This window comes from Novosphingobium acidiphilum DSM 19966 (genome assembly GCF_000429005.1).
Taxonomy (GTDB): Bacteria; Pseudomonadota; Alphaproteobacteria; order Sphingomonadales; family Sphingomonadaceae; genus Novosphingobium; species Novosphingobium acidiphilum.
The window spans coordinates 1-55,814 of record NZ_AUBA01000020.1; the positions used below are offsets into that span (position 1 = coordinate 1).

Annotated in this window: 58 protein-coding genes and 1 tRNA gene (1 of these 59 running past the window's edge); 33 read left to right on the forward strand and 26 right to left on the reverse strand. The window is 64.5% G+C overall.

Annotated features, from left to right (window positions below):
- Positions 1–616: 616 nt before the first annotated feature.
- The 6 genes from G404_RS19260 to G404_RS0115010 all read left to right on the forward strand — a co-directional run bounded on the left by G404_RS19260 (position 617) and on the right by G404_RS0115010 (position 8,232).
- A complete protein-coding gene (locus G404_RS19260; protein WP_051280780.1) occupies positions 617–1,660 on the forward strand; it encodes a glycosyltransferase in 1,044 nt (347 codons plus the stop codon).
- Between the two features lie 4 nt (positions 1,661–1,664).
- Entirely contained in the window at positions 1,665–3,191 is a 1,527-nt protein-coding gene (locus G404_RS0114990) for an oligosaccharide flippase family protein (protein WP_028641808.1), read from the forward strand.
- Positions 3,188–4,351: a hypothetical protein gene (locus G404_RS0114995; protein ID WP_028641809.1), complete on the forward strand. Its 1,164-nt coding sequence runs from the start codon at positions 3,188–3,190 to the stop codon at positions 4,349–4,351. Before G404_RS0114990 ends, G404_RS0114995 begins: the two co-directional genes overlap by 4 nt.
- Before the next feature lie 61 nt (positions 4,352–4,412).
- Positions 4,413–5,444 (forward strand): aspartyl protease family protein, encoded by a 1,032-nt coding sequence (locus G404_RS0115000; protein ID WP_028641810.1) that lies wholly within the window; start codon positions 4,413–4,415, stop codon positions 5,442–5,444.
- Between the two features lie 47 nt (positions 5,445–5,491).
- Positions 5,492–7,327, forward strand: coding sequence for an ABCB family ABC transporter ATP-binding protein/permease (locus tag G404_RS0115005; RefSeq protein WP_028641811.1), 1,836 nt, complete (start codon positions 5,492–5,494; stop codon positions 7,325–7,327).
- A gap of 125 nt (positions 7,328–7,452) precedes the next feature.
- Positions 7,453–8,232, forward strand: coding sequence for a hypothetical protein (locus G404_RS0115010; protein ID WP_028641812.1), 780 nt, complete (start codon positions 7,453–7,455; stop codon positions 8,230–8,232).
- Here the strand turns inward: G404_RS0115010 and G404_RS0115015 are convergent.
- The 5 genes from G404_RS0115015 to G404_RS0115035 form a co-directional block, all read right to left on the reverse strand.
- Entirely contained in the window at positions 8,213–8,425 is a 213-nt protein-coding gene (locus G404_RS0115015; protein ID WP_028641813.1) for a DUF1737 domain-containing protein, read from the reverse strand. The genes G404_RS0115010 and G404_RS0115015 overlap by 20 nt on opposite strands.
- A gap of 12 nt (positions 8,426–8,437) precedes the next feature.
- A complete protein-coding gene (locus G404_RS0115020; RefSeq protein ID WP_156906318.1) occupies positions 8,438–9,691 on the reverse strand; it encodes an MFS transporter in 1,254 nt (417 codons plus the stop codon).
- A 111-nt stretch (positions 9,692–9,802) separates the two neighbouring features.
- Entirely contained in the window at positions 9,803–11,104 is a 1,302-nt protein-coding gene (gene hslU, locus G404_RS0115025) for an ATP-dependent protease ATPase subunit HslU (RefSeq protein ID WP_028641815.1), read from the reverse strand.
- Positions 11,105–11,110: 6 nt separating this feature from the next.
- Entirely contained in the window at positions 11,111–11,695 is a 585-nt protein-coding gene (gene hslV / locus G404_RS0115030) for an ATP-dependent protease subunit HslV (RefSeq protein ID WP_028641816.1), read from the reverse strand.
- A gap of 138 nt (positions 11,696–11,833) precedes the next feature.
- Positions 11,834–12,391: an outer membrane protein assembly factor BamE gene (locus tag G404_RS0115035; protein ID WP_051280783.1), complete on the reverse strand. Its 558-nt coding sequence runs from the start codon at positions 12,389–12,391 to the stop codon at positions 11,834–11,836.
- Between the two features lie 206 nt (positions 12,392–12,597).
- Here G404_RS0115035 and G404_RS0115040 point away from each other — a divergent pair, with 206 nt between their 5' ends.
- The 3 genes from G404_RS0115040 to G404_RS19265 are packed head-to-tail and all read left to right on the forward strand — an operon-like array spanning position 12,598 to position 15,061.
- Complete coding sequence (locus G404_RS0115040) at positions 12,598–13,113, forward strand: ubiquinol-cytochrome C chaperone family protein (RefSeq protein WP_028641818.1); 516 nt, start codon at positions 12,598–12,600, stop codon at positions 13,111–13,113.
- Positions 13,110–13,640: a YceD family protein gene (locus G404_RS0115045; RefSeq protein ID WP_028641819.1), complete on the forward strand. Its 531-nt coding sequence runs from the start codon at positions 13,110–13,112 to the stop codon at positions 13,638–13,640. Before G404_RS0115040 ends, G404_RS0115045 begins: the two co-directional genes overlap by 4 nt.
- Positions 13,637–15,061, forward strand: a complete 1,425-nt coding sequence (locus G404_RS19265) for an MATE family efflux transporter (protein ID WP_051280785.1) — start codon at positions 13,637–13,639, stop codon at positions 15,059–15,061. Before G404_RS0115045 ends, G404_RS19265 begins: the two co-directional genes overlap by 4 nt.
- Positions 15,062–15,094: 33 nt before the next feature.
- Here G404_RS19265 and G404_RS0115055 read toward each other — a convergent pair whose 3' ends face one another.
- On the reverse strand, positions 15,095–16,810 hold the full coding sequence (locus G404_RS0115055; protein WP_028641820.1) for an ATP-binding protein: 1,716 nt from the start codon (positions 16,808–16,810) through the stop codon (positions 15,095–15,097).
- A 232-nt stretch (positions 16,811–17,042) separates the two neighbouring features.
- Between G404_RS0115055 and G404_RS0115060 the strand changes: the two genes are divergently transcribed.
- Positions 17,043–17,501, forward strand: coding sequence for a Dps family protein (locus tag G404_RS0115060; RefSeq protein WP_028641821.1), 459 nt, complete (start codon positions 17,043–17,045; stop codon positions 17,499–17,501).
- 26 nt (positions 17,502–17,527) lie between these two features.
- Positions 17,528–18,001, forward strand: coding sequence for an NUDIX hydrolase (locus G404_RS19270; protein WP_245584549.1), 474 nt, complete (start codon positions 17,528–17,530; stop codon positions 17,999–18,001).
- On the opposite strand, the gene dinB is transcribed toward G404_RS19270, so the two are convergent.
- Positions 17,990–19,105, reverse strand: coding sequence for a DNA polymerase IV (gene dinB / locus G404_RS0115070; protein WP_028641822.1), 1,116 nt, complete (start codon positions 19,103–19,105; stop codon positions 17,990–17,992). The two genes, G404_RS19270 and dinB, sit on opposite strands and share 12 nt — an antisense overlap.
- An 88-nt stretch (positions 19,106–19,193) precedes the next feature.
- Between dinB and G404_RS19275 the strand changes: the two genes are divergently transcribed.
- Entirely contained in the window at positions 19,194–20,477 is a 1,284-nt protein-coding gene (locus G404_RS19275) for a multidrug effflux MFS transporter (RefSeq protein ID WP_051280787.1), read from the forward strand.
- A gap of 2 nt (positions 20,478–20,479) precedes the next feature.
- Here G404_RS19275 and G404_RS0115080 read toward each other — a convergent pair whose 3' ends face one another.
- The 3 genes from G404_RS0115080 to apaG all read right to left on the reverse strand — a co-directional run bounded on the left by G404_RS0115080 (position 20,480) and on the right by apaG (position 23,807).
- Complete coding sequence (locus G404_RS0115080; RefSeq protein WP_245584550.1) at positions 20,480–22,375, reverse strand: putative bifunctional diguanylate cyclase/phosphodiesterase; 1,896 nt, start codon at positions 22,373–22,375, stop codon at positions 20,480–20,482.
- Between the two features lie 148 nt (positions 22,376–22,523).
- Positions 22,524–23,345 (reverse strand): LysR family transcriptional regulator, encoded by an 822-nt coding sequence (locus tag G404_RS0115085; RefSeq protein ID WP_028641824.1) that lies wholly within the window; start codon positions 23,343–23,345, stop codon positions 22,524–22,526.
- 63 nt (positions 23,346–23,408) lie between these two features.
- Positions 23,409–23,807: a Co2+/Mg2+ efflux protein ApaG gene (apaG, locus tag G404_RS0115090; protein WP_028641825.1), complete on the reverse strand. Its 399-nt coding sequence runs from the start codon at positions 23,805–23,807 to the stop codon at positions 23,409–23,411.
- Positions 23,808–23,928: 121 nt separating this feature from the next.
- On the opposite strand from apaG, the gene recO reads away from it, so the two are divergent.
- The 3 genes from recO to G404_RS0115105 are packed head-to-tail and all read left to right on the forward strand — an operon-like array spanning position 23,929 to position 26,802.
- The gene (gene recO, locus G404_RS0115095; protein WP_028641826.1) at positions 23,929–24,549 is read left to right on the forward strand and encodes a DNA repair protein RecO; all 621 of its coding nucleotides are present in this window, start codon (positions 23,929–23,931) and stop codon (positions 24,547–24,549) included.
- A 56-nt stretch (positions 24,550–24,605) separates the two neighbouring features.
- On the forward strand, positions 24,606–25,661 hold the full coding sequence (gene leuB / locus G404_RS0115100) for a 3-isopropylmalate dehydrogenase (protein WP_028641827.1): 1,056 nt from the start codon (positions 24,606–24,608) through the stop codon (positions 25,659–25,661).
- Positions 25,662–25,671: 10 nt separating this feature from the next.
- On the forward strand, positions 25,672–26,802 hold the full coding sequence (locus G404_RS0115105) for a glycosyltransferase (RefSeq protein ID WP_028641828.1): 1,131 nt from the start codon (positions 25,672–25,674) through the stop codon (positions 26,800–26,802).
- A gap of 66 nt (positions 26,803–26,868) precedes the next feature.
- On the opposite strand, the gene G404_RS0115110 is transcribed toward G404_RS0115105, so the two are convergent.
- Positions 26,869–28,203 carry a phospholipid carrier-dependent glycosyltransferase gene (locus tag G404_RS0115110; RefSeq protein ID WP_245584551.1) on the reverse strand — a complete coding sequence of 445 codons (1,335 nt, stop codon included), beginning with the start codon at positions 28,201–28,203 and terminating at the stop codon, positions 26,869–26,871.
- Between the two features lie 198 nt (positions 28,204–28,401).
- Between G404_RS0115110 and G404_RS0115115 the strand changes: the two genes are divergently transcribed.
- Positions 28,402–29,610 carry a trans-sulfuration enzyme family protein gene (locus G404_RS0115115; protein WP_028641830.1) on the forward strand — a complete coding sequence of 403 codons (1,209 nt, stop codon included), beginning with the start codon at positions 28,402–28,404 and terminating at the stop codon, positions 29,608–29,610.
- A 4-nt stretch (positions 29,611–29,614) separates the two neighbouring features.
- Here the strand turns inward: G404_RS0115115 and G404_RS0115120 are convergent, their stop codons facing one another.
- From G404_RS0115120 to G404_RS0115130, 3 genes are all read right to left on the reverse strand, one after another.
- Positions 29,615–29,866 (reverse strand): accessory factor UbiK family protein, encoded by a 252-nt coding sequence (locus G404_RS0115120; protein ID WP_028641831.1) that lies wholly within the window; start codon positions 29,864–29,866, stop codon positions 29,615–29,617.
- Between the two features lie 69 nt (positions 29,867–29,935).
- Entirely contained in the window at positions 29,936–30,490 is a 555-nt protein-coding gene (locus tag G404_RS0115125) for a TspO/MBR family protein (protein ID WP_028641832.1), read from the reverse strand.
- A 123-nt stretch (positions 30,491–30,613) separates the two neighbouring features.
- Positions 30,614–31,396: a TlyA family RNA methyltransferase gene (locus G404_RS0115130; protein ID WP_028641833.1), complete on the reverse strand. Its 783-nt coding sequence runs from the start codon at positions 31,394–31,396 to the stop codon at positions 30,614–30,616.
- A 25-nt stretch (positions 31,397–31,421) separates the two neighbouring features.
- On the opposite strand from G404_RS0115130, the gene G404_RS0115135 reads away from it, so the two are divergent.
- The 3 genes from G404_RS0115135 to G404_RS0115145 all read left to right on the forward strand — a co-directional run bounded on the left by G404_RS0115135 (position 31,422) and on the right by G404_RS0115145 (position 34,595).
- A complete protein-coding gene (locus G404_RS0115135; protein WP_028641834.1) occupies positions 31,422–32,045 on the forward strand; it encodes a hypothetical protein in 624 nt (207 codons plus the stop codon).
- Positions 32,046–32,505: 460 nt separating this feature from the next.
- Entirely contained in the window at positions 32,506–33,606 is a 1,101-nt protein-coding gene (locus G404_RS0115140; RefSeq protein ID WP_028641835.1) for a branched-chain amino acid aminotransferase, read from the forward strand.
- Positions 33,607–33,686: 80 nt separating this feature from the next.
- Positions 33,687–34,595 carry an SDR family NAD(P)-dependent oxidoreductase gene (locus tag G404_RS0115145; protein WP_028641836.1) on the forward strand — a complete coding sequence of 303 codons (909 nt, stop codon included), beginning with the start codon at positions 33,687–33,689 and terminating at the stop codon, positions 34,593–34,595.
- Between the two features lie 128 nt (positions 34,596–34,723).
- On the opposite strand, the gene G404_RS20405 is transcribed toward G404_RS0115145, so the two are convergent.
- From G404_RS20405 to G404_RS0115160, 4 genes are all read right to left on the reverse strand, one after another.
- Positions 34,724–35,230 (reverse strand): hypothetical protein, encoded by a 507-nt coding sequence (locus tag G404_RS20405; RefSeq protein ID WP_156906320.1) that lies wholly within the window; start codon positions 35,228–35,230, stop codon positions 34,724–34,726.
- A gap of 73 nt (positions 35,231–35,303) precedes the next feature.
- Positions 35,304–35,633: a DUF2794 domain-containing protein gene (locus G404_RS0115150; RefSeq protein ID WP_028641837.1), complete on the reverse strand. Its 330-nt coding sequence runs from the start codon at positions 35,631–35,633 to the stop codon at positions 35,304–35,306.
- Between the two features lie 145 nt (positions 35,634–35,778).
- On the reverse strand, positions 35,779–36,402 hold the full coding sequence (locus G404_RS0115155; protein WP_028641838.1) for an HdaA/DnaA family protein: 624 nt from the start codon (positions 36,400–36,402) through the stop codon (positions 35,779–35,781).
- A gap of 11 nt (positions 36,403–36,413) precedes the next feature.
- Positions 36,414–37,673: a heavy-metal-associated domain-containing protein gene (locus tag G404_RS0115160; protein ID WP_342663724.1), complete on the reverse strand. Its 1,260-nt coding sequence runs from the start codon at positions 37,671–37,673 to the stop codon at positions 36,414–36,416.
- 111 nt (positions 37,674–37,784) lie between these two features.
- Here G404_RS0115160 and purM point away from each other — a divergent pair, with 111 nt between their 5' ends.
- The 3 genes from purM to G404_RS0115175 are packed head-to-tail and all read left to right on the forward strand — an operon-like array spanning position 37,785 to position 40,973.
- Positions 37,785–38,891 (forward strand): phosphoribosylformylglycinamidine cyclo-ligase, encoded by a 1,107-nt coding sequence (purM, locus tag G404_RS0115165; RefSeq protein WP_028641840.1) that lies wholly within the window; start codon positions 37,785–37,787, stop codon positions 38,889–38,891.
- On the forward strand, positions 38,884–39,834 hold the full coding sequence (gene purN / locus G404_RS0115170; protein ID WP_028641841.1) for a phosphoribosylglycinamide formyltransferase: 951 nt from the start codon (positions 38,884–38,886) through the stop codon (positions 39,832–39,834). The genes purM and purN overlap by 8 nt, the downstream gene beginning before the upstream one ends.
- The gene (locus tag G404_RS0115175; protein WP_028641842.1) at positions 39,831–40,973 is read left to right on the forward strand and encodes an MFS transporter; all 1,143 of its coding nucleotides are present in this window, start codon (positions 39,831–39,833) and stop codon (positions 40,971–40,973) included. The genes purN and G404_RS0115175 overlap by 4 nt, the downstream gene beginning before the upstream one ends.
- A 16-nt stretch (positions 40,974–40,989) precedes the next feature.
- Here G404_RS0115175 and G404_RS0115180 read toward each other — a convergent pair whose 3' ends face one another.
- The 5 genes from G404_RS0115180 to G404_RS0115200 all read right to left on the reverse strand — a co-directional run bounded on the left by G404_RS0115180 (position 40,990) and on the right by G404_RS0115200 (position 43,871).
- A complete protein-coding gene (locus tag G404_RS0115180; protein ID WP_028641843.1) occupies positions 40,990–41,229 on the reverse strand; it encodes a reeler domain-containing protein in 240 nt (79 codons plus the stop codon).
- An 83-nt stretch (positions 41,230–41,312) separates the two neighbouring features.
- Positions 41,313–41,735: a nucleoside-diphosphate kinase gene (gene ndk / locus G404_RS0115185; protein ID WP_028641844.1), complete on the reverse strand. Its 423-nt coding sequence runs from the start codon at positions 41,733–41,735 to the stop codon at positions 41,313–41,315.
- Positions 41,736–41,836: 101 nt separating this feature from the next.
- Positions 41,837–42,271 (reverse strand): DNA polymerase III subunit chi, encoded by a 435-nt coding sequence (locus G404_RS0115190; protein WP_028641845.1) that lies wholly within the window; start codon positions 42,269–42,271, stop codon positions 41,837–41,839.
- Positions 42,262–42,414 carry a DUF2256 domain-containing protein gene (locus tag G404_RS20140; protein WP_084601368.1) on the reverse strand — a complete coding sequence of 51 codons (153 nt, stop codon included), beginning with the start codon at positions 42,412–42,414 and terminating at the stop codon, positions 42,262–42,264. Before G404_RS20140 ends, G404_RS0115190 begins: the two co-directional genes overlap by 10 nt.
- On the reverse strand, positions 42,414–43,871 hold the full coding sequence (locus tag G404_RS0115200; RefSeq protein WP_028641846.1) for a leucyl aminopeptidase: 1,458 nt from the start codon (positions 43,869–43,871) through the stop codon (positions 42,414–42,416). Before G404_RS0115200 ends, G404_RS20140 begins: the two co-directional genes overlap by 1 nt.
- A 214-nt stretch (positions 43,872–44,085) precedes the next feature.
- On the opposite strand from G404_RS0115200, the gene G404_RS0115205 reads away from it, so the two are divergent.
- The 5 genes from G404_RS0115205 (at position 44,086) to G404_RS19280 (ending at position 50,969) form a co-directional block, all read left to right on the forward strand.
- Complete coding sequence (locus tag G404_RS0115205) at positions 44,086–46,296, forward strand: LPS-assembly protein LptD (protein WP_245584552.1); 2,211 nt, start codon at positions 44,086–44,088, stop codon at positions 46,294–46,296.
- 169 nt (positions 46,297–46,465) lie between these two features.
- Positions 46,466–47,881 carry a peptidylprolyl isomerase gene (locus G404_RS0115210; protein ID WP_028641848.1) on the forward strand — a complete coding sequence of 472 codons (1,416 nt, stop codon included), beginning with the start codon at positions 46,466–46,468 and terminating at the stop codon, positions 47,879–47,881.
- Positions 47,877–48,893, forward strand: coding sequence for a 4-hydroxythreonine-4-phosphate dehydrogenase PdxA (gene pdxA / locus G404_RS0115215; protein WP_028641849.1), 1,017 nt, complete (start codon positions 47,877–47,879; stop codon positions 48,891–48,893). The genes G404_RS0115210 and pdxA overlap by 5 nt, the downstream gene beginning before the upstream one ends.
- Positions 48,886–49,737, forward strand: a complete 852-nt coding sequence (gene rsmA / locus G404_RS0115220) for a 16S rRNA (adenine(1518)-N(6)/adenine(1519)-N(6))-dimethyltransferase RsmA (protein ID WP_028641850.1) — start codon at positions 48,886–48,888, stop codon at positions 49,735–49,737. Before pdxA ends, rsmA begins: the two co-directional genes overlap by 8 nt.
- Positions 49,734–50,969: a hypothetical protein gene (locus G404_RS19280; RefSeq protein ID WP_051280793.1), complete on the forward strand. Its 1,236-nt coding sequence runs from the start codon at positions 49,734–49,736 to the stop codon at positions 50,967–50,969. Before rsmA ends, G404_RS19280 begins: the two co-directional genes overlap by 4 nt.
- 2 nt (positions 50,970–50,971) lie before the next feature.
- Here the strand turns inward: G404_RS19280 and G404_RS0115230 are convergent, their stop codons facing one another.
- Positions 50,972–51,280: a DUF3297 family protein gene (locus tag G404_RS0115230; RefSeq protein ID WP_028641851.1), complete on the reverse strand. Its 309-nt coding sequence runs from the start codon at positions 51,278–51,280 to the stop codon at positions 50,972–50,974.
- A 90-nt stretch (positions 51,281–51,370) separates the two neighbouring features.
- Between G404_RS0115230 and G404_RS0115235 the strand changes: the two genes are divergently transcribed.
- A tRNA-Val gene (locus G404_RS0115235) sits at positions 51,371–51,445 on the forward strand.
- A gap of 125 nt (positions 51,446–51,570) precedes the next feature.
- Here the strand turns inward: G404_RS0115235 and G404_RS0115240 are convergent.
- On the reverse strand, positions 51,571–52,701 hold the full coding sequence (locus G404_RS0115240; RefSeq protein ID WP_028641852.1) for a tyrosine-type recombinase/integrase: 1,131 nt from the start codon (positions 52,699–52,701) through the stop codon (positions 51,571–51,573).
- Positions 52,702–52,917: 216 nt separating this feature from the next.
- The gene (locus G404_RS19285) at positions 52,918–53,157 is read right to left on the reverse strand and encodes a MerR family transcriptional regulator (RefSeq protein ID WP_036521649.1); all 240 of its coding nucleotides are present in this window, start codon (positions 53,155–53,157) and stop codon (positions 52,918–52,920) included.
- Positions 53,158–53,268: 111 nt separating this feature from the next.
- On the opposite strand from G404_RS19285, the gene G404_RS0115255 reads away from it, so the two are divergent.
- The 5 genes from G404_RS0115255 to G404_RS19905 form a co-directional block, all read left to right on the forward strand.
- Positions 53,269–53,661, forward strand: coding sequence for a helix-turn-helix domain-containing protein (locus G404_RS0115255; RefSeq protein ID WP_028641853.1), 393 nt, complete (start codon positions 53,269–53,271; stop codon positions 53,659–53,661).
- Between the two features lie 2 nt (positions 53,662–53,663).
- Positions 53,664–54,089, forward strand: coding sequence for a hypothetical protein (locus tag G404_RS0115260; RefSeq protein ID WP_028641854.1), 426 nt, complete (start codon positions 53,664–53,666; stop codon positions 54,087–54,089).
- Positions 54,090–54,313: 224 nt separating this feature from the next.
- Complete coding sequence (locus tag G404_RS20895; protein WP_245584553.1) at positions 54,314–54,964, forward strand: lytic transglycosylase domain-containing protein; 651 nt, start codon at positions 54,314–54,316, stop codon at positions 54,962–54,964.
- Positions 54,965–55,116: 152 nt separating this feature from the next.
- Positions 55,117–55,425, forward strand: a complete 309-nt coding sequence (locus G404_RS0115270) for a type II toxin -antitoxin system TacA 1-like antitoxin (RefSeq protein ID WP_028641855.1) — start codon at positions 55,117–55,119, stop codon at positions 55,423–55,425.
- Positions 55,415–55,814, forward strand: partial view of a GNAT family N-acetyltransferase gene (locus G404_RS19905; protein WP_028641856.1) — the 5' portion only. It continues 152 nt past the right edge of the window; only the first 400 of its 552 coding nucleotides appear in the window; it begins with the start codon at positions 55,415–55,417; its stop codon lies off the right edge, out of view. The genes G404_RS0115270 and G404_RS19905 overlap by 11 nt, the downstream gene beginning before the upstream one ends.

The following is a 55,814-nucleotide window of genomic DNA, read 5'->3' on the forward strand; positions in this document are numbered from 1 at the left end:
CAGCGTTCGTTCTGAGCCAGGATCAAACTCTCAAGTTGATGTCACAACACCATGCCAAACCCAACCCCAAAAGGCCAAATCCAACACAGCGCAGAACTTCAGGAGCCGATACCTGCATTTCAAACGTAATGGATACGAAGGACATACAGACTTCGGCTTGATTTATACTGCCATCCAGAGCCCAAAGACCCCCGGTAGCAGGCGCCGTCGCCCACATGTCCCTTCATCTAATCAACAATGTCAAAGAACCACCGACAAATGTAGGCGGCCAATCACCCTCCCTCGATACTCTCGAGGGGATGACTGTCCGTCCATTTTTGGCGACCAGGACGGTTAAGTGCCGGAAAAACAGCGACACCGTCTTGGTGGACCGGCATATATGGGGGGTGTGCCGAGTGGTCAACGAGATTCTGTATTTTTTTTGAAATGCTTTGATAAGCCATGGAACAATAACGCTTATTGCCCTCCGATGCAGCCATTGGCTGGCTGGGGCGGGGACATTTCGCAACGACTCTGTCGTGGCGGTCCTGCTTGCTATGCCCGGGTCAATCCACACGCTTTGTTTACCGCAAAAAGGTACATCGGCCCGACGCCAATCCCCCCATATGGATGAACCATGCCCCCTTCTGCACCCAGCATCAGCGTGGCCATGAGTGTCTATAATGGTGAGCGATTTCTGGCGGCAGCGATCGAAAGCGTCCTGGCGCAGAGCCTTGGCGATTTTGAATTCCTGATCCTCGACGATGGTTCGACCGACGCAAGCCGGGCGATCGCGTGCCATTACGCCGCACGCGATGCGCGGGTTCGGGTCATCGTGCGCGAAAACCGTGGTCTTGTGGCCAGCCTGAACGAATTGCTGGCGCAGGCCCGCGCACCGCTGGTGGCGCGCATGGATGCAGACGACGTTTGTATGCCGCAACGGTTCGAACGCCAGATCGCGTTTTTGACAAACCATCCCGAAGTCGGCGTCCTGGGCACCTGGACTGACGATATCGATGAATACGACGCCGCCTATCCGCTTGATGCCGCAGACCACCCGATCGATCATGAAGGCTTTGTCAGGGCGGTGCAATGCGGTGCGCCGTTGCTGTGTCATTCTGCGGTGATGTACCGCCGCGATCTGGTGCTGTCGGTTGGCGGGTATCATCCCGCGTTTCGGCATTGCGAGGATCTGGACCTGTGGCTGCGATTGGCGACGATCACCCGAATCGCCAATTTGCCCGAACGGCTGCTGCAATATCGCCATTACAGCCAGCAGGTGTCGAGCAGACACGCGACCGAACAGCAGGTCAACGCCGCCATATCAAGGCTTGCCTATGCCGCACGCAAGGCCGGTCGCCCCGATCCGACCGCCGGGCTGAACGCGTTGCCGGCGATCGACGCGCTGGACGCGGCATTCGGGTGGGCAGGCGCAACGCGCGCGGTCCGCGCCCGTGTCGCACCGGGGCTGTTGTATTCACGCGCGGGACTTGGCGACAACGGATTTGACATAGTGTGCCGCTTTATCCGCGATGGCGGGCACTGCGCCGGATTGTGGCGCACGGTCGGGCGACTGGTGCTGTTCGGTTATCCGTTGCGCGCGCTGCGGCTGGCCCTGGTGCTGGCCCTGCGATCCGGACCTGCCGCCGATGCCACGCCCGTGTGCGCCTCGGCATATTGACGCGATGACCGATACCCCATCGACAGTGGCGATCGAGCCATCGGGGCGCGAGCCCGCCGCAATGAGCGTACGCGGGGCGGCGGTATGGGCGATGGCGGGTCAATACCTGTCATTTGCCATCCAGTTCGTCGCCTCGGTAATCATATCACGGCTGTTTCTGACCCCCGGCGAAGTCGGCCTGTTTTCCATCGGGATGGCGACTGCGCTGATCGTTGCGGTGCTGCAGGATTTTGGACTGTCCCGCTATATTTCGGGCCTCGTCACGCTCGATCATCACGAAATTGCGCGCTGCGGCTCGGTCGCGGTGCTGTTTTCGGGTCTGATCGCAGTCGTCGTTGCGGCCACTGCCTGGCCCATGGCGCAAACCTATCACGAGCCGCGCCTGGTGCAGATCCTGCTGATCCTGGCTGGCAGCTATCTGTTCGTGCCGATGTCGGTGGTGCCCATGGCGCTGATGGCGCGGACCATGCAGTTTCGCGGGCTTTTTGCGGTCAATGTCGCCGCAGCACTGGCCCAGGGTGGCGTTGCGGTGGTGTTGGCAGCGGCCGGCTATTCCTCGTTTGCGCTGGCGTGGGCCACTGTCGTGGCCGCCGCGACGCGCGGGATCGTGGCACAAGCCATGCGGCCAAGCTGGCCCCGCCGGATGCGGTTCGACGGTATCGGCCAGGTCCTGGGCTTTGGCGCGCGCACCAGCGTGCTCTATCTGACCGGGGCACTTGGCACGCGCACCCCCGATCTGATTGTGGGCAAGGCGCTGGGGGTGACGGCCGTCGGGCTCTACAGCCGTGCGGTCAGCCTTTCGGACCAGTTCCGCATGCTGATTTCGGGGGCAATCGGCAGCGTGTTTTTCCCCGCCTTTGCGCGCATCCGCGATCGCGGAGAGCCGCTGGGTCCGGCGTACCTGCGGGTCTGCGCGGGCTATACCGGGGTGGTCTGGCCGGGCATGGCGGGGCTGGCCCTGGCATCTGAACCGATCATCCGGCTGCTTTTCGGCCAGGCCTGGCTGCGCACCGCACCTTTGCTGGCGATGATCGCGATGACCGAGGTGATGCTGATCGCGCTGCCGCTGGTCAGCGATCTGCCGATCCTGGCGGGCAAACTGAACCAGTTGCTGGTGCGCAATCTGATCGACACCGCGATGTCGGTGCTGCTGCTGGCGGTGGGCACGCATTGGGGTGTGCAAGGCGCGGCCGGTTCGCGGCTGGTCTATGGCGTGGTCTGGTTTGCGCTCTATTTCCGGTTCATGCGCCGTATCGTGGGCTTTGATGTCGGCGCTGTGATGCTGATCTATCTGCGCAGCGGCCTGGCCAGCATGGCGGCGCTGGCACCACTGGCGCTGACCTATCTGCTGTGGACCCCGCCGCACCTGGTTACCCTGGCCCAGCTAGGTCTGGCCACAGGTGCGGGCGTGGTGTGCTGGATGATTGCGCTGATCGCCTTGCGCCATCCGGTGCTGGATGAAATGCTGGGCATGGCAGCGGCTGTTCCACTGGTGGATCGGTACCTGCCGGCACGGTTCCGCCCGGCATGACCGCGACGCCCATGACCGACAGCCAATGGGCGTTGTCGAGTGCCATGATCGATCCGGGCGCAGGCCTGCGGCGCGAAAGTCCGCGGCCGTGCGAATTGCGCAATGCCGCTTACGCGGATCAATTCGACTGGGACACGCTGTTCTACGATTGCTATCGCGTGGGCCCGCATGTAGTTTTGCAGGGTCCGCCCTATCGCAATCTGATCGGCCCGCTGCTGGCATCGCGGCCGCTGGCGCAGGCCATGCGCCGCTGGCTGGGCCGCCCGTGCCATGTCGATCGTGACAAACGTGGCGAAGTGTGGCTGCGCAGCGACGCCAGTCACCTGATTCTGGCGGGCCCGATCGGCACCTATGACCTGCCGATCGGGCCGGACCTGTCGCACCGGTTTGCCGGACGCCGGGTCATCCACACCTTGTCAAAAGACAATGCCCCGCGCTGGATCCATGACTGGATACAGTTCTATCGTGCCGAACATGGGGCCGATGGCGTGCTGATCTACGACAACGGGTCAGCCCGCTATGGCGCCGCAGATTTGCAGGCCGATCTGCGCAGGGCATTTCCCGACATGGTGATCCATGTGGTGTCGTGGCCGTTCAGATACGGTCCGCAAGGCGGGCTGGCAGGCGCAGTCAACGGGCGCGAGGCACCGTGGGATTCGGATTATTGCCAGACGGGATCGTTGCAACATGCGCGCCTGCGCTGGTTGCGGCAGGCGCGCAGCGTGCTCAACGTCGATATCGACGAATTGGTGCTGGGCACCTGTGGCGTGCCGATCTTTGAGGCGACCGAACGCAGCGCAAGCGGCTTTATCAAGTTTGCCGGGCAATGGATCAGCGCCGCGTCGCCCGCCCCGGCGAACGCCCAAACCAGCCGCCACGCCGATTTCATCCATCGCGACCGGCGCGAAACGCGCGCCTGTCCGCCCAAATGGTGTATCGTGCCCGCACGCCACCATCCGCTGCGTACCAGCTGGTCGGTGCACAATCTGTTCGGATCGCGCCACAATCGCCGGATCGACGGCCGGTTCACCTATCGCCACATGATGGCCATTTCCGACAGCTGGAAGGAAGACCGTCAGATCGCGTGTCACTTCGATGCCGCCGATCATGTCGAAGACACCGCGTTGCGCGATGCCTTCGTCCGCGCCGGACTGGCCTGACCCACTGGGCTGTGGCGGGCACGCCGCGACAGGCGTATACCGGCGCCAGGGAGAGAACGAGATGCCGTTGTGCGCTTCGTCCGTGCGGGTGGCGCTGGCCAGCACTGCGCTGCTGATTGCCGCTGCCCCGGCGCAGGCCGCAAAGCCTGCCGAAAAGCCTGATGCAGCAAGAGTAGTGCCATCGGCGCTGCCGCCCAATGCCCCGCGCCATTTCGACGCAACCGAGGCCATCGCGCACGATCCGGCCACGCGCACAGACGGGTCCGACGACATTGTGACCCTGCGCCACGATGCGGCCGACCGCATGACCGTCATGGTCGAGATCGGCACGGTTGCCGGAACACACAGCGCGTTTGCGTTTCTGGTCGATACCGGAGCGGAACGCACCGTGGTTGCACGCAGCGTGGTCAATGCGCTGGGCCTGGTGCCCAATGGTCGCGGCCGGCTGATCGGAATGGCAGGCGCGCAGGATGTCGATCTGGTGTCGATCGAATCCATCATGCTGGGCAGGCGCAGTCTGTTCGGGCTGGCATCCCCGGTGCTTGATGCGCAAACCATCGGAGCCGACGGCATCATCGGACTGGATGGATTGCAGGGGCAGCGCATCCTGCTCGATTTCGATCACAACACGATGCTGCTGGGTACACCGGCCGCGCTGGGTGGCAATCGCGGGTATGACATTGTGGTGCGGGCGCGACGCAAGAGCGGTCAGCTGATCATGACCGATGCGCTGGTTGACGGGGTGCGCACCGACATTGTCATCGACACCGGGTCCGACACCACCATTGGCAATGCCGCGCTGGCGCGCGCGCTGGTGCGCGATCACCGCCAGGACACCGTGCAGTTGGTGTCGGTAACCGGACAAAAGGCCACCGCCGAGCTGGGCCTGGCGCGCACGCTGGCGCTGGGCGGGATGACGCTGAACAACACGCTGATCGCGTTCAGCGATGCGCCCCCGTTTGAAAAGCTGGGGCTGAGGCGCCGCCCCGCGCTGTTGCTGGGCATGGCACAGTTGCGGCTGTTTCACCGGGTGGCGATCGATTTCGCCGCACGGCGCATCCTGTTCGACCTGCCCGGTTCACCGCGCGGCTGACCATCGGGCCCACTGGCACTTCACCATAAAATCCCTATGTCAGGGCCATGCCCCCCGAAAACCCCCACACCGCTTCTGCCGATCGCAATCGCCGACACGATGGCTGGCGCACCTTGCAGCGATTTTTCCCCTACTTGTGGCCGCGCGACAATCCCGGGTTACGCTGGCGCGTGGTGCTGGCCTGCGCGTTGTTGCTGGTTTCGACCGAGATCAAACTGGTTCTGCCGTTCCTGTTCGAATGGGCGATCGATGCCATGAAGGTGTCGGGCCCGCGCCTGCTGGTCCTGCCGATGCTGACGGTCGTGGCCTATGCCGGCGGGCGCTTTGTCGGGGTCGGCTTCGACAATTTGCGCAATATCGTGTTCGAACGCGTCGGGCAGGAGGCCACGCGCAAGCTGGCCGAACATGTGTTTTCACGGCTGCACCGGCTGTCGATGCGGTTCCACCTTGCCCGGCGCACCGGCGAAGTGACCAAGGTTATCGAACGCGGGACCAAAAGCATCGACACGATGCTGTATTTCATGCTGTTCAACATCGCGCCGACACTGCTGAGCCTTGCCCAGGTGGCGGCGATTTTCTGGTTCCGGTTCGGCAAGGACCTGGTTGCGGCCACTGCCGCGGCGGTGGTTGCCTATATCTGGGCCACGCGCACGATTACCGACTGGCGCACGCATCTGCGCGAACGGATGAACCGGCTTGACGGACAGGCGCTGTCGCGCGCGGTGGATTCGCTGCTGAATTACGAAACGGTCAAATACTTCGGCGCCGAGGCGCGCGAGGAAGAACGCTATGCGCAGGCCACGCGCGCCTATGCCGATGCCGCCGTATCGAGCGAAAACAGCCTTGGCCTGCTAAACATCGCGCAGTCTTTTGTGACCAATCTGCTGATGGCCGGCGCCTTTGCCTACACCGTGGCGGGCTGGTGGCATGGCACGTATACCGCGGGCGAATTGGTGTTCGTGCAGATGTATCTGCTGCAACTGTTTCAGCCGCTCGACATGCTGGGCATGGTCTATCGCACCATCCGCCAGGGGCTGACCGACATGGCCGACATGTTCCGCCTGATCGATACGCAAGTCGAAGTGGCCGATGTGCCGGGCGCGCCCGCGCTGGTGGTCGGACGCGCCAGCGTCACGTTCGACAATGTCGTGTTCGGCTATGACCCCGATCGCACGATCCTGCACGGGTTGTCGTTCCAGGTGCCTGCGGGCAGCCGCGTGGCGATCGTAGGCCCCTCGGGCGCGGGCAAATCCACCATCGGCCGGCTGCTGTTCCGGTTCTATGATCCGCAACAGGGCCGCATTCTGATCGACGGGCAGGATATCCGGCTGGTGACGCAGGCCAGCCTGCGCGCCGCGCTGGGCATCGTGCCGCAGGATTCGGTGCTGTTCAACGACACCATCGGCTACAACATCGCCTATGGCCGCGAAGGGGCAAGCGCCGCCGAGGTCGAAGCTGCGGCGCAAGGTGCCTCGATCAGCGATCTGCTGAGCCGCCTGCCCCAGGGGTTGAACACCGAAGTGGGCGAGCGCGGGCTGAAACTGTCGGGCGGGGAAAAGCAGCGCGTGGCCATTGCGCGCACGCTGGTCAAAAATCCGCCGATCCTGCTGTTTGACGAAGCAACCAGCGCACTCGACACCCGTACCGAACAGGACATCCTGGGCACGATGCGGCTCGTTGCATCAAACCGTACGACCATTTCGATCGCGCACCGGCTGTCGACGATTGTCGATTCCGACACGATCCTGGTGCTCGACCAGGGCCGCCTTGCCGAACAGGGCAGCCATGCCGATCTGTTGCGGCACGACGGGCTTTATGCCGAAATGTGGGCGCGCCAGGCCGCGGAGAATTCCGAAGACGAACTGGCCGAGGCGGCGCAATAGCGCCCGGCCGCAAACACCTACCGGCCCGCACTACAACATTGTTTTTTTGTAATTTCCAAGGCATCGCGTGATATCGTCGAGCGGGCGATCGCTTTTGGGATGTCAATCCGATGCAACGCTGTCGCATGCGTCAGATCAGTGTGCCGGTGCTGGCGCGACTGGTGTGGTTGGCGGGGCCCCGGCAGCATGCGCAACGCCGTGCCTATGCCGCGGCGCGCTGGATTGCGCGTATCGACGCCAGGGTCCGGGGGCCGCGCCACCCCGGCAGAATCGCGATCGAGGCGATCGTGATGAATGACCTGATCTGCCAGTTCTGCATGTTCGATCACACCTTTCCGCTGACCACGCAGATCGTCGGCGGCCCGCTGCGCGATGCAGTGTGCGATCGCCCGCGCGGGGCCCTGATCGCGACAGTCCACACCAAGCTGGCACTTGCCGCCCACGGCGCTATCTGCGTCGACGGGAAACGCCCGCTGTTCGTCGGCTTTGGCGATGGCGACTTGCGCAGATGGAGCTGGGGCGCGGCGGATCTTGTCGAACGCATCGCGCCCGACGCGCCGGGCCTGTTTGGCCGGATCGGCGAAGCGCTTGCGGCCGGCCGGATCGTGATTGCCTTTGTCGATTATGCCCACAGCGGCAAAGAACGAACGGTCATTTCGCCCAACCTGTTTGCCTGGGCACAATCGCGCGGCATACCCATCCGGCCGATGCTGTCCACGCTGACCCGCAACGGGACCATCAGGATTGAACTGGGCACCGCGCTGCCCGGTGCGCAGCATGGCCCCACGCGCCACGCCGATGCATTTGTCGATTTTGTGACGCAGCGCTGGCCCCGAAGCTATACCGTGTGCCGCGCGCGAACCGCGCGGCAACCGGGCGCGATGATCAAGCCCCGGACTGTTTGATCACGTCAGCCGCGTGCCAGACAACGGCCTGCGCCACCTTGATGCAATCCATCCCGCCGTCCCAGGCCATTGTCGGCGATCCGTACAACCGCCAGCCCTGCGCCAGTGCTTCGGACACACGCTCGCAAAAGGCGCGGTCATCCTTGCCGGTCAAAAGGCGATAGATCGGGCGATCATCGGGGGTCTGGTGCATGGCGCGATCGTATCAGGCCACCGCGATCCCGCCAACCTGATCATCGCCATCATCGGCCGCGGTCAGTTTGCCGCTGCGCATCCAGCGCAGCACCGGCACCGCCAGGATGACGCAGGCAGCCATGCTGACCCCGGCATCCATGAAAAACTGCCCGGTTACATTACCCGCCAGCTGGTAACCCCAGCCATCGAGCGCCAGCATATAGGTATAAGGCAGCAGTGCCGCGGTGGTCAGCAGGCCGAATTGCGTTGCCGCAATCGGACTGCCGCGTCGGATCGATGCAAAAATAATCGCATTTTGAGCGACTTGTGCGATCGACTGGGCAATATTTTCACCGCACACCGCAATCAGATAGACCAGCCAGGTATGCGGCAGGCCGATCACCAGTGTGGTGAACACAGCGCCCGCGGTGCCCACGCCGATGTACAGCATCGGTCCGTGGACATGGCGCAGGCACCACCGCCCGAACAGCGCTGCGGCCATGCCGATCACCGTGGGGCCTATCCCGTTGGCAAAATCGACCATCTGCGCCGAAACGTGGAAATCGGGTCCCAACCCGCCAAACGCGTTGGTCAGCGTGAACGCCGCGCAGGGCATCGCCAGCAGCACCGCGATCCGCCACACCAGCGGGCGGCGGATCAGCACGCCGATGTCGCGGCCCAGATCGCCAAAGCTTTCGCGCACCGCCTTGCGCCCGTGGTCTGCCGACGGGATCAACCGCAGCACGACCAGCGGCACCAGCCCGATCACCCCCACCACGATCTGTCCGACGGGCGAAGGCAGGTGCGTGATCAACGGGTATTGGCAGAACGCCCCTATGCCGAACCCGACCCCGTTGCCGATCGTGAACCAGGCCCCGATGGCATCGTCCTGTTCCTTGGGCAGGGCCGCACCCAGCCATCCGCCAAGCGCGGTCGTCAGCATGACCAGCGCCAGCGCATCGGCCATCATCAGCGGCGCAATCAGCGGCCCGGTCGGCGCAACACCCAACATGATCGCGGTCAAAACCGCGACCAGCAGGCCAAGCGCATGCGCCCAGACCCTGCGGCTGACCAAAGTGTCAAGGATCGGTGCAACCGCAAAGGTTGCCAACGACGCCAGCCCCGACAGCGCGGTCAGGCTGGCAATCACCGGCTGGCTGACCGCGTGCGCCGCCATGACCTGCGGCATCGTCACCAGCACCCCGGCATAGCAAAAGCCATAGGCTGCATTCGACAGACCCATGGCCCAGACAAACCGGGGCCGAACCCGTGCTTCATCGATCATCGTGCGCGTGCACCCTTCGGGGCCAATCACGCCCGATGCCAAGTGTGCCGCAGGTGTCGGGATCGATCAACGGGCTTTGTGGGACGCACCCGGACAAAGGCACCGGGCGGGTTACAGGATGTATTTCGACAGGTCGGTGTTTGCCGCCAGCTTGGCCAGGCGGTCGGCAACATAGGCCTCATCGATGGTCACAGTCGTGTCGCCGCGGTCTTCGGCATCAAAGCTGATCTCTTCCAGCAGCTTTTCCATCACCGTCTGCAAACGGCGCGCGCCGATGTTTTCGATGCTGGCGTTCACCTGGGCCGAGGTGCGCGCAATCGCGCGGATCGCGCCCGGCGTGAATTCCAGTGTGACGTTTTCGGTTGCCAGCAATCCGCAATACTGTTCGACCAGATTGGCGCGTGTTTCGGACAGGATGCGTACGAAATCATCCTCGGACAGCGCCTGCAATTCCACCCGGATCGGCAGGCGCCCCTGCAATTCGGGCAGCATGTCGCTGGGCTTGGCAATGTGGAACGCGCCCGAGGCAATGAACAGCACATGGTCGGTCTTCATCGGGCCATATTTGGTGGCAACCGTCGTGCCCTCGATCAACGGCAGCAGATCGCGCTGTACGCCTTCGCGGCTGACCGATCCGCCGCGCACATCGCTGACCGCGATCTTGTCGATTTCGTCGATAAACACGATGCCACAGGTTTCGGCATTGATCAGGGCAACGCGCGCCACATCGTCCTGATCCATGCGCTTTTCAGCTTCTTCGTCGATCAGTTTTTCCCAGGCGTCGGGCACCCGCAGCTTGCGCCGCCTGGTCGCCTGGCGCCCCATCGCCTTGCCCATCATGTCCGACAAATTGATCATGCCGATCCCGCCGCCCATGCCGGGAATGTCCATCGGCATCGACGGATTGTCCTCGACCTCGATTTCCACTTCGACATCGGCCATCGCGCCTTCGACGATGCGCTGGCGAAAGCTTTCGCGCGTCGCCTCGCTGGCACCATCGCCCACCAGCGCCTTGAGCAGGCGGTCCATCGCCGCCTTGCTTGCCGCTTCGCGCACGGCATCGCGCCGGCGGGCCTTTTCCAGGCGGACCGCCTCTTCGGCCAGATCGCGCGCGATCTGTTCGACATCGCGGCCGACATAGCCGACTTCGGTAAACTTGGTCGCTTCGACTTTGACAAACGGCGCATCGGCCAGCCGTGCCAGACGGCGGCTGATCTCGGTCTTGCCGCAGCCGGTGGGCCCGATCATCAGGATGTTCTTGGGGCTGACCTCGTCGCGCAGCGCAGGATTCAGCCGCTGGCGGCGCCAGCGATTGCGCAGCGCCACCGCGACCGCGCGTTTGGCATCCTGCTGGCCGACTATGTGTTCATCAAGCGCGCGGACGATGGCTTTGGGGGTAAGGGCGTCATTCATGATCGATCAGACTTCTTCCAGCGTCACGCGGTCGTTGGTGTAGACACAGATGTCGGCCGCCACCTGCATCGCGCGGCGGGCAATCGTTTCGGCATCGCATTCATAACCGGCAATCGCGCGCGCCGCGGCCAGCGCATAATTGCCGCCCGATCCGATTGCCGCGATCACGCTGTCGCCGCCTGCGTCGTGGATCGCTTCGGGTTCGAGCACGTCGCCGTTGCCGGTCAGCACCAGCAGCGTATCGACATCGGCCACGATCATCAGTGCTTCAAGATTGCGCAGATATTTGTCGGTGCGCCAGTCCTTGGCCAGTTCGACCGCCGCGCGCAGCAATTGCCCGCGATGCGCTTCCAGCTTGCGCTCAAGCCGTTCGAACAGGGTAAAGGCATCGGCAGTGGCGCCGGCAAAACCGGCAATCACTTTGCCGCCTTCGCCCAATCGCCGCACCTTGCGTGCATTGGGCTTCATCACGGTGTTGCCCATCGACACCTGGCCGTCGCCGGCGATGACGGTGCGCCCGTTTCTGCGCACGCCGATAATGGTGGTTCCGTGCCACTGGATCAGGCCATGGCTGGCCGCATGGTCATTCATGCCAGCCGATATGGGGGGCACTCCGCGCCAATCAATAGCGCGGGTTTTTTGGGGTCCTGGGCCTGGCCGGTGCGGCCCCCCGCCCGATCACCTGCTGCATCGGGCCGGGGGCTGCGTCGTGCCGCTGCGCGGCAGGTATCAACTGCCGTTCGGGCCGGTCCCGCCGGGACGTCCGCCACCCTGGCCACCCTGGCCGGGTTGTCCGCCGGGCAGTGCGCCGACCGTGCCGATATTGCCGAACAGGTCTTCAAAAAAGCTGCGGTCGCGGCCCAGCGTCGGGGTCTTGTGCTTGTCGGGTTCGATCCGCAGCGCGTGTTCGACGCCATCGTGGGTTACGTCCGACACCGTGCCGCCGGCATCAAAGCCCACGTGCAGGATCGATCCGGCATGGATGCGCGGGCGGGTAAACGGGCGCTGTTCGGTGTCGAGCGAGATGTAATACCACGCCTGCTGGCCAAACTGGCTTTTCATCGTGGGCTGACCCAACGAGCGTTCGACCGACAGGCGGTTGTCCACACCCGGCAACACCGACTGGGTCAGCGCCGGGTCGACCAGGTAACCGCGGTGATCGCGAATCGTGCTGCATCCACTGGCGCACAGCAACAGCGCGCAGCCCAGTGACACCCTGAGGCTTGCCGCCTTCAGGCCCGCTGCCCGTGCCGGAAAACCCGACTGCTTGGTCCGCTCGATCCGCATTGCCACCTTTCACACCTGCCTGAACAGATAACTGCACTGCGGGTCGTTTGCCTTCGCGCCCGCGGTGCCTATATCACACGCCTTAGGCATCAAAGCGCATTCCCGCAATGCCGGGCAAGCGGTTTGATGCACCGGGGGCGCACCCCGGCAATCCACAATGGCCCCGCCACGGCGCGGCCCGATGACAAGGACGGAAACACCTGGTGATGTCGCGACTTGCGAAATGGCTGCGGCCAAGCCCCGACCCCCGCGAGGCGATTCGCCCGCTGTGGCACCGGGTGGTAGAAATTGCGCGCGAGAAGGAATGGTATCGCGATTGCGGTGTTGCCGACACCGTGGCGGGTCGGTTCGACGCGATCACGCTGATCCTGTCGCTGGTGCTGATCCGGATGGAGCGCGAAGACACGATGGCCGATGCCTCGGTCCGGCTGACCGAACTGTTCGTCGACGATATGGACGGGCAATTGCGGCAGGGTGGCGTGGGCGATCTGATCGTGGGCAAACACATCGGCACATTGATGAGCACGCTGGGTGGCCGGTTGGGCGCCTATCGCACCGCGCTCGACGAGGGCGAAGCCTCCACCACGGCGGCCGTGGCGCGCAATGTAACCATGCGCGAAGGCGGTGATCCGCTGCTGGTGGCACAACGTGCGCGCGCCTTTGCCGCAGGGCTTGCCGCAACGCCGGCGATGCGCCTGCTGACCGCGGAAATCGGCCGATGAGCGCGCGCATCGATCCTGAATGGGTGCGGATCATCGATGTCCGCCATCTGCCCGCGGCCATGGTGGAGGTGAGTGCCGACGAGGCTGAACGCCGCCGTCTGGCGGGCAGGTTCGGCCTGACCGCGATCGACCGGCTGGTCGCCACGGTGCGGCTGCAGGCGACCGACGCGAAGATCGTGGTGACCGGGCGCATCCGCGCCGCCGTGGTGCAGCCTTGCGCGATTTCGGGTGAAGATTTCGACGTGACGATCGATGAACCGGTCGATCTGCGGTTTGTGCCGCCGCGCGATCCCGCTGCACCCGACGAAGAGATCGAGATTACCGCGCTCGATTGCGACGAGATCGAATACGACGGGCTGAATTTCGATCTGGGCGAAGCACTGGCGCAAACGCTGGCGCTGTCGATCGATCCTTTTGCGCAAGGGCCCGATGCCGATCGCGCGCGCGCCGAACACGGGCTGGCCGGTTCGGGCGGCGGTGGCGCCTTTGACGCCCTGGCCGCCCTCAAGGGTCTTGCCCCGCAATGAGCGAACCCCGCAGCCGTGCCCCCGGCAGCCGACAAGGCGATCTGACACGCGGGCCGATCATGGGCACGCTGCTGCGCTTTTGCGCGCCCACGCTGATGGCCAATGTGCTGCAATCGCTGAACGGCACGGTCAATGCGATCTGGGTCGGGCGGATGCTGGGCGGCAGCGCACTGGCCGCGACCGCCAACGCCAATGTGGTGATGTTCCTGGTGTTCGCCGCCACGTTCGGATTCGGCATGGCCGCCACGGTCAAGATCGGTCAGGCGTTCGGCGCCGGCAATGTCGATGCAGCGCGCCGCACATTTGGCACGGCAATGGGATTTTGCGTTGGCCTGTCGCTGGTGGTGGCGGTGGCCGGGTGGATCGGCGCGCCCGCGCTGTTGCATGCGATGTCGACCCCGCCGGTGGTCTTTGCCTTTGCGCTGGCCTATTTGCGGGTGATCTTCATCGCCATGCCTGCACAGATGATCAGCGTGATCCTGTCGATGTCGATGCGCGGCGCTGGCGATGCCCGGACGCCGTTGCGCATGATGATCATTTCGGTCGTGCTTGATGTGGCGCTCAATCCGCTGCTGATCGGCGGCTGGGGACCGATCCCGGCGTTCGGCATTGCCGGATCGGCGCTGGCCACGACGATTGCTTCGACCGTGGCCATGCTGGCCTATCTGGTGGTGCTCTATGCCAACGATCTGCCTGTGCGCCTGCGCCGGAGCGAATGGCATTACCTGATCCCGCACCCGGCTGAATTGCGCTTTATCGTCACCAAGGGTCTGCCGATGGGCGCGCAGATGCTGCTGGTGTCGATGGCCGGGATCATCATGGTGGGACTGGTCAACCGCGAAGGCGCCACCGCCAGCGCGGCCTATGGCGCCAGCTTGCAGGTGTGGACGTATCTGCAGATGCCGGCACTGGCGATTTCGGCGGCGGTCAGCGCGATGGCGGCCCAGACCATCGGCGCGCGGCTGTTCGACCGGCTGGATGCGATCACCCGCGCCGGCGTCCTGCTGAATCTGGCCATGACCGGCGTGATGACAGCGCTGCTGCTGACGTTCGACCGGCCGGTGCTAGAACTGTTTCTGGGCGCAAACAGCCCGGCGGTCGGACTTGCCCGGCATATCCAGTTTCTGGCCAGTTGGAGCTATGCGCTGTTCGGGATCACCATCGTACTGTTCGGCACGATGCGCGCGGCCGGCACGGTGCTGCCGCCGCTGCTGGTGCTGGGGATCGCGATGTATCCGGGGCGATTGGGGTTCTATCACCTGGTCCACCCGGTGCTGGGGATGGATGCGATCTGGCTCAGCTTTCCGGTGGGATCGGCGATCGCGCTGGTGCTGGCCTATGCCTCGTACCGCCTGATCCCCTGGCGCAAGCGGGCAGAGGCGACGCGTGTGCCGCCGACACGCGAACCGGCGGTGGCCTGAAGCGTTCGCCGGGTGCATGCCCGCCGCCCCGCTCTAACGGCTTTGTGCGCGCCACCTTTGCGTGGTCCGATCGATCATCGTGTCTTCGCCGCCCGACTTGGCCCATTGCGCCGAGAATGACGGATCGGCCGAAGCCGGGCGCAACGCGGCATCGAGATCGTCGAACGACACGCGCATCGGGATCGACACGCCTTCGCCGCAGATCACGCATTCGCGGTTTCGCAGCGCCGGGATTGCATCCATGAACCCGCGCGCGCCTTCGGGCATGGCGGCACGCACGTGCGCCTGGTCGCGTTCGTTGTTAAGCCGCATCGCGATGATCGTGCCGCACTGCGACAGCACGCCTTCGGCAAGGTCGGAGGGGCGCTGGGTGATCAGCCCCAGGCTGACGCCGTATTTGCGGCCTTCCTTGGCGATGCGCGACAGCACGCGCGCCACCGACGATCCGTCGGAATTGCGTTCGTTGGGCACGTAGCGGTGCGCCTCTTCGCACACCAGCAGAATCGGCCGGGTTTCCTCGTCGCGCGCCCACACCGCAAAATCGAACACCAGCCGCGACAGCACGGCAACCACCGTCGAGGTGATTTCCGACGGCACGCCCGACACATCGATGATCGAGATCGGTTTGCCATTCGCGGGCAGGCGGAACACCTGGCCGATAAAATCGGTCATGCAATCGCCCACCAGCATGCCTGAAAACATGAACTGATAGCGCGGATCGGCGCGGACCTCCTCGATCTTGGTCTTGATCCGCTGATAGGGGATCGATCCCGTGCCCTTGTCCAGCTTGCCCATTTCGTTGACCAGGATGTTGAGCAGATCCGACAGCAGATAAGGGATCGGCGAATCAACCGTGATCTTGCCGATCGCGGCGGCCAGCCGGTTCTTGGCGCGGGCCTGTTGCAGGCACCGCGCCAGAATATCGGCATCGACCACCCGGTCCGACCCGCTCGAGGTCAGGAACACTTCGCAATGTTCCTCGAAATTCATCAGCCAGTACGGCATCTGCAGGTTCGACACGTCAAGCAGGTGGCCGCGCGTGCGGAACGCCGATATGTATTCGCCGTGCGGGTCGATCATCACGATGTGCCCCTCGGGCGCCAGTTCGCAGATCCGGTGCAGGATCAACGAGGCCGAGGTCGATTTGCCCGTGCCGGTGGATCCCAGCAGCGCGAAGTGCTTGCCCAGAAAGCTGTCGATATACAGCCCCGCGCGAATGTCGCGGGTGGGATGCACGGTGCCGATGCTGATATTGGCACGTCCGTCGCTGGCATAGATCTGGCGCAGATCGGCGCTGGTGGCCACATGCGCCAGTGCGCCGGGCATCGGATAGCGGGTAACGCCGCGGCGAAAGCCATAGATATTGCCGGTCAGACGTTCGGTATCGCCTTCGCCCATGAAATCGACTTCGACCACGATGCCGCCGTGATCTTCATCCTGCGTGGCCTGGCGCATCGTGCGCACCACCCCCAGCAACCACGACGACCCGACACGGATCTTGATCTGGCTGGCAACCTGCCCCGACATCGCGATCGCGGGGTCCGCATCACCCAGGCATTCCTGCAGACGTTGGGGATCAAGCACGATATGGGTGGTGCCACCTGCCACATCACGCACCACGCCGATCGGGCGACGCACGTTGTCCGAACCCGGGGCCGCGCCGCCGGACCCCGCCGCCGGGCCATCCACGCATCCGGCCGCAGGCGACTGTGCAGAATCAAACTCGGCATGCCTGCTCATTTCCGACATTGGAACCTTTCCCCGCCGATGGCGGCACCGGACACCCGCCGTGGTAGGCCCAAAGCGGTTAATTCCGGGCTAATGCGGCGCCTGTCCGGTGCAAGGTCGCCGGCCTGGCGGGGCTGCACACCCGGCCGAAAGATGCATTTTTTCAATCATGGTGACCCAATGAATTTGCTAAGCCCCGGCGTGACAGCAGTGCTACACGGTGCCCCACATCCTGTTTGAAAGGGACCACGTCATGTCCGGCGACAATGCCAAGAAAGCCCTGATCGACAGTCTGAACGGACTGCTTGCCGATCTGTTCGCGCTGTATCTGAAAACCAAGAATTTCCATTGGCACGTTGCCGGTCCGCAATTCCACGATCTGCATCTGCTGTTCGACACCCATGCCACCGAACTGTTTGCGCTGACCGACGTGATCGCCGAACGCGTGCGCAAGAACGGCGGGGCCACGCTGACCTCGATCGGCGCGATCGGGGCCAAGACCACGATCGCCGACGATGACCGCGCCGGGCTGGATGCCATGACCATGGTGCGCGTGCTGCGCGATGACAACGCCATGCTGATCGCCCGGATCCGCGCGGCCAAGGCCGCAGCGGGCCAGGCCGGCGACAATGCCACCGACGGCGCCGCCGATGACTGGACCGACCAGGCCGAACAGCGCGTGTGGTTCCTGACCCAGATCCTGGGTGGCTGAACCCACGCGCCGGCACTGACCGCAGCGTGCTGCGCATCCCTGCGCCTATCCATCGCTTTGTGCTGCGCATGGTGCAGCCGGTCCGGCTGCGCCTGTGGGGCCTGCTGGCCCGCCAAGTCGAAGGGATCATGGTGCTGGGTTTTGCCGACGATGGACGGCTGGTGCTGGTGCGCCATTCGTACCATCTGCCCGACCAGTGGCTGGTGCCCGGTGGAGGCCGCCATCCGCATGAAGACATCCTGACCGCAGCGCGGCGCGAACTGGCCGAAGAGGTGGGCTGCACGTTGCACGATCCGGTGCATCTGGGCCGGATCGTGCGCGCCATGCCGCAAGGCTGGACCAACCGGATCGAGGTTGTCAGCGGGCGCATCACCGGCACGCCGATCGCCGATGGCCGCGAAATCATTGCCGCAGCGCTGCACGATCCTGCGGCCTTGCCCGCGCAGACCCACGCCAGCGTGCGCGAATATCTTGCGCTGCGGGCAGGCTTAGAACGGTAAAGTCCCCTGCCCTTGCGCCGGGGCCTCGGCCGGTTCGGGGCCCTGTGCACCCTCAAGCGCCGACAATGTCATCCCCATCAGCGGCACCGGCTGGCGCAACGGCAACAGCGCGTCGAGCAGATCGCGGCCGATCGCGGCAAATTCGTCCGCGCCGGCCACTGCGCCCGGCACCGACCGCGCGCGGGTCAATGTCTGGAAATCGGCACTGCGCAGTTTCAGCGTTACGGTCCGTCCGCGCACGCCGGCCTTTTCGACACGTGCCCAGACAATTTCGACGATATTGGCCAGTGCCTCGCGCAGGGCCGGGCCCGAACCAATGTCGCTGGCAAAGGTGCGTTCGCCGCCGACCGATTTGCGCGGCCGATCGGGTTCGACCGTGCGCAGATCGATCGCGCGCGCCGCACGGTAGAGATAATCGGCCTGCGCCCCGAAATGCGCGCGCAAGATTTCCAGCGACACCGACCGCAGCTGCGCGCCCGTCTCGACACCCAGTGCCGCCATGCGTTCGGCACCGCGCGGACCGACCCCGTGAAACCGCGCCACCGGCAACCCGCCGACAAAGTCCGCGCCATCACCCGGGCGGATCACGCACAGGCCGTCGGGCTTGTTCTGATCCGAGGCCAGCTTGGCCAGAAACTTGTTGTACGACACCCCGGCGCTGGCGGTCAGCCCGGTTTCGGCACGGATGCGCTGCCGGATCAGTTCGGCGATGCGCGTGGCCGATCCCAGCCCGCGCTGATCGGCGGTGACATCGAGATAGGCTTCGTCCAGCGACAACGGCTCGATCAGCGGGGTATAGTCGCGAAAGATTGCGTGGATCTGCCGGCTGACCGCGCGATAAACCTCGAACCGGGGCGGTACGAACACCAGTTCGGGGCAAAGCCGCGCCGCACGCGTAGAGGGCATGGCCGACCGCACGCCGAACCGGCGCGCCTCGTAACTGGCCGCGGCGACCACGCCGCGCGCCGACGAACCGCCCACGGCCACCGGCCGCCCGCGCAAGGCAGGATCGTCGCGCTGTTCGACGCTCGCAAAAAAGGCATCCATGTCGATATGGATAATCTTGCGAAATCCCGACGTGGCAGGCTCGTGCGCGTGCTCCATCGGCCGTGCTTAGCCCAAACGGGCCTGCCCGATAAGAGCGGGCAGATAAGGGGTGGGAAGCATCAACCACCCCGCCTATAGGCGCGCCATGGCCACCACACCCACCCGCGCCCGACAGGCACCCGAACCGCCAAGGCTGGCGATCGGCGCGCGCGAATTCGTGGCGATGATGGCCGCAACGATGGCGCTGCAGGCGCTGGCAGTCGATGCCATGCTGCCCGCGCTTGGCATGATTGCGCGCGATCTGGGTGTGTCGAACCCCAACCATCGCCAGCTGGTGGTGGGGGTGTTTCTGGTGGCAGCCGGCGTCGGGTCTTTGCTGCCCGGGCCATTGTCCGATCGCTATGGCCGGCGCCGTGTGCTGCTGGTGTGCTTTGCCGGCTATGTCGTGCTGTCGCTGGGCTGCGCGCTGGCGCCGGGGTTCAACACGCTGATCGTGTTGCGCGTGGCCGTGGCGCTGTGCAGCGCAGGGCTGACCGTGCTGCCCGCAGCGATCATCCGCGATCGCCATTCGGGCGATGCCATGGCGCGCATGCAATCGACGGTGTCGATGGTATTCATGGTCGCGCCGATGGTCGCACCCACCGCGGGCCAGGCGGTGCTGCTGTTTGCCGGCTGGCGCATGATCTTTGCCATGCTGGCGGTGCTGGCCACGGCGATCGGCACCTGGGTTGCGCTGCGTCTGCCCGAAACGATGGCGCCTGCCCATCGCCAGGCCATGCACGCGGGCCGGATCATCGGCAACATGACGCTTGCGGCCACGCATCCGCGCACGTTCGGCTATACGCTGGGCGGATCGCTGATCTTTGGTGCGATGCTGGGCTATATCAATTCATCCGAACAGCTGGTTGCCGAACATTTCGGCGCGGGTGCCATGTTTCCGCTGCTGTTCGGCGCGACGGCGATCGTGATGTCGTTTTCCAGCTTTGCCAATTCGCGTATCGTGACCAAATTCGGCGCGCGGCGGGTGTCGCACGGGGCACTGATGGTGTTTCTCGTGTTCAGCCTGGTACAGCTGTTTCAGGCGCGCTCGTCCGGCGAAACGCTGTGGCAGTTCATGCCGGTGATCGCGCTGAACATCTGCATGCTGGGGTTCATCGGGGCCAATTTCAATTCGATCGCGATGCAGCCTTTTGCCGGCATCGCGGGTTCGGCCAGTTCGGTCCAGGCGTTCCTGCGGATGCTGATCGCGGCCAGCCTGGGGATCGTCATCGGGCAGGCGTACAACGGCACCGCGCTGCCGCTGGCGCTGGCGTTCCTGCTGTGCGGGCTGGGCGCGCTCGGCCTGGTGCTGGTCAGCGAACGCGGGCGCCTGTTCGGGGCGAAACAGCCCGAAGCGATGCATGGCCCGGGCCACCTCGATCTGCATTAGCATCACGCCACTGCGCGCTGGACCCCTGCCAGAAGCGCAGTCGCAGTGTCGGGCGCGCCGAAATAGAACCCCTGCATACGGGTGATGCCAAGCGCGCGCGCCGCTTCGGCCTGGGCTTCGGTCTCGATCCCCTTGATCGTGCATTCCAGCCCCAGTTGCCATGACAACGCGACGATCATCCCGGCCACGGCGCGCGCACCGGGGTCGGTCGGCAGTGCTTCGGCCAGCGCGCCATTCAGCTTGATCAGGTCGAGCGGCAGATCGCGCAATTGTGACAGGCTGGACCACCCCGCCCCGAAATCGTCGAGCGCGATCCGAAATCCCTGCGCGCGCAGGGCTTCAAGCTGGCGGGTCGCGCGGCGCGGATCATCCAGCAGCGCGCGTTCGGTCACATCCAGGATCAGGTCGGCGGGATTGCCCCCCGCACTGTGCGTGATATCTGCCAGGACCTCGGCGATGCCGTCGCGCACCACATCACGCGAACTGATATTGACCGACAGCGCGATGGCATGGTCGGCCGGCCGGCATTCCTCGATCGCCCGGCGCAACACCACGCGGGTGACTTCGCTCATCCGTCCGGTGGCGTGGGCCATGTGCATGAACAGCGCCGGTGGCTGCCACACCCGGCCATCGGGCGACCACCGGGCAAAGGCTTCTGCCCCGATCACCTGTCCGTTGCGCTGATCGATCATCGGTTGATAGACCAGCCGCAGCCGATCCTCGAGAACGCTGTCATGAAACAGCCGGGTGATCAGCGCGCGCTGGCGCAAGGCCGCCTCGTCTTCGGGACCGAACAGCACGACCGCGCCATCGCCCTGTTGCTTGGCCTTGTAAAGTGCCGCGTCTGCGCGTTCAAGGCAGGCGCCGGTATCGGCCTGGTCGGGCCGGTACAGCCCGATCGAGCACAACACGCGCAACCTGGTGCCGTTGAACACGATCGGTTCGCGCACCCTACCCGACAGGCGGCGACACACCGCGCGCGCCTGCGTGCGGTCGAGTGCCGCATCCAGCACTATGGCAAATTCATCACCCCCAAGCCGACCATGCGCAAGAACCGCGTCCTGCCCGCCGATGCGATCGGCTACGGCACGCAGCACCGCATCGCCCGCGGCATGGCCATACGTATCGTTGACGTGCTTGAACCCGTCGAGATCAAGCAGCGCCAGCCACACCCGCGCCGGGCCGCCCGGGGCCACTTCGTCGCGCAGGCGTTGCAAAATCGCCCGACGATTGAAACCGCCGGTCAGATCGTCGATCGTTGCCCGATCAAAATTGGCGCGCGATTCGCGGGCGGTGCGCGCCAGCTGGCGCCCCAGCCGTTGACCGGTCAGTTCGCGCTGCACGAATTCGCGATGGTTGGTGATGATCGCGATCATCATCGTGCCGGTAAACACCAGCTGCACCAGCGTCAGCAACAGCGCATCGACATCGCGCGATGCCAGAAAGATGGCGGTGGCCGGTATCGAAAAGGCCAGCGCAACATTCAGCGCGGTGCGCGGCGCCTGCGCCAGCGCGATCATCGCCGCAAATGCGGTAACCGCCAGCAGATATTCGACCAGCATGCGCTGTTCGACCGAGCCATACAGCGCCATCGCCATCGTCCAGGCCATGAACGCCAGCCCGAACACGCCGCCGATCGTGCTCATCTGGTCAAGCGCGCGGCGCTTTTCGGCCAGGCTTTGCGCGCCGATCCGGCTCAATTGCCAGTTTTGGCCGCGGATCCCTGCCACCGCAGCCAGTACCACCCCGAACAGTTCGATCGGCAAGGGTGCCACGCGGCAATAACTGAAATCCAGCAGGATCACGTCGAACACGACGACCAGGTACAGGATCGGTACCCGCTGCGCGATGCTGTCGACATAGGCATCGATGAACGCGGGCGAGGTCCGTTGCCGCAACGCACGGCGCAGCCGCCTGACCCGGCGGCCGGCTTGCCCCAAGGCATGCGCAACTGTGTCTTGAGCACGGACCATCGGCCCGACATTAGGGTCCGGGTGTTAATTAGGGGTCAACACCGGGTCCTGACAACAACGCACTTTTTTGCGATCAGGGCTGATCAGCCTGCAGCGCCGCGATCAGCGCGCGCACCTTTTTCTGCCGCCATTGCGGCAGTGGCGCGACCAGCCAATAGCCCCGCAAACCATCCTCTGGCGGCCCCAGCAACCGCACACGCCCGGTGGCAAGCCCCGCATCGCCCAGCAATCGCGGCACCCGCGCCCGGCCCAGCCCCGCGGCGGCCGCGCTGATCGCGGTGCCCGCATCGCCGACCGATATATGCACCTCGCGCACGCCATGCCCGGGTTCATCACCTGCCGGATCGCCGGGCCAGGCGATCCACGGGGCATTGTCGGGCACGTCATGCCCGGCAACGACAACCGTACCGCGCGGTCCCAGCGCGATCCCTTCCAGATCGCCCGGTCCGTCGCTCCAGCGCACGGCAAGGTCCAGATTGGCCTCTGCGAAATCGACATCGCCATTGCCGCCGATCAATGAAAACCGCAATTGCGGGCTGGTCTCGCGAAACGCCGCCAACCGCGACGACAACCAGGCGGCAAAGAAATCCCGCGGGCAGGCAATCGTATAGACGTGGCTGGACTGGCCGGCGCGCATCGCCTGAACGCCTTCTTCAAAGCGCAGAAACCCTTCGCGGATGGCATCGAGCCCGGCCGCGGCCTCGTCGGTCAGTTCCAGACCCTTCGATGTCCGCCGGAACAGGATTACGCCCAGCAAATCTTCGAGCGCGCGAATCTGTTGCCCCACCGCCGCAGGTGTCACCGCCAGTTCGTCTGCCGCACGGGTAAACGACAGATGCCGCGCCGCCGCATCCAGCACGCGCAAACCGTTGAGGGGCAGGTGAGTCCGCTTCATCGCGGTGGCAATCGCGCGTCGGGCATGGTCTTGTCAATCAGCCGGCGTCGGCGGCAGCGGCGTTCACCCGGCTGGTGCTGAGGCGGCCAGCGGAAAAAACGGGATCGCCACTTCGAACCGCGACCCATCGTCCCGCTGCATCACGTAATGCCCCTGCATGCTGCCGTGCGCTGTGCCCAGCGGGCAGCCCGACACATAGTCGTGCGACTGGCCCGGCTGCAGCGTCGGCTGTTCACCGACCACGCCTTCGCCATCGACATAGTTGACCACGCCGCGGCCGTCGGTGATGCGCCAGTGCCGCGTCAGCAGCTGGATTTCGTCGGACGAATCGTTTTCGATCCGGATGTGATAGACCCAGAACCACTTGCCGGATTCGACGCGCGACTGTTCGGGCAGAAAATTGACCGCGACGCGCACGGTTACGCCGCCGGTCATCGCGGCATGCTGAAAAAGTTGCTTCATCTCCCAAAACTAGCCCACATCGCGGCTGCGGCCAACGGTGTTTTGGCTCGGTTCGTCGAATCCGCCGGGCCTTTGCAAAGCCTGGTATCCAATCCCGCGGCCGCAGGATATGGCGCCGGCCATGCTGATCCGCGCCGATGCCCTGCTTTGTGCCACGCGCGCCCATGGCGAACACGGGGCGGTGGTGCGCCTGCTGACCGTCGAACACGGTCTGATCGCCGCCTATGTATCGGGTGCGCGCGGCCGCGAATTGCGCCCGGTGCTGATCGCGGGCAACACGGTCGCCATCGAATTGCGCGCACGCGGCGGCACGCAGCTGCCCACCGCGCGGGTCGAGCTGATGACCAGCCGTGCACCCTGGCTGGCCGAGCCGCTGCCCGCTGCCGGGATCGGCTGGGTAACCACCCTGGCCGCGGCCACGTTGCCCGAAGGTCATCCCTATCCCGCGATCCACGCCGCATTGGGCGCTGCGCTCGATGCGATCTGCCATGCCCCTTCGGCGCGCGGCTGGGCGCGCGCGGTGGCAGGTTATGAGGCGCTGCTGTTGCGCGAAGTCGGCTACGGCACCGCGCCCGCACCGCCGCCCGACGAGGCATGGGGTGATCTGCTGGCCCGGCTCGATCGACAGGGCAAGGCGCTTGACGCGCGCCTGTTCGGCGAACGCGGCCGCATCCATGGGCAGATCATGGCGGCGCGCGGCCTGCTGATCGATCGCCTGCACCGCATTGACCAAGCAGATTGAGCGCGGCAAAGGGGCGGTCTTTGGCGGCGCATGCCGCAACAGGACGAGCACAGCGGATGAAAATTGCAGTCTTGCCGGGCGACGGCATCGGCCCGGACATTACCCGCGAAGCGGTGCGGGTGATCGAGGCGCTGGGCCTTGGCATCGAAATGACCTGGGCCCCGGTGGGCGGTGCGGCCTACAAGGCGCATGGCCATCCGCTGCCCGCCGAAACGCTGGCGATTGCACGCGACAGCGATGCCATCCTGTTTGGCGCGGTAGGCGATCCCGATTGCGATGCGCTTGATCGGCATCTGCGCCCGGAACAGGCGATCCTGGGCCTGCGCAAGGCGCTGACGCTGTTTGCCAATCTGCGGCCGGCGCGGGTGTTTGCCGGGCTGGAAAGCCACTCGGCGCTGCGCCCCGAAATCGCCGGCGCGATCGACCTGGTGATCGTGCGCGAATTGAACGGCGATGTCTATTTCGGCGAAAAGGGCTTTCGCACCAACGCGATGGGCGAACGCGAAGGGTATGACGTGATGTCCTATGCCACGTCAGAGGTGCAACGCATTGCCCATATCGCGTTTCGCGCCGCACAGGGCCGTGGCCGCCGCGTGTGCTCTGTCGACAAGGCCAATGTGCTGGAAACATCGCAGCTGTGGCGCGATACGGTAATCGCGGTGGCGCGCGAATACCCCGACGTTGCGCTGGAACACATGTATGTCGACAATGCCGCGATGCAGCTGGTCAAAAACCCCGGCCATTTCGACGTGGTGCTGACCGGCAACCTGTTTGGCGATATCCTGTCCGACCAGGCCAGCATGTGCGTCGGATCGATCGGCCTGCTCGCCTCGGCCTCGCTGGGCGAGCGGCAGACCGCCTGGGGCACGTTTGGCCTGTACGAGCCGATCCATGGCTCGGCGCCCGATATTGCCGGCAAAGGCGTGGCCAATCCGATGGCCACGATCCTTTCGGCGGCGATGCTGCTGCGCCATTCGCTGGGTCTGGCCGATGCGGCCGAACGTATTGAACGCGCCGTGGCGCATGCTTTGGGTGATGGCGTCCTGTCGCGGGACCTTGGCGGCAACGCCGGGACTGCGGAAATAGGTGACGCCGTGCTCGCAAGGCTGTAGGCGCGCGCCCATGCTACAACTTGCTGTCATCCTGCCCACCTATAACGAGCGCAACAACATTGCGCGGATGGTCGAACGTATCGACACGGCCCTGCAGGGCTTTGTCTGGGAAGCGATCTTCGTTGACGACAACAGCCCCGACGGCACCGCCGAAGAGGCCCGCCGCATTGCGCGCGCAGATCCGCGCATCCGCGTAATCGAACGAATCGGCCGCCGTGGCCTGGCCTCTGCCGCGATCGAGGGCATGTGCGCCAGCGCTGCACCGATCGTTGCGGTGATGGACGCCGACGGACAACACGATCCGGTGTTGCTGGCCGGCATGTACGAAGCGGTGACCAGCGGCGATTATGATGTCGCCTATGCCTCGCGCTTTGCCGAAGGCGCCAGCACCGAAGCCTGGGGCCGCCCCGACCGGGTCAAGGCATCAGGCATCGCCAATGCCATCGCGCGCAAAGTGACCGGTGTCGATCTGTCCGATCCGATGAGCGGTTTCTTCATGCTGCGCGGCGAAACTCTGCGCGCCGACGCGCACCGCCTGTCGGGCGTGGGCTTCAAGATCCTGCTCGATATCCTGGCCACGGTCGATGCACCGCTGCGGGTCAAGGAATTTCCCCTCAACTTTGCCGCCCGCATGGACGGCGAATCCAAACTGGACAGAACAGTCGTGTTCGAATTCCTGATCGGTCTTTACGACAAGTGGCTTGGCCGCGTGATCCCCACCCGCTTTGCCCTGTTCGCCACGGTTGGTGCGCTGGGCGTGGTGGTGAACTTTGCAGTGCTGTGGCTGGTGCTGAGCGTGGGTTTCGGCGAACGGTTTGTCTATGGCCACTGGCAGGGCAGCGATCGCAATTTCATCGTCGGCAATATCTGCGCCGCGCTGGCCGCGATGACGTTCAACTTCGTGCTCAACAACGAACTGACTTATGCCGAAAAGCGGCTGCGTGGACTGGTTCCGCTGGTCAAGGGATGGGCCAAGTTCTTTCTGACCTGTTCGATCGGCATTCTGTCGCAGGTTGCCAGCACCGAAGCGCTGAAACGGCTGCACGTGGCGGATGCCCTGGCGGTGCTGGGCGGGATCGTGCTGGCATCGGTGTGGAACTTTGCACTGTCGAGCAAGTTCGTGTGGGGCAAATACGGCTGAACACGCCCGCGCGGCCTGGTGATTGACGAAAGGGGGCCCGATCGGCCCCCTTTTTTCATGCCCGTCTCAGCGCCAGCTGTTCAGCCAGGTATAGTCGAGATAGCCCTTCTTGCCTGGCAGGGGCCCGCCCGAGATGATCGGGTAAAACCCGATGAACACCATCGCGGTAACCAGCACCACGCTGCGCCCGGGCCATTTCAGACCGCCGTCCCACCATCGGCCCAGCATCAGCGCCAGCGCCGCCATCAGGAAACAGGCGGCCAGTTCATAATGGTAATAGAACTGCACAGGCTTGCCGTTGATCGCCCAGAAAATCAGGCTGAGCACATAAAGCACAACAATCAGCGCGGACAGGGCATCGCCTTTCCACCCTTTCCACGCGCACCAGGCCAGCGCGGGCAATCCGGCAAGCATCGAAAACGGATTGCCGATCATCAGAATACCGCGCTGGGCACCATCGATATGTTCATACAGGAACCAGATCGGGCGCAAATTCAGGATCCATTGCCACCAATGGCTCATATAGCGATGCGGTTTGACCACGCTGTCCTGCAATTTCAGCATGTATTGCTGCCACGGCAACAGGCCGCCCAGCGTCATCGGCTGCACATTGTAGAAAAACGCCGGGGCAAACGTGGCCAGATAGATCAGTGCCGGCCACAACCCCAGCCATAGAGCCGCTTCTGCCAGGCAAACCCCGCGCACCGGCCCGGCGCGCGTGGCGAACAGCCAGCGCGCGATCGCGCGCGGCGCCGCGCGCCAGTGCCGTGGGCGGGATAAACCCGGCAGATCGAGCGCCACCGCGCGCTGCCACGCAAACAGCAGGCCCGGCACCACCATCAACGGCGCCCCGTTCCATTTGCCGCCCAGCGACAGGCCGAAAAACAGGCCCGCCAGGATCAGATGCCGCCGACCGCCACGGCGATCGGCGAAATGCGGCCGCACGGACAGCGACCATTGCCACAGGCCCAGCGCCAGCGTGGCAGCCATCGCCATGTCGAGCATGGCGATCCGCGACAGGATGAACCAGATGAAATCGGTCGCCAGCAAAAATGCAAACAGCAGCGACACCCGCCGCGATCCCGATGACCACCACATCGCGCGTGCGCCGGCCCACAGCCCGATGCTGCCCAGCACCAGATTGGGGAAACGCCAGCCAAAGGTGTTGTCGCCAAACAGCCGCATGCCGATGGCGATCATTTCCTTGCCCAGCAGCGGATGTTCGGGATTCAACCGCCGGGTCAATTCGATCAGCCGCCGCGCCGCCGGCACATAGTGGATTTCATCGAACATCATCTTTGACGGGATGCCGATCCGGCACAGCCCCAGCACAAAGAATGCGGCAACGATCAACAGCGTCGCAACCAGCGGATCGGGCCGCTGGAATGGCGCAGACAGCACCCGCACAGGGGCACGAAGAAAGGCGGGTATCGGCATTGCTGGCAGCGCCCATAGGCCAAACCGCCGCGCATTGGTAGCCCATGACCTGTCTCCGGCTGGTCCTGTCCAAACCTTGCACGGCAAGGTCAAAATTCGCGCCACGCAAATTTTCGATCAAACTCTACCGCGCGCGAACCAATTCGATTATGGGCAGCCCCCATGAAACGCACCACCGGACAGGACCGCTCGATCACGCGCCACTGGCGCCCCGCAACCCAGGCTGTTCGTGGCGGCACCTGGCGTTCGGAAATGGGCGAAACGAGCGAGGCGCTGTTTCTGACGTCGGGCTATACCTATGACAATGCGGCAACCGTGGCGGCGCGGTTTGCCGGCGAAGAAGACGGGATGACCTATTCCCGCCTGCAGAACCCGACCGTGCAGATGCTCGAAGAACGCATTGCGCTGCTCGAAGGGGCAGAGGCCTGTCGCGCGCAGGCCAGCGGCATGGCGGCAATGACCACCGCGCTGCTGTGCCAATTGTCTGCGGGCGATCACGTCGTTGCCGCCAAGGCGGCGTTCGGATCGTGCCGCTGGCTGGTCGACCACCTGCTGCCGCGGTTCGGCATTACCGGCACAACGATCGATGCCAATGACAACGCCGCGTGGGAAGCCGCGATCAGGCCCAATACCAAAGTGTTCTTCTTCGAAAGCCCGGCCAATCCGACAATGGATGTGGTCGATCTGGAATTCATCTGCTCGCTGGCGCGCCAGCACGGCATCGTGACCGTGGTCGACAACGCCTTTGCCACCAGCGCGTTGCAGAAACCGATGGCCTTTGGCGCCGATGTGGTTGCCTATTCGGCGACCAAGATGATGGATGGCCAGGGTCGCGTGCTGGCCGGCGCGGTGTGCGGGTCCGACGATTTCATCAACAACACGCTGCTGCCGTTTCAACGCAACACCGGGCCCAACATCGCCCCGTTCAACGCCTGGGTGGTGTTGAAAGGGCTGGAAACGCTGGACCTGCGGATTTTCCGGCAGAGCGAAAATGCGCTGCAAGTGGCGACTTTTCTCGAAGGCCGCGTGCCGCGCGTACGCTATCCCTTTCTTGCCAGCCACCCCCAGCATGCGCTGGCGATCAAGCAGATGAAGGCGGGCGGATCGATCCTGTCGCTGGAACTCGATGGTGGGCGCGCCGAGGCCCACGGCCTGCTCGACGCGCTGCAACTGATCGATATTTCGAACAACATCGGCGATTCGCGATCGCTGATGTGCCACCCGGCCTCGTCAACGCATCACGGTGTCGGGCCGGAAACCCGCGCCGACATGGGCGTGGGCGAAAACATGCTGCGGCTGAATGTCGGCCTGGAAGACCCGCAGGACGTGATCGACGATCTGGATCAGGCGCTGTGCGCCATCGGGTTGTAACCGCTCAGTCGGGCCGGGCGGCATTTTCCAGATCGGCGATGCGCGCCTTCAGCGTCTCGATTTCCTCACGCGCGCTGGCGGCCAGGTCCTTGACCGCGTCAAATTCCTCGCGGCTGACGAAATCGAGCCCGCCAAACGCGCCTTTGGCGCGTTCGCGCATCGTTTCGCCCGCTTCGCGGCCAAGCCCGGCAACGGTGCCGGCAGCGCTGTTCAGCAGCTTGACGAAATCGGCAATCAGCGGGTTTTCGCTTTGCATCGGAGTGGGCCCTGTCAGTGATGTTCGTGCGCTAGATGGGCACGAACCGCTTTGTCGGCAAGGGGCTATTTAGATCTGCACCCTGACCGCCGGGCCCGATCCGTCGGCACCGTCCAAAGCAGCGTTCATCTGCAGGAATTGCAGATTGAGCAACGAGGCAAAACACACCCACACCAGATAGGGCAGCAACAACGCCGCCGCCATGCGCCGCACGCGCCAGGTCAGCGCGATGGTCACCCCCAGCACCACGATCAGCGCGACAATGATGCCCAGCGCCACGGTCAGCCGGTGTCCTGCAAAAAACACCGGGCTCCACGCCAGGTTCAGCGCCAGTTGCGCAGCAAAGGCACCCACCGCCAGCCCCCGCCCGCGCGCACCGCGCGCCGCCGCGATCAGCGCCAGCGCAACACCCATCATCACGTACAGGATGCTCCACACGATCGGAAAGACCAACGGCGGCGGATAAAGCGCCGGTTTGTCGAGCATGGCAAACCACGGGTTGTCGGGCACGCTGCCCGCAGCGCTGGCGGACAGGAAACCAAGGCCAAGGCACAAAGGCACGGTAAACAGCGCCCAGCGGGCAATGCTGGCACGAAGCTGGGCAGTCGAGGCAATCTGTTGCATGGCACCTGACAGGTCGGTCGCCTGCACCCGGACCATTTTCCGTGGCACAAAAACGCGATTCGGGCGCGATAGTGGCCGGGCTGTTGCGTTATGGCAACGCTGCGTTTGGTCCGGATCGCTCCATTACCGGACAGCCGAGATCAGGAACTCGACATTGCCTTCGGGTCCGGTGATCGGACTTTCGACAATTCCGTCGACCTGCCAGCCTTCTGCGACCAGCCAGTCGCGCACATCGTCGCACACCCGCGCGTGCAGCACGGGATCGCGCACCACCCCACCCTTGCCCACTTCGCCGCGCCCGACTTCGAACTGCGGCTTGATCAGCGCCACCAGCCGCGTGGGCCGCGCGGCCAGCGCCAGCGGCACCTCCAGCACTTTGCGCAAGGCAATGAAGCTGGCATCGCACACCACCCAGGTGGCGGGCGCTACGCCCGCCTTGGCCATGTGATGGTCGGTCAGCACGCGCGCGCTGGTCTGTTCCAGCACGGTCACACGCGGATCGGTGCGCAGTTTCCACGCCAGCTGGTTGGTGCCCGAATCGACGGCAAACACATGGGTGGCGCCGTGGTGCAGCAAAACGTCGGTAAAGCCCCCGGTGGAACTGCCGATATCCATGGCCACCGCACCCGAAGGATCAAGCGCGAAATGGGCCAGCGCATGCGCCAGCTTGATCCCGCCGCGCGACACCCAGGGGTGATCACGCCCGCGCACTGTCACATCGGCATCGGCGGCAACCTGTTGTCCGGCCTTGGCCAGCTTGGCTTCGCCCAGGTAGACCAGCCCCGCCAGGATCAGCGACTGTGCCCGCGCGCGGCTTTCCACCAGGCCGCGTTCGACCAGCAACTGGTCAAGCCGTAGTTTGGGGCCAGGTTTGTGCGCGGCGGCGGGTTCACGGGTTGAGCTCATCGCCGGTCTCTTCCATACAAGCGCCATGACAATCAACCGCGCGTTTGCACCGACCGCTTTTCTGCCGCTTGCCGCAACGCTGGCACTGTCGGCCTGCGACGGCGCCGTGCCGCGCGCGACCGAGCGCCAACCGACGCATCAGGCACCCGTGGCGGTGACCGCCCCGTTGCCCCCGCGCACGCCATCGGCACCCCGCCCGGCTGTGCCGCCGGCACCCCGTGCCACCGCCCCGGGCACCGATTGGCGCGATGCACCGATGCCGGCAGGCAACTGGGTCTGGTCAGGACATGCCAGTGGCAGTGCGGCACGGTTCGGAGCCGATGGCCAGCCGCCCGTGGCCGTGCTGCAATGCGATCGCGCGGATGGCCAGGTGCGTCTGGCAGTGCCGATCGATGCCCAGGCGGCCCAGTACCCGGGCGCGCGCGCGGCATCGATCACCACCTCGACAAGCACCGGGGCGGCCACCGCCAAACCGGGCACGATCGATGGGCAGACCATGCTGACGATCGCGCTGCCGGCGGGCGATCGCATACTCGATGCCATGGCGTTCAGTCGCGGCCGGTTCCGCGTCACCATCACCGGCATGGCCCCGGTGATCCTGCCGAGCTGGGCCGAAGTGGGTCGTGTGGTGGAAGATTGCCGCGGCTGAAAACCGCCAACCGGAACGGCGGATTCTGACGACAATTTTTTTTAGATCAAGACTTGTTGTTCGCCCGCCAATGAATCATTTTCGAATCAAGATCGCAGCGGGCGTAACGCCTGGCACGGTCCAGTCGAAGGGGCGCACCAAAGTCCCGACGGCGAATTGGCTCAACAGCGCGAAAGGAGGTGATCCGATGTCTCATGGTTCAGCACAGAGGTCGGAAATCCGCAGCGCGAGGCATTATCGCTGATTGGCAGCAAGTCGCGATAAAGGCTTCGTGGGCGGCACTTCCTGCCGCTGACCATGCGAAGGGCCGCTTTCCCTTGGGGAAGGCGGCCCTTCACATTTATTTCAAACCCATTGCAATCTGCGCAATAATAGTACAATACGGCGCAATGTGATCGGCAATTCGGGCAAATCCGGCCCTGCCGGCATGCCTGCCGCCCCATAAGAAGGACCTGGTTTCATGGCGTCTGCCGCCACCACCCTGCCCGGCTTTGCCCGGCATGCCCATCCCGCTCCGCGGCCCGGTCACGAACGCGACGCGATTCTGGCCAACCCCGGTTTCGGCACCGCGTTCACCGATCACATGGTCGAAATCGACTATGACGCGGGCCAGGGCTGGCACGATGCACGCGTGGTGCCCTATGGTCCGATCGCGCTCGATCCGGCGGCGGCGGTGCTGCATTATGCACAGGAAATCTTCGAAGGGATGAAGGCCTATCGCACCGGCGATGGCGGCATCGCGCTGTTCCGGCCCCACGCCAACGCCGCGCGCTTCAACGCTTCGGCCCGGCGGCTGGCGATGCCCGAACTGCCCGAAGACCTGTTCGTCGAGGCGGTGCGCCAGCAGGTCCTGGCCGACAGCGGCTGGTTTCCCACTGTCGAGGGCGGCTCGATCTATCTGCGGCCGTTCATGTTCGCGTCCGAGGCGTTTCTGGGCGTGCGCCCGTCGCGCGCCTACAAGTTCATGGTGATCGCCAGCCCCGCGGGCAATTATTTCAAGTCGGGCGCGCCTGCGGTGTCGATCTGGGTCAGCGAATATACCCGCGCGGCACCCGGCGGCACCGGCGCTGCCAAATGCGGCGGCAACTATGCCGCAAGCCTGGTGCCCACGGCCGAGGCCTTTTCGCGCGGGCACGATCAGGTGCTGTTCCTCGACGCGGCCGAACACCGCTGGATCGAGGAACTGGGCGGGATGAACCTGTTTTTCGTGATGGCCGACGGATCGATCGTTACCCCGCCGCTGGCGGGCACGATCCTGCCCGGCATCACCCGCGACAGCCTGATCGCGCTGGCCCGCGAAGAAGGCCTGACGGTGCGCGAGGAACGCTATGCGCTCGACCAGTGGCGCGACGACGCGGCAAGCGGCAAACTGCTTGAAACCTTTGCCTGCGGCACCGCAGCCGTCGTCACCCCGGTCGGCAAAGTGGCCGACGGGCATGGGGAATTCGTGATCGGCAGCGGCGGTCCCGGGCAACTGACCCAGAAACTGCGCCAGCGACTGGTCGGCATCCAGCGCGGCGAACAGGCCGACACCCACGGCTGGGTCCACCGCATCGCCTGAGGTGGTTGCAAACCGGTTTTCGTCATGGCATCGCGCGCTGCATTAAACACGCGCTTAAGCGTGTTCGGAGGACAGCCACGATGAGCATTTCGTTCGAGGGCCGGGTGGCCATCGTAACCGGGGCAGGCGGCGGCCTGGGCCGCGCCTACGCGCTGGAACTGGCACGCCGCGGGGCCAAAGTGGTGGTGAATGATCTGGGCGCCGCGCGCGATGGCAGCGGTGCGTCGGATGCGGCCGCCGACGTGGTCGAGGAAATCCGCGCCGCGGGTGGTGAAGCAATCGCCGACGGCAGTTCGGTTACCGAATTCGAACAGATGCAGGCGCTTGTGGCCAAGGCAAAAGAGACCTGGGGCGGCGTGCATGTGCTCATCAACAATGCCGGGATCCTGCGCGACAAAAGCTTTACCAAGATGGAGCCGGCCGATTTCGATCTGGTGGTCAAAGTCCATCTGCTGGGTTCCGCCAATGCAACAAAAGCGGTGTGGGATCTGATGCGCGACCAGAACTATGGCCGCATCCTGATGACCGCATCGTCGACCGGGCTGTTCGGCAATTTCGGGCAGGCCAATTATGGCGCGGCCAAGCTGGGCCTGGCCGGCCTGACCAAGACCCTGTACCTTGAAGGCGCCAAATACAACGTGCGCGTCAACACGCTGGCCCCGGTCGCCGCCACGCGCATGACCGAAGACATCTTTCCGCAAGAGGCGTTCAAGCTGTTCGCACCCGAAAACGTGGTGCCCGCAGCGCTTTATCTGGTGTCTGAAGATGCGCCCAGCAATGCCATCGTCGGCGCCGGCGCCGGCGCATACCACAGCGCATTCGTCACCATGAACCCGCCGGTAATCCTGGGCGAAGCCGACCGCACGGTCGAAGGCTTTGCCGCCAACTGGGGCCGGATCAGCGACCGCACCGGCGATTTTGTGCCGCAGTCGGGTTCCGAACAGAGCCAGGCCATCCTCGCCGCCATGCAGGCCGCGATGAAGCGCTGACCTCCTTCAAAACGATTATCGCCTTAGGGCCTAGGGCAGGTTCGCAACCCGCCCTAGGCTAGTGCTTTGCGCATCGATCATGCTTCGGCAAGTTGCAAATGGAGCACAGGGCGCTCATGTAACAAATATCAGTTTTTCGCCTTCTGGCCCTGGTCGGCTACAGAAACAGTGACCGCCTTCAAAGGCATGGCACCCAAAATGTCGAAAGTACACTGAACATCAGGAACTTCCGAGTCGTCTTTTTCTCGAGCTATATTGCCAAAGTAGTGGTCACAGTTGTATTTACCGACTCCATCTACGATCGCAATTACTGCTCCATCGTTTTTACTTTCAAATTTTCCGCCAACGTTTTTTGTAACATTTGCAATAAGGACTTGCGGATCTGATTTCTTTTCGGACCCTTGATATTTGAAGAGATATGGCAACGTAATTGTGACCGAGTCCGGCAAAGTTCCGAAATGCGTCCTCTCTCGTTTTATACCAGACAGGTCAGCCGAAATCCTGAATGTTGCTTCAGTTGCCAATGCACTTGTCTCGGGCGATGCCGCCGTACCCGGAATAGCAAACCCTTTTGAACATCCGACCAGCCCCCCGGTCATCAAAAAACCGATAGCAGCTCTGTAAATCAGGTTCATCGACATCTCCGAACAAAACGAGATTGTATGAAGGCACAATGATTATGATCGAGACGTTCGCCAATCGAAAATATTAGCCGTCCACCACTTTCATCAACTTGCGTTCCAGCGGCGACAGCACGCCCGCCAGATCGTGCCCGCGTTTCAACACTTGCCCCGCCTCTCCGTACAGTGCCCACATGCCTTGCTTGGCGCGCAGGGACGGGCGTTTTTCCACGCGTGCGCTCGGACGTTCGGCGGTGCGTTTGTAGGCGCTGAAGCTGGCGGCGTCGCGATCGAACCCGATCGCATAATCGCGCCACAGCCCGGCTGCGACCATGCGGCCGTAAAGGTCGAGAATGCGCATCAGCTCGGCGCGATCGAACGCCACTTGCACCGAGCCGGCGCGCGGAAAGGCCAGCACCGTGCCACCTGCGGACCCTGGCCCGTCGTTGCCCCCGCTCAACCCTGCCACCCGCGCATCTCCTTGAAACCGGCCATCATCGGCTGACCATGCCATGATCGCCCACCCCCCACAACACGGGCGGTGTTTCGCAAAGCGGGCAACGTCACAACAGCCTTGGCTGCCAGGTGCCGCCTGCCAGCGCATCGCGGGCCAGCGCCAGGGTAACCGGCGCCTTGCGTTCCAGCGACAGGCGATCCAGCGTGCCCACCAGCACCTCTGCCGCGGCGTGGCTGCGTTCGATGCGCGGCATCAGCCAGTCAAGCACTGCATCGCCCACCACCAGCCCGCGCCGCCGCGCCTGTTCACCGATCAGCGCGCGCAGCAGATCATCATCGGGCGCGCCGATCGGCAAGGGCAAGGCCGCGCCAAGCCGCGAGGCGAGATCTGGCAGCGCAATGTGCCAGCCGCTGTTCTGCCCGGCCAGCGCCACCGGCTCTGCCGCCACGACAAGCAGCGCATGGCCCTGCGCCTGCGCGCGGTTCCAGCGGTGGAACAGATCGACTTCGTCAATGCGGTCGGCATCGTCGATCGCATCGCCCGCACCGCTTGCACCGAACCAGCGCGCCAGCAGGCTTTTGCCGCTGCGCGCCGGGCCGCTGAGCACGGCGGTGCGATACGGCCAGGTCTCGCTCGCCTGCAGGGCGGCAAACACCGGATAGAGCGAGGGTCCGCCAACAATCGTTTCAGCCGAACCCGGCAATTCAAGGGGAAGCGCAATCTGCGACATGGCGTGCACGCTCAGCGCCGGATGCTCAGCGCACCGGCCCCTTGGGTGACTTTCCAGCCTTGTGCGCGCAGACCCGCCGCCAGCGTTTCAATCTCGCCCGCATAGGCCACGCGCATCACCGAAACCCCGCCCAGCGCCAGCGAACTGGTATTGGCCGATACCACGCCCGGCACCGCGCGCAGCGCCGCTTGTGCGGCATCGACTGCGCCCGCATCGGGGCTGGCAAATTGCACCTGGATCACCGTGCCCGCGGCCGTGGCCGCGCCGGGCGTCGCCGCTGCTGGACCGCTGGCGCGCGCACCGCCTTGCGGCGGGGGCAATTTGTCGACCAGTGCGGCAATCAGTTTCGCGTCGATCTGCGGCCCGCTGTTGAGCGACGGATCGGGGTTGAGCTGTCCGGCGGCCAGCGCCTGGGCATAGATCGCATCGATTCGCCTGACCGCGTCGGTCAACATCGCCGGCAGCTTGTCTTCGCTGTCGGCGGTCAATTCGAAACTGCCCAGGAACTGGTTGTCGGGGCCATGGCGCGCGGTGAACGTGCCCTTGATCGGGCCACCCGGCCATTGCCGTTCCAGCCGGGCAATCGGGATCACCACATCTTCGGCGCCATATTGATCGAGAATCGTGCGCCACCAGTTGCGGCTGCGTCGGCCGACCTGGCCGGCATTGATCAGCAGGCCATCGGCCCCGCCGCCGGCAGGCCGCACATAATCGATCACGCTTTCGCCGGTGTGGAAATCGGCCCAGGCCTTTTGCCAGGGCGTGCGCGTTTCGAACACGCTGGCCACGCCCCCCTGGTACAGCAAGGGCACCACGAGCAGCGGTGCAGAGCGCACCCCGCCGCCTTGCAGCCCCAGGTACCCCGCCGCACGCGCGCGATCGAACACCAGCCCCAGCCGCGCGATATAGCGGTGCGGTCCGATATCTTCATGTTCGACCGCGATCGCCGACACCATCCCCGACAGCGTGCCATCGTCAAGCGCGGGCGCGGCACCGCCGGGGCCACGCTGGGTCCACAGTTTTTGCCAGGCCAGCCGCGTTGCGGTGCGCCAGCCGGTGGCGCGCGCGTCTTCGGCGTCCTTGCCGGTGGTGTTGACGTCGATCCCGGTCACTTCGAAATCGCCGGTGCTGGCCACCGGTGCGATCCCGCGATCGCCCTCGATCTGGGCCCACACCACCGCACCGCCAATACCCAGCACGAGCAGCCCCGCACCCGCCAGCGCGAGGCGGCGATGACGCCATTGTGTCGAAAACAGGCTCAAGAGGGCCAAGCGAACTCCGATACGGCGCAGCGCGCTCGCAAACAGGACAAAGGATAACGCGGGCGCTTTTGCCCAAAGGCGTGTGGAAATCCAAGCGGGAAAGCGATAGGGGGTGCCGCCATGTCAAACGAAAACCCCAAATCCGACCGTTACAGCTATGCCCAGGCCGGTGTGAACATCGCCGCGGGCAATGCGCTGGTCAAAGCCATAGGCCCACTGGCCCGCGCCACCGCACGCCCGGGCGCCGATGCCGAGCTGGGCGGCTTCGGCGGGTTTTTCGACTTGCGCGCGGCCGGGTACAAGGATCCGCTGCTGGTGGCGGGTAACGACGGTGTGGGCACCAAGGTCAAATTGGCGATCGATCACGACCGCCACGATGCGATCGGCATCGATCTGGTGGCGATGTGCGTCAACGATCTGATCGTGCAGGGGGCCGAACCGCTGTTCTTTCTGGATTATTTCGCGACGGGCAAGCTGGACAACGGCGTCGCCGAACGCGTGATCGCGGGCATCGCCGAAGGCTGCCGCATCGCCGGATGCGCGCTGATCGGTGGTGAAACCGCCGAAATGCCCGGGATGTATGCGCCCGGCGACTATGATCTGGCGGGCTTTTGCGTGGGCGCGGTCGAACGCGGCGAACAGTTGACCGGCGATGCCGTGGCCGAAGGCGACGTGCTGCTGGGCCTGGCTTCGTCGGGGGTGCATTCCAACGGCTATTCGCTGGTGCGCCGCCTGGCCGCCGACAAGGGCTGGAAAATGGACCGTCCGGCGCTGTTCGACAACGAACGCCTGCTGATCGAGCATCTGATCGAGCCGACGCGGATCTATGTAAAGACGCTGCTGCCATTCATCCGCGCCGGGCGCATCCATGCGCTGGCGCATATCACCGGCGGTGGCCTGCTCGAAAACGTGCCACGCGTGTTGCCCGGGGGTCTGCACGCGCAGATCGACGCCGATGCCTGGGAACAGCCCCGGCTGATGGCATTCCTGCAGGCCCAGGGCCATATCGAGCCCGAGGAAATGGCGCGCACGTTCAACTGCGGCGTGGGCATGGTGCTGGCGGTGGCGCCCGAGCAGGCCACAGCGCTGGCGGCCGATCTGACCGCAGCGGGTGAAGCCGTGTTCACCATCGGCACGATCGTGGCGGGCGAACGCGGCTGCACCGTAACCGGCAGTGCCGAAACCTGGTCCGCGCGCGAGGCGTGGGTGGCCACGCACTGTGCCTGAGCGGCGGCCCCGCGTTCCGGTTGCCGTGCTGCTGTCGGGCGGCGGCACCAACATGGCGGCGCTGCTCTATGCCAGCCGGCTGCCCGACTGTCCTTATGACATCGTGCTGGTCGCGTCGAACAATCCGGCTGCGGGCGGGCTGAAACTGGCCGCGGCCGAAGGCATTGCGACCTTTGCCCTGCCGCACAAGGGCATGGCCCGCGCCGATCATGACGCCGCGATGGAGGCGGCGGTGCTGGATGCGGGCGCGCGTTTCATCGCGATGGCGGGATATATGCGCATACTGGGCGAAGATTTCGTCACGCGCTGGCGCGACCGCATGGTCAATATCCATCCCAGCCTGCTGCCCCGATACACCGGGCTGGACACGCATGCCCGGGCAATTGCCGCAGGCGACAGCCACGGCGGATGCACCGTGCACCTGGTGACCCCCGAACTCGACCAGGGGCCGGTGCTGGGACAGATCCCGGTCGCGATCCTGCCGGGCGACAACGCCGAAACACTGGCCGCGCGGGTGCTGTTTGCCGAACACCAGCTTTATGCCCGGTGCCTGGCCGATCTGGTCGGCCGGGCCCGGTCACCCGGCTGGCTGACCGCTCAGGTGGCGCAACGTGCGCTGGCGCTCCCCCAGACCGATCAGGCGATCAGCCACGGCATGGCCAGCTTTGGCGTGATCAAGGGCAAGAAGTTCGCCTATGTCGCCAGCAACCATCATGGCGATGGGCGCGTTGCGCTGCTGGTCAAGATCAGCGGCGTGGACGAGCAGGACGCGTTGATCGAGCGCGATGACGAACGGTTCTATCGCCCGGCCTATTTTGGCGATGACTGGATCGCGATGCGGCTCGATCACGCCGAACCTGATTGGGATGAGATTGCCCAGTGGCTGCAACGCAGCTGGCTGGCCATTGCACCGCGTCGTCTGGCAGCACTGATCGGCGAATGACCGAGCCGGTCACGCCCAGCCCGTTGCGGGCGATAACCGTGCACAGCGCGCTGCAATCGTTTGCTGAAAACATCGGCGGCCTGTTCATGACCGCGTTTCTGGTGGCGCAAGGGGTGTCGCAACCGCTGGCGCTGGCGGCCTTTGCCGCGCTGGTCATGACGCGCTTTGCGATGCGCGCGATCGTGTTGCCGTTGGCCGTGGGGCGCGGTTTGAAACGCGTGGTCGTGTTGGGGATTGTCATCCGCGCGGCCGGCTATGTCCTGTTGGGCTTTGTCACGCGCGCCGATGGCTGGATGCTGGCCTATGTCCTGGCGATGGGCCTTGGCAGCGTGCTGTACTGGACCGCCTGGCACGCCTACAACGCCGCGATTGCGCAAGGGGCGACGCGCGGACGCCAGGTCAGCCTGCAACAGGCGGCCACCGCCGGGGTGGCGATCGTCGCGCCGGTGATTGGCGGGTTGATCCATGATCGCATGGGGCCGGTCGCAGGCTTTGCGCTGATCGCAGCGATCCAGTTGGCCGCAGCCTGGCCGCTGCTGCGCGCGCCTGACGTGCGCGTGGCGGCGCAGGCCACGGTCGATCGCGCGCTGATCCGTTTTGCCCGCCCGCTCTACTGCGCCGAAGGGCTGCATTCGGGCGCGGTCAATGTCGTGTGGAATCTGGCGCTGTTCGTGTCGCTGGGCGAACGGTTCGGTGCGTTTGGCGGCACGCTGGCGCTGTCGGGTGCGTGCGCTGCAGGCGCCAGCCTGCTGGTCGGGCGCCGGATCGATGCGGGCCAGGGGCGCGCGATGGTGCCGCTGGCCTATGGCTGTGCCGGCCTGGCGGTGCTGGCCAAGGCGATTGCCTGGCGCCATCCGGTCGCCGCCGTTGCCGCCACTGCGCTTGGCGCGGTGGTTACGCCGATTACCCAGGTCGCGCTGCTGGCGCCGCTTTACGCGATGGCGCGCCGGTCGGCCTGCCCGCTGCGATTTGCCATGGCGACCGAGGCCGGGTGGGACCTGGGCTGCGCGCTGGCCTGCATGCTTGCGGCGGGCGCGCTGGCGCTGGGCACCAGTTATACCTGGCCGATCCTGGCCGGGCTGGCGGGGGTGGCGACCGTCACGGTGATGCTGGCACGGTGGTACGCACGGCCCGCCTGATCGCACCGATCACGGGTCAGATCTCGGATTCCGCCACCACCGGACGGCTTTCGCGGGTGCCGCGATAGCGGACGGTATTGTCGTTGGGATCGGGCAGCAGGATCACATGGTCATCATGAACTTCGATCAGCGTGCCGACAAACGGCATGCCGTCCAGGCTGCCAGTCACGCGATAGCTGACCACATCGCCGGGTTTGAACGTCGCTTCGTCGAAATTGAATGCAAACGGGCAATCGCCCCCGCCCATGCCCATCATCGCCACACACCTCCAGCCGTCAGTCTATCCAACAAAAAGGGGCCCGCAAGGGGCCCCTTCGTGGTTCGATGCCGGCGCAGCGATCAGCCGACGATTTCTTCGGGCTTGAAGAAATAGGCGATTTCGATCGCGGCGTTCTCTTCCGAATCCGAACCGTGCACGGTGTTGGCTTCGATCGATTCGGCAAATTCCTTGCGGATCGTGCCGGCATCGGCGTTGGCCGGGTTGGTCGCGCCCATCACGTCGCGGTTGCGCTTGACCGCGTCTTCGCCTTCCAGAACCTGGACCACGACCGGGCCCGAGATCATGAATTCGACCAGGTCGTTGAAGAACGGACGTTCGGCATGGACCGCGTAAAAGCCTTCGGCCTGGGCGCGGCTCAGGTGCAGACGCTTCGACGCGACCACGCGCAGGCCTGCTTCTTCAAGCTTGGCCGTCACCGCGCCGGTCAGGTTGCGACGCGTGGCGTCGGGCTTGATGATCGAAAAGGTGCGGGTAACCGCCATGGTATGGATCCTTGTTGTAAAATTCGTGCGCGGGTCCGGCCCGGGGGTCGGCCCTTGGCCGCGCCCCTAGCCGGGAAAGCCCCTAATCGCAAGACGGCCGATCAGGGCCCCTCGATCCATTTGCCCCCGTCCTGCCGCCAGTAATGGCGTTCGACCCCTTCGCGCTGGCCCAGCATGCGCCAGGTCCCGCGCGCATCGTCGATACGGTCGGGGGGAAACAGCAGGAACGCGCGCGTCATGCCCTGGGTTTCGCGCCACTGGCCATCAGCCAGCGCAACATACCGCGCGCCATTGGCGGGTTCAGGCGCGCTGGCCAGCAGGATCGGCTGACGCGCATCGTGCACGGTGCCGGCATGGCCATGCGCCAGAAATCCATCTGGCACACGCTGCCACAGCGCCGCGCTGATCCGGTCGAGCTGTGCGGCATCGTCGGATACCACCAGCAAACGCTCGCCCGCACCCAGCGTGCTGCGCGCCAGCAGCGGCAGCACCAGTTCGGCCGGGTCGCGCGTCAGTTGATAGAAATCTACGCGCATCGCGCGCCCTGCCCGCGGCACCGGTCGGAACAGTAGCGCACGTTGTCCCAGTCGCGTTCCCACTTCTTGCGCCAGGTGAACGGCAAGCCGCAGGCGGCGCAAAGCTTGCTGGGCAGATCAGCCTTGCGCCGCATCTTTGGCATCAGCTTTCCAGCACGTCGCGCACATAGCGGTCGAGCAGGCGCACGCCGAACCCGGTTGCGCCCTTGTCGTGGGTCGCGCCCGGCTTGTCGGCCCACACCGTGCCGGCGATATCGAGATGCGCCCAGGCCACGCCGTCGTTGATATAGCGTTGCAGGAACTGCGCCGCGGTGATCGATCCGCCAAACCGCGGGCCGACATTCTTCATGTCGGCAATCGCGCTGTCGATCAGTTTGTCATACGTCGGGCCCAGCGGCATCCGCCACAGCTTGTCACCGCTGACTTTGCCCGCCGCATCAAGCTGGCTGGCCAGCAGATCGTCGTTGGCGAACATCCCGGCATATTCGTGGCCGAGCGAGATCATGATCGCGCCGGTCAGCGTGGCCAGATCGACGATCGTCGCGGGCGCATAAGTCCGCTGCACCCAGGTCAGCACATCGCACAGCACCAGCCGCCCTTCGGCATCGGTGTTGATCACTTCGACGGTCTGGCCCGACAGGCTGGTTACGACATCGCCCGGCCGCTGGGCATTGCCGTCGGGCATGTTTTCAACCAGGCCGACCACGCCGATCACGTCGGCCTCGGCCTTGCGCAGCGCCAGCGCCAGCAGCGTGCCCGCCACGGCGCCCGCGCCGCCCATGTCCCATTTCATGTCTTCCATGCCGCCGGCCGGCTTGATCGAGATGCCGCCGGTGTCAAAAGTGACCCCCTTGCCGACAAATGCGGTCGGGCGTGCGCCGGCACGGCCCTTCCAGCGCAGCGCCAGCACGCGTGCCTCGCGCACCGAACCTTGCGCCACGCCCAGCAGCGCACCCATGCCCAGGTCTTCCAGCGCGGCCTTGTCGAGCACCACGATCTCGACACCGGTGCCGGCAAAACGCGCCACGCAGCGTTCGACAAAGCTTGCCGGATAGATCACGTTGGCGGGCTCGGTGACCAGTTCGCGGGTGAATTCGATGCCTTCGGCCAACGCCGCCTCGATCGTCCAGGCGCTGTCACTGCCTTCAGGCGCGCCGATTGCCACGACGGTTTCCAGCGACACTTTCTGGTCGTCGGTCAGCTTGGTCTTGTAGATGTCATAACGCCAGCCGCGCAGACGCGCGCCCAGCAGGACCGCTGCGGCCTCTGCGGCGGTCAGCGCAGACCCGGCAAAATCGATCCCCAGCACGGTTTCGCCAGAGGTCAGGTATTTTGCGACCAGCGCACCGCCGGCGCGCTCGAGCGCGGCCAGCCGGTCGGTGCCGGTGGCCTTGCCGATGCCGGCCAGCGCCAGCCGGGTCAATCCGCCGGCATCGTGGGTGAAGGCTTCGAACACCTGGCCCGTTTTGCCGGTGAAGCGGCTGGCGGCGGCGGCTTCGCGCACCGGTGCGGCCAGATCGGCGGGCAGGCTGCCTTCGGCAACCAGCCGGGCGACCAGACGGGGGCGGGTATCACCGGACGAGGCAAAAACGATGGTCATCAATAACGCTCCTGATCGGTGCCGTGCCCGACATGCCGAGCGGACAGAACCATAAATTGTGGGTTTGCAGTTAAGGCGCGCCGGTGCGATAGGCAAGCGGATGCGACCCCTGACGCGGCCTCCGCGCCAAGCCTTTTTCGTGCGCTTGCAGGCGCTCCAGACCACGGCCCTGCTTGCCCTTGCGGGCATTGGCGGTGTTTTGCCTGTTTCGCAGGTGGCATTCGCCGATCCGGCCAGCGCACCCGCCCAGACAACCACGGCACCCGAATCGACCGCCGCATCGTCCGCCCCGGCCCAGAGTGATCTGGTGCGGTTTGCCGCCGATACGGTGACGTATGAAAACGATGCCGACCTGGTGACGGCAACCGGCAACGTGGTGATGCGGCGCGATGCGCGATCGTTGCGCGCCGACAAGCTGGTGTGGAACCGCACCACCGGCACTATCGTCGCCACCGGCAACGCGCGCTTTGTCGATGAAGACGGCGATGTGCTCTATACCGATCACATCGACCTGACCGACGAATTCAAGGCCGGCGCAACGCAGGATCTGCTGCTTGTGCTGCGCGAAGGCGGGCGCATGGCCGCACAGTCGAGCGAGCGCGATGCCGCAGGCCATGTCGTGCTGCACCAGGCGGTCTACAGCGGCTGCGAAGTGGTGGACGACGCCGGCTGTCCGAAACGACCCAGCTGGGAACTGACCGCGGTGCGCGTGGCCTATAACCCAGACACCAAGATGGTGCGCTATTACGGCGCCAAATTGCGCATTTTCGGCGTGCCGCTGCTGCCGCTGCCGGGGCTGGCGCATGCGTCCGATTTCCATGCCGTGTCGGGGTTGCTGATCCCCACCTTCGGGTCTTCGTCGGCCAACGGCTTTGAAATTGCCAACACCTATTATTGGCGCCTGGCTGACAACCGTGATCTGGCCGTAACGGGCACGCTGTTTACCGGCACCCTGCCGATGGTCGAGGCGCGGTATCGCCAGTTGACCGACAAGGGCGCGTTTCAGGTCAACGGCTATCTGACGTACAGCCGGCAGACCAACGAAACGACCGATTCGAGCGGCGCGCTGGTATCCGACGCCACCGGCAACTTTACCTTGCGCGGGTATATCGAGGCCAACGGCGTGCAGCAGTTGGGCAACGACTGGAGCCTGACCGGCGCGGCACGCTATGTGTCGGACCGCACGTTCCTGTTGCGCTACAACCTGTCGCCCGACACTCGGCTGCGTTCGACCATCGATCTCGAACATGTGTCGCAGGACAGCTATTTCAGCTTTGCCGGCTGGGCCGTGCAGGCCATCGGCGTCAACGATGTGCCGCGCCAACAACCCTTTGCCCTGCCCAGCATCGATTACCGGCAGCGGTTCGACGTGCCCGGAATCGGCGGAAAGCTGGAAGTCGAAGCCAATTCGCTGGCGCTGACCCGCACCGACCAGCAGGACACGCAACGCGCCTTTGCCCGCGCGCAATGGGATCTGCACACGATCACCGCCGGCGGGCAGGAACTGACATTGACCGCGCTGGTGCGGGGCGATGTGTATCACAGCAGCGAAAACGGCCTTTCAACCAACACCACCTACGAAGGCATGCCGGGGTGGCAGGCACGCGGGCTGGCCACGGTTGCCGCGGATCTGAAATGGCCGCTGATCGGGCAGGCGCTGGGCGGCACGCAAGTGCTGACCCCCGAAGTGCAGATCGTCGCCACCCCGCATATCCGCAATTTTGCCATCCCCAACGAGGATTCGCGCGCGGTCGAACTTGAAGACGACAACATCTTCGCGCTGAACCGCTATCCCGGCTATGACCGTGTCGAGGACGGGTTGCGCGTGACGTATGGCCTGGACTGGCGGCTTGATCGGCCGGGCTGGCACGCTTCGGCATCGATCGGCCAGTCGTATCGCACCACCGATCAATCCAGCCTTGTGCCCGACGGCACCGGCCTGGCCGCGCATCTGTCGGACGTGGTCGGCCGGGCGGAAGTGCGATTTCGCGATATTGTCCAGCTGACCGAGCGGTTTCAGCTGGACAAGGACACGCTGCAACTGCGCCGCAACGAATTCGACGCCACCATCGGCGACCATCGCACCTATCTCGAAGTCGGCTATATTGCGCTCAACCGCAGCATTCCCCTGACCTACGAAGATCTGCAGGACAGCAAGGAACTGCGTGTATCGGCGCGCGCCGCATTTGCGCATTACTGGTCGATGTTCGGGTCGGCGGTGGTCAACCTGACCACCAAGGGCGATGACCCGATCACCGGCGGCGACGGGTTCCAGATGATCCGGCACAGGTTGGGTCTGGCCTATACCGATGGCTGCCTGGACCTGTCATTCACCTGGCAGCGCAACTATGTCTCGGCGGGCGATGCGGTGGCTGGCAACGCCTATTCGATCACGCTGTCGCTGCGCAACATCGGCACGCGGTAAGCGGGCCGGCGGTGCTTTTTGGTTCGGGAAAACTTCCCTCGCTGCGTCAAAGGCGCTATCGACCCTCGACGCTCAGCCCTGGTTAAGCCGGATTTGACATGATCCGGCGCAGTCCAGGGCCAGATTTCGCGCCGTTCCTGCAGGCGCACAACAGGATTGATCGACTGCCATGACGTCCGCATTTCGCTTGCTGCCTGCTTCGACGTCGATTTTCCTGCGAGTGGCACTGGCCTGCGGAATGGTCCTGTCGGCCCCCGCAGGCATGTCCGTGGCGCAGGCGCAGGACGCAAATGTTCCGCCGGTCGCGCCCGAACCGCCGCCGGCCGCATCGACCGATGCGCAGGGCAATCTCAATCTGCCGTCGAACCCGCAATTTTTCGGCAAGATGGACCCCAACCATCGCCACGCCACCGCGATCGTCAATGGCGAGATCATCACCGGCACCGACGTTGACCAGCGTTATGCCCTGTTCGCCAATGCCAACGCGGGCAAGCTGAGCCCCGAAGAGCAAGAGCGCCTGCGTGCCCAGGTGATGCGCAACCTGATCGACGAAACCCTGCAGATTCAAGAGGCCAAGGCCGCCGACATCACCATCGGAGACGATGAAGTGAACCAGCGCTTTGCCTATATCGCGCAACAGAACATGAGCAAGGACGCGCCCGCGCTCGAAGCCTATCTTGCCTCGATCGGTTCGGCCGGCGCATCGCTCAAGCGGCAGATCCGCGGCGAAATTGCCTGGCAGCATCTGCTGCGCCGCAATGTGCAGCCCTATATCAACGTGTCCGACAGCGAAGTGCGCGAAATGATGGACCGGCTGAAGGCAGCCAAGGGCACCGAAGAATTCCATCTGGGCGAAATCTTTCTGGCCGCCACCGACGAAACCCGCGCACAAGTGCTGGCCAACGCCAACAAGATTGTCGAGCAGCTGAAAAAGGGCGGCAGCTTTGTCGGCTATGCCCGCCAGTATTCGCAGGCATCGACCGCGGCGGTCGGCGGCGATCTCAGCTGGGTGCGCCTGGCGCAATTGCCCACGCAGATCGCCGGCACGGTGGGGACGATGGGCCCGGGCCAGCTGGCCGGGCCGATCGAAATTCCCGGCGGCTATTCGATCATCTATGTGATCGACAAGCGCCAGGTGCTGACCGCCGATCCGCGCGATGCCGTGCTCAGCCTCAAGCAGATCTCGATCGCCTTCAAGCCCGGCACGCCCGAACGCGATGCCGCCGCCACCGCCAGCACATTTGCCAAGGCGGTGAAGGACATCCACGGCTGCGGCCAGGTCGATGCGATGGCCGCAAAGATCGGCGCCAGCGTGGTCGGCAACGACCAGATCAAGGCGCGCGACCTGCCGCTGGCGCTGCAGGACACGATCCTGAAGCTCGGCGTGGGGGAAGCAACCCCGCCGTTCGGTTCGGTCGAAGATGGCGTGCGCGTGCTGATGCTGTGTGGCCGCGACGATCCCAAGGTCGACAACGGGCCCAGCTTTGAACAGCTGCAGGGCCAGCTGGAAGATGACCGCGTCAACAAGCGCGCGCAGATCTATTTGCGCGATTTGCGCCGCGACGCCGTGATCGAATACAATTGAACCGGTGAAGCCGGTGCTGCCGCTCGCGCTCAGCATGGGCGATCCGGCAGGGGTCGGCCCGGAACTGGCGGTCATGGCATGGGCGCAGGCGCGTGACACCGCCCTGCCGCCCTTTGTCATCATCGGTTCGCACGCGATTATCGCCGCCGCCGCCCGGCACCGCGGCATCACCGCCAGGGTGGTGGCGGTCGAGTCCCCGGCGCAAGCCGCGGACGTGTTCGCAACCGCGCTGCCGGTGATCGATGTGGGCACAGGCAATTACACCCCGGGACAGCCCGACGACGCGGGCGCGGCCCTGGCGCTGGCCAGCCTGACACTGGCGACCGAACTGACCCGCCACGGCGCGACCCGCGCGCTGATCACCGGACCGATCGCCAAAAGCCGTCTGGCGCGGATCGGGTTCAACCACCCGGGTCAGACCGAATTTGTCGCGGCCGCCTGCGCTGTGGCGCCACATGACGCTGTCATGATGCTGGCGGGGCCCCATCTGCGGGTGGTGCCGATCACCGTCCATGTGCCCCTGTCAGACGTGCCACACCTGTTGACCACCAGCCTGATCGCCAGCCGCACCGACATCGCCGCCACCGCGCTGACACGCGATTTCGGCATTGCCGCACCGCGCATCGCCGTGGCCGGGGTGAACCCCCACGCCGGTGAAGATGGCCGGATGGGGCATGAAGATCGCGATGTCATTGCGCCTGCGGTTGCGCGCCTGCGCGCCGCGGGGTTCGCCGCGGTCGGGCCCCTGCCCGCCGATACGATGTTCCATGCCGCCGCCCGGGCGACCTATGACGTGGCGATCTGCATGTACCACGATCAGGCGCTGATCCCGATCAAGGTGCTCGATTTCGATGACGGTGTGAATGTGACACTGGGGCTGCCGATCGTGCGCACCAGCCCCGACCATGGCACCGCCTTTGGCATCGCCGGAACCGGCACCGCGCGCGCAGGCGCTACGATTGCCGCGATCCGCATGGCCGGGCAATGTGCGGACCAACGCGAACATGTCTGAATTTGCCCCCGACCTTCCCCCGTTGCGCGATGTCGTCAACCGCCACGGGCTGCTGGCGCAAAAATCGCTGGGGCAGAATTTCCTGTTCGACGAGCAACTGCTGACGCGCATCGCCGCGGTACCGGGCAACTTGCGCGACGCCGAAGTGCTGGAGGTGGGCCCCGGCCCCGGTGGCCTGACGCGCGCGCTGCTGCGCGCCGGCGCGCGCGTTACCGCGATCGAGATGGACCGCCGCTGCATGCCGGCACTGGCCGAACTGGGCGAAGCTTTTCCCGGCCGGCTGCGCGTGATCGAGGGCGATGCGGTCAAGATCGATCCCGCCAGCCTGTTAGACGGGCCGTATCACATCGCCGCCAATCTGCCCTACAATGTCGGCACCGCGCTGTTCACCGGCTGGTTGTCGGGCCCCGCCTGGCCCCCGCGCTGGCAAAGCCTGACCCTGATGTTTCAGCAGGAAGTGGCCGAACGCGTGATCGCCCGGGCCAATGGCGATGCCTATGGGCGGCTCGCCATCCTGTCGCAGTGGCGCGCCAACCCGCGCATCGCGATGAAGGTGCACCGCAGCGCGTTTACCCCGCCGCCCAAAGTGATGTCGGCGATCGTCCACGTCACGCCCGCGGCGATGCCCGACGGCGTACCGCCGCGCACGCTCGAACGCCTGACCGAGGCCGCGTTCGGCCAGCGTCGCAAGATGCTGCGCCAGTCGCTCAAGGGCCTGCCCGGCGCGCTGCCCGCGCTCGAAGCGCTGGGCATCGATCCGTCACGGCGGGCCGAAACGCTCGAGCTCGGGGAATTCGTGGCCATTGCAAAAGTGATGGCTGCCGGGAAAATCGCCGTCGCGTGATGCGCCGCGGGCTGGCACAGCTGGGCACGGTGCTATGCAGCATACCCGGCATCGCGTTCGCCCAGCCCGATACGATGGGAATGATGGGGGGAACGCTTGGCCCCTATGCCATGATGCAGGATGGCTCGGGCACCGCATGGCAGCCCGCGTCGACCCCGATGCAGGGCCTGATGTGGGCATCGGGCGGATGGACCGGCATGGTCCATGGCTATGCCGACCTGGTGTATGACCGGCAAAGCGGACCACGCGGCGACACCACGGTGTTTTCCGAAAGCATGGTCATGGCGATGGCGCAGCACAGCGCCGGTGCGGGCACGATCACGTTCAAATCGATGCTGTCGCTCGATCCGGCGATGGGCCCGGCCGGCTATCCACTGCTGCTGCAGACCGGCGAAACCGCCAACGGCACCACCGGCCTGGTCGACCGGCAGCACCCGCACAACCTGTTCATGGAAATGGCCGGAGTCTATGCGCTGCCCACAGGCGGCGCGTCGTCGGTGTTCGTGTATCTTGGTTATCCGGGCGAACCCGCGCTGGGGCCGGTGACGTTCATGCACCGGCTGTCGGGCGCCGACAGCCCGGCCGCGCCGATCAGCCACCATTGGCTCGATTCGACGCATATCACCTTTGGCGTGGCCACAGCCGGGTTGGTGCAAGGCCCGGTCAAGATCGAGGCGTCGGCGTTCAACGGCCGCGAACCCGATCAGCATCGCTGGGGCTATCAACCGCTGCGGCTCGATTCATGGTCGGGCCGGATCACGCTGAACCCGCAGCGCGACTGGTCGTTGCAGGTCAGCTATGGCGCGCTGCACAGCCCCGAACAGCTGATGCCCGCGGTGAACCAGCAACGGCTGACCGCGTCGACGACGTACAACCACCGGTTTGCGTTGTGCACTTGGCAGACCACGCTGGCATGGGGCCGCAATCGCGATCGGCCGGGCCATGTGCTCGACGCGGTGCTGTTTGAATCCGCGCTGGTCCTGCCCCGCGACACGGTGTTTGCCCGCGCCGAGGCCGTGCACAAAGACGACCTTGCCCCGCCATCAAGCCAGGTCGCGCGCGTCGGCGAAATCACGCTGGGCTATGTCCACCAGATCCCGATCGCGCGCCATGTCGCGCTGGGCGCGGGGCTGCAGGCGACAGTGGATTTTGTCCCTGCCGCGTTACAGCCCGCCTATCGAGCGTCGGAACCAACCGGCGTCATGCCCTTCGTGCGGATCGCGATCCGATAGGATCAGGCCTTGGCGACGGGCGCATTTTCGCCCAGGTCTTCGAACCATGCCTCGACCGGGCCGCTGAGTTTGATCGTCATCGGATTGCCCTTGCGATCGAGCGTGCGGCCCGCCTGCACCCGCACCCATCCTTCCGAGATGCAATATTCCTCGACATTGTTGCGCACCACACCCTTGAAGCGGATGCCGATGCCCCGCTGCAGCGTGTCCGCATCGAAATGCGGGCTGCGCGGATTGATCGCCAGGCGATCGGGGGGCACGTCGCCAAGCGGCGTTGCGGTTTCGGGCGAAGTGGATTCGATCTCGGTCATGCTGTGCCAAATATCTTGCCCCCCCCACTTGTCAATCGTGCGACGCCGGGATAGAGGCCCGCCCCTGTCCCGACGACACGTCGACAGGACGGGCGCGTAGCTCAGCGGTAGAGCACACCCTTCACACGGGTGGGGTCGCAGGTTCAATCCCTGCCGCGCCCACCATAAAACCCTCTGAAATAAGGGGATTTTATGAGACCCATTCCGCCGGCGAAAATTTTCAAAACGGAAAATAACGGGAACAAACGCCTCATTTCGCGTCGAGCCCGTACAAATCGCGTACACGGACATCATGCCTTCCCCCTCTTTTTGGCCTCGATCGGCCTGAACAGCGTCAGCTTGGTTTTCTCCTCGGCAGCGCGAAGTCCGCGCAGCTGAGCCTCGTGTATCTTCTCTGCCGTTTTCTCGGCATGGGTATAAGTTCTGCGCATCAAGCTGGTGTCGGACCATCCGCCGAAATCGCCGGCGGCCTTCTCATCGATACCCTGCCTGACATTCATTTCCTGACCAAAGCCGTGACGTCCCGCAGCATGGAACGGCAGCAAGTCGATCCCGGCCAGCTTGCACGTCTTAGCCCACCCCTTCCTCGGGCTTGATCGATCCGCGAAGCCAAAGACACGCAGATTTTCGGCTGTCCGCTCGAAGCCCCGCGGATAGAGCCTCGGCAATGAAGCGAGTTCCACGACAAGTTCGCTGGGAACGGCGATCCAACGATCGTCGTGACCTTTGGCAGCGGGAATGCAGACCATGTTCTCGTCCAGCTTCAGGTGACGATCTGGATGCATGGCGATCGCCTGGCTGATCCGGGCGCCGGTCATGAACATGAACATTGCCAGTGCGCCGTGTTGCTTGGGCGCATGTTGGCGAAATTTCAGAAGCCATTCCCAGCTCCCGGGAGTCTTCTTCACCCGGCTTTTGCGCCCACGCTTGAGATCTTGAGCGACCCGTTCTTCCTTGGAATAGCCTTTGATGCGGATCGGGGCGCAGTGGCCAAGATCATGTGCATTGTTGATCACCGAGCGAACCGGGGTCACCACGTGGCGGACCCATGTATCGGTCGACGCATCCGGGTACAGCGCTTCACCCAATTCGCGCACCAGCTTCGGCGTGATGTCGGCCACCGGCAGGGATCCAAACTTGGACAGGATCGGCACGAGATAGCCCGCATCTGCCGCGCTGGGTTTGTAGAGGAGAACCGCGTCGGCGAAGGTGAATTTTGCTGGCGGTTCGGCCAGCGCATCATCGCCTAGGACGTGGCGGCGAATCTGCCTTTCCTCTTCGGCCCGGCACCAGTCCCAAGCGCCCGCTTCTTCAGATGCGCCAGTGCTGCATCGATAGTAGTCGGTAATGGCGGCGCCGAGGTATTCGACGCGGCCGCGAGCCCACCAGGTCGGGCCTCGGCGGAATGGTTCGAGGGGCATGGTTTGCGGCTTTCCAGAATTTGGTCGATTTGGTCGGCGGTGATGATCATCGTCCGGCCGAGACGGTGGCAGGCACCGATGCGGCTCGCCTTTTCGCGGAGGGAGCGCTCGGAGATGATCAGCCCTCGGGTGGACAGCAGCTCGACCCACTCACTGGGCGGCTTCCCCGAGTCGAGAATGGTGGACAGAACAGCCATGTGATGACCTCCACGCGCGTCAGAGCGCTCGTTCGGCACGCAGTGCAGAGTTGACGAGAATGAGGTCAGTCGGCGGCTCGGAACGCCCGACGGCATCGACGAAGTGGCTGGCCACATATTCCTCGATGGCCGTTTCCGGCAGCAGCAGGCGCCCGTTGACGCGAATGTGGGACAGTTGGCCGCGTGCCACCATTCGGCGGATGCGCGATTCCGGCCAGCCACTTTGCGCGGCAAGCTTGGGGAGTGTCAGCAATTGCATAGCTAGCACCTTTTGTAGTAGTTTGGATTCAGAGTTTCGTCGAAACTCACGATTAATGGATTAACTCATGTTTGTGAGTATCGTCAAGTGTGTTTTGCGCGCAGGTGATGCGTGAGCATTGGCGGCCGTTTTCTTGAGGTTCGCAAAGCGCGGGGGCTCAACCAGGTCGATGTCGCTGCGGCGATCGGCGTGTCCCACGGCGCGCTAGTCAATTATGAGAAAGGTCTGCGCGAGCCGCCTGCCGCGGCGATCGTTGCCCTCAGCAAGACCTACAACGTCAACCCAACCTGGCTGTTGCTCGGCGAAGGCCGACCCGATCAAACCAGCGCTGACGAGATCTATGTCCGCTCGATCGACATTGCCTGGGACTACCTGACCCGTGGCGGCGATGAACCGGACAAGGCGGCGCTTATCAAGCTGAGCAGCGCCCTATTTCAATATCTGATGGAGCATGGCGAGATCAGCCCCGCCATGAGCGAGAAGCTTCTATCGCTGAGTGCCTGACCATGAACGACAACCTGCCACCGGCCATAACCGATCAGCGACTCCTCGCCGCGATGATGGCCGTCAACCCGCCGATTGAAAAGTTGATGGCTGATCGACTGACCCTGCGACGGGAGATGAAGGAAGCTCAAGAACGGCTCGAACTGGAAAGGCAGCGAGCCCTGGAGTTATCCCATGTTCGCGACGTGTCGATCCCGCGATACATCGCTCTCGCCAAGGCGTTCACAGTCACCGCCGCGGTCCTAGCGCTGTTCGCGCTTGGTTTTGCCATCTTCACTGGTCTTCTGGAGATCAAACTCCCCGCATCCCTCTTTGCCTCTCTGCTGTTGCCCCTCTGGCTGGTCGACACGGCAGAACGACAGTTTGGTCGTTGGGAATTTCGATCTGGCCGATCCATCCGGTTCAGGTTTGTAGCCTCGAGCCGCTAACGGAATACCAGCAGCCACCGAAGCCTTGCTGTTTCGGCCAAAATAGATACCACTGCCGACGCGATAGCCGGACCAGACCCACACTTCTGAATGGGCCTGATCCTATGAACCGTCTAATGTACTGTGCTGCGACGGCATCACTTATCTGGTCGAATGCCGGGCTAGCCCGAAATGTCGATCTCGAGAGTTTCGCAAAACCGAGCGGACCATCTGGGCGATTCGTCTTGCAGCCGTCCCCGACGCTGCATGTCGACGCCCAAGCTGCGCCCCCTCAAGGCAACAGCCTTGCCCAGGCATTCGAAGCGCTTGCTGACGGCGATAACTCCGGATCTACCGTTCCCGCATCGGCAGACCATTCATATTGGCGAGACCAGCTTTACGGCAACGCCGAGGCACCATTATGCGCCAGAGAGCCGTATCAGCCGAATCCGGCCTTGCCCGCTTCTGCTGAACGGCGTCGCGCTACTTGGTATCCCGCCATGGTCGCCGCGGCCTGTGAAGCCGGACTGCCTCCACTTTTGCTTGACGCGCTCATCATCCAGGAAAGCCGGTATAACCCCAGCGCGCTAAGCCCAAAGGGGGCCGCCGGGATATCCCAGTTGATGCCGGACCGGGCTCGATCGCTCGGCGTTCGCAACGTCTGGAACCCTATCGACAGCTTGCGCGGCGGCGCCCGTTACATGCGTGTCCTCCTGAATGAATTCGGACGGTTCGACCTCGCGCTTGCAGCGTATAACGCCGGCGAAGGCCGTGTTCGGCGCAAACTGGAGGTGCCGCATATCCCGGAAACTCTGGGATACGTCTCTGGAGTCTTGCTCACGATGCGAAACGAAATCGCCCGCAGGCAGGTCCTGATGGCAGGACTTTCGCAATAGGTCGCGTTGAGAACGGTCCTGCGTTGCACCCGCCACCCATACTCCGTGGAGGGGAAACGCCCTCGACGATGCCTGAGCGGGAACCTTCGCGCAAACGGCAATTGACGCGTACGGCGATTTGCCGTACAGATTTTGCCCAAAGGAGATACGACATGTTCGCTCTCGAACCAATCGCTACGACGCCCGGCAAGATGGAGGCGCGCAAGGAACTGCGGATGCACCGCGCCGATGAAGAGCGGATCAAGGCCGCCGCCGCCGCAACCGGCCTGCAGGAAGCCGACTTCATCCGTCAAGCTGCACTGTTGCGTGCACAGGAGGTCGAGCAGCGTATGGCCTTGTCAATTCTGCCGCGTGAAACCTTCGATGCATTCCAGGCAGCTGTTGCAGCGCCAGGGAAGGTCGTCCCTGGATTGGCGCAGGCGATGAAGGCATCGGAGGGCGTTCTGAAGGATGCCGGCTGAACCATCGAATGAAGCTCGCTCGCTGACAATCGCCAAATTCGACAAGGCGCTGCATGATCGCAGCGCCTTTTCTTGCGGCTTCCCGCCCATCGACAATTTTCTGAAATCCTCCCTGTCGGATCAGGTCCGCGACGGCATGGTGACGGCATGGCTGGCAACGGCTGACGTTGATCGTGCGGTACTGGGTTTCTACACGCTCGGGGCTATGGCGGTGCGATCCAACTTCGGCCCAAAGGCGTGGCAACGTGCGCGCGTGCCGGATGTTCCGGTGATCTACATTCGCGCGGTGGCGGTTCATGAAGGCATGCAAGGTAGGGGACTCGGTACGGCGCTCGTGATCGATGCGATCACACGCTGCGCCACCATTGCCGAGCAGATGGGAGCGGCGG

Coding starts and splice junctions, on each gene's coding strand:
- G404_RS19260 (WP_051280780.1), top strand. CDS start 617: ATGCCCCCTTCTGCACCCAGCATCAGCGTGGCCATGAGTGTCTATAAT.
- G404_RS0114990 (WP_028641808.1), top strand. CDS start 1,665: ATGACCGATACCCCATCGACAGTGGCGATCGAGCCATCGGGGCGCGAG.
- G404_RS0114995 (WP_028641809.1), top strand. CDS start 3,188: ATGACCGCGACGCCCATGACCGACAGCCAATGGGCGTTGTCGAGTGCC.
- G404_RS0115000 (WP_028641810.1), top strand. CDS start 4,413: ATGCCGTTGTGCGCTTCGTCCGTGCGGGTGGCGCTGGCCAGCACTGCG.
- G404_RS0115005 (WP_028641811.1), top strand. CDS start 5,492: ATGCCCCCCGAAAACCCCCACACCGCTTCTGCCGATCGCAATCGCCGA.
- G404_RS0115010 (WP_028641812.1), top strand. CDS start 7,453: ATGCGTCAGATCAGTGTGCCGGTGCTGGCGCGACTGGTGTGGTTGGCG.
- G404_RS0115015 (WP_028641813.1), bottom strand. CDS start 8,425: ATGCACCAGACCCCCGATGATCGCCCGATCTATCGCCTTTTGACCGGC.
- G404_RS0115020 (WP_156906318.1), bottom strand. CDS start 9,691: ATGATCGATGAAGCACGGGTTCGGCCCCGGTTTGTCTGGGCCATGGGT.
- hslU (WP_028641815.1), bottom strand. CDS start 11,104: ATGAATGACGCCCTTACCCCCAAAGCCATCGTCCGCGCGCTTGATGAA.
- hslV (WP_028641816.1), bottom strand. CDS start 11,695: ATGAATGACCATGCGGCCAGCCATGGCCTGATCCAGTGGCACGGAACC.
- G404_RS0115035 (WP_051280783.1), bottom strand. CDS start 12,391: ATGCGGATCGAGCGGACCAAGCAGTCGGGTTTTCCGGCACGGGCAGCG.
- G404_RS0115040 (WP_028641818.1), top strand. CDS start 12,598: ATGTCGCGACTTGCGAAATGGCTGCGGCCAAGCCCCGACCCCCGCGAG.
- G404_RS0115045 (WP_028641819.1), top strand. CDS start 13,110: ATGAGCGCGCGCATCGATCCTGAATGGGTGCGGATCATCGATGTCCGC.
- G404_RS19265 (WP_051280785.1), top strand. CDS start 13,637: ATGAGCGAACCCCGCAGCCGTGCCCCCGGCAGCCGACAAGGCGATCTG.
- G404_RS0115055 (WP_028641820.1), bottom strand. CDS start 16,810: ATGTCGGAAATGAGCAGGCATGCCGAGTTTGATTCTGCACAGTCGCCT.
- G404_RS0115060 (WP_028641821.1), top strand. CDS start 17,043: ATGTCCGGCGACAATGCCAAGAAAGCCCTGATCGACAGTCTGAACGGA.
- dinB (WP_028641822.1), bottom strand. CDS start 19,105: ATGGAGCACGCGCACGAGCCTGCCACGTCGGGATTTCGCAAGATTATC.
- G404_RS19275 (WP_051280787.1), top strand. CDS start 19,194: ATGGCCACCACACCCACCCGCGCCCGACAGGCACCCGAACCGCCAAGG.
- G404_RS0115085 (WP_028641824.1), bottom strand. CDS start 23,345: ATGAAGCGGACTCACCTGCCCCTCAACGGTTTGCGCGTGCTGGATGCG.
- apaG (WP_028641825.1), bottom strand. CDS start 23,807: ATGAAGCAACTTTTTCAGCATGCCGCGATGACCGGCGGCGTAACCGTG.
- recO (WP_028641826.1), top strand. CDS start 23,929: ATGCTGATCCGCGCCGATGCCCTGCTTTGTGCCACGCGCGCCCATGGC.
- leuB (WP_028641827.1), top strand. CDS start 24,606: ATGAAAATTGCAGTCTTGCCGGGCGACGGCATCGGCCCGGACATTACC.
- G404_RS0115105 (WP_028641828.1), top strand. CDS start 25,672: ATGCTACAACTTGCTGTCATCCTGCCCACCTATAACGAGCGCAACAAC.
- G404_RS0115115 (WP_028641830.1), top strand. CDS start 28,402: ATGAAACGCACCACCGGACAGGACCGCTCGATCACGCGCCACTGGCGC.
- G404_RS0115120 (WP_028641831.1), bottom strand. CDS start 29,866: ATGCAAAGCGAAAACCCGCTGATTGCCGATTTCGTCAAGCTGCTGAAC.
- G404_RS0115125 (WP_028641832.1), bottom strand. CDS start 30,490: ATGCAACAGATTGCCTCGACTGCCCAGCTTCGTGCCAGCATTGCCCGC.
- G404_RS0115130 (WP_028641833.1), bottom strand. CDS start 31,396: ATGAGCTCAACCCGTGAACCCGCCGCCGCGCACAAACCTGGCCCCAAA.
- G404_RS0115135 (WP_028641834.1), top strand. CDS start 31,422: ATGACAATCAACCGCGCGTTTGCACCGACCGCTTTTCTGCCGCTTGCC.
- G404_RS0115140 (WP_028641835.1), top strand. CDS start 32,506: ATGGCGTCTGCCGCCACCACCCTGCCCGGCTTTGCCCGGCATGCCCAT.
- G404_RS0115145 (WP_028641836.1), top strand. CDS start 33,687: ATGAGCATTTCGTTCGAGGGCCGGGTGGCCATCGTAACCGGGGCAGGC.
- G404_RS20405 (WP_156906320.1), bottom strand. CDS start 35,230: ATGAACCTGATTTACAGAGCTGCTATCGGTTTTTTGATGACCGGGGGG.
- G404_RS0115155 (WP_028641838.1), bottom strand. CDS start 36,402: ATGTCGCAGATTGCGCTTCCCCTTGAATTGCCGGGTTCGGCTGAAACG.
- purM (WP_028641840.1), top strand. CDS start 37,785: ATGTCAAACGAAAACCCCAAATCCGACCGTTACAGCTATGCCCAGGCC.
- G404_RS0115175 (WP_028641842.1), top strand. CDS start 39,831: ATGACCGAGCCGGTCACGCCCAGCCCGTTGCGGGCGATAACCGTGCAC.
- G404_RS0115180 (WP_028641843.1), bottom strand. CDS start 41,229: ATGATGGGCATGGGCGGGGGCGATTGCCCGTTTGCATTCAATTTCGAC.
- ndk (WP_028641844.1), bottom strand. CDS start 41,735: ATGGCGGTTACCCGCACCTTTTCGATCATCAAGCCCGACGCCACGCGT.
- G404_RS0115190 (WP_028641845.1), bottom strand. CDS start 42,271: ATGCGCGTAGATTTCTATCAACTGACGCGCGACCCGGCCGAACTGGTG.
- G404_RS20140 (WP_084601368.1), bottom strand. CDS start 42,414: ATGCCAAAGATGCGGCGCAAGGCTGATCTGCCCAGCAAGCTTTGCGCC.
- G404_RS0115200 (WP_028641846.1), bottom strand. CDS start 43,871: ATGACCATCGTTTTTGCCTCGTCCGGTGATACCCGCCCCCGTCTGGTC.
- G404_RS0115210 (WP_028641848.1), top strand. CDS start 46,466: ATGACGTCCGCATTTCGCTTGCTGCCTGCTTCGACGTCGATTTTCCTG.
- rsmA (WP_028641850.1), top strand. CDS start 48,886: ATGTCTGAATTTGCCCCCGACCTTCCCCCGTTGCGCGATGTCGTCAAC.
- G404_RS0115230 (WP_028641851.1), bottom strand. CDS start 51,280: ATGACCGAGATCGAATCCACTTCGCCCGAAACCGCAACGCCGCTTGGC.
- G404_RS0115240 (WP_028641852.1), bottom strand. CDS start 52,701: ATGCCCCTCGAACCATTCCGCCGAGGCCCGACCTGGTGGGCTCGCGGC.
- G404_RS19285 (WP_036521649.1), bottom strand. CDS start 53,157: ATGCAATTGCTGACACTCCCCAAGCTTGCCGCGCAAAGTGGCTGGCCG.
- G404_RS0115260 (WP_028641854.1), top strand. CDS start 53,664: ATGAACGACAACCTGCCACCGGCCATAACCGATCAGCGACTCCTCGCC.
- G404_RS0115270 (WP_028641855.1), top strand. CDS start 55,117: ATGTTCGCTCTCGAACCAATCGCTACGACGCCCGGCAAGATGGAGGCG.